Here is a 52,837-nt window from a genome sequence, read left to right on the forward strand (position 1 = left end):
CGCTGGCGACGCACGCAAGCCTCAAGCTCAATACGGTCTGATGAGGAAAGAAAGCCGGTGCGGATCATGGGCATAGCTGAATCGTTCCAAGCCCAGCCGTCAAGCCATCAAATTCGGCTTCCGCAGGACTCGGAGTATAGTCGTTATTTGAGGGGCGGGACACTAGGCAGGATCCTCCGGTTTCCAGGGCCCGGTCCGGTCGAGCGTAATGCGCTCGATCAGGACGGCTCGGCTCTTGTTCGGTACGACCGGACGAATGCCGAGATAGTCGACGCCCTGGTCGCCCTCGATGCGTGGCACATCATAATCGAAACTGAAGTCGGAGAATTCAGGCTTGAGATCAAAAACCCTCCAGCCGGACTCGCCGACCCGTCCCGCCGAATAATTCATCGCGATCTGCATGGCGCCGCGATCATCCGCCGGGCGCGCGCGAACCGTGATCCGAACCGTCATGCCGGAAAACTGCGCCTCGATGTCGGCGGCCAGGCGGAAATGCGGGCCAAGTTCCGATTCGTCCCGCAGCGCGCCCGTCTCGGCCTCGATATAGAGCAGGGTCTTGTTGTCCGTCCCGTCCACGAGTTCCGTCTTGGCATTGCCGCCCGCAAAGATCTTGTGCAGGTAATCGCCCTCTATGGCGATCTTGTTATAATTCGCGCCATCCCCGGCAACGGCACCGGATGGCAAGGCACCGATCCCCGGACGGATTGCCAGGAAAACCATCATGGCCACAAGTGCCAGCGCGGCGGGGAAGAAAAACCAGTCCCGCATCTGCCTCATCCTTCTGTCGCATTGCCCCGCGCAAGGACGCTGGCCAATCATTGCTTCTGCTGATAGCAGGAGCACGAACGGTTTGGCGAGCCGTATGCTCGGCTTCAAATGCTTTTTTGGGGATCAATCGCGATGTCGAAGTCGGCCTTGAAGCGCAGGGCGAATGAGGCGCGAAGCTGGCTTAGCGACGCCTGTTTTCCGCTCTGGGCCGACCGCGGCATGAATTCTGCCGGACTTTTCCGCGAAGTGCTCGATCTCGACCATGGACCAGCCGAGCGCGATTACGCCCGCGTCAGGGTCCAGGCCCGCCAGACATACTTTTTTTCGGAAGCCTTGCGCCTTGGCTGGCGTCCGGACATCTCCACGGATCGAATCGAGCATGGCCTCGGCATCCTGACAGAGCTCGCCCGCAGACCCGACGGGTTGGTCGGTCGCTTGCTGAACGCTGATGGCAACGGTTTTCTCGACGACACGCCGGACCTGTACGATATCGCTTTCACCCTGTTCGCGCTTGGGGAAGCCGACGATTCGCTTGGCGGCACGGGTGAAACCCGCGCCAGCGCCGCCGCGCTGTTGGATTCGGTTGATCGCCAGATGCGCGACCGGGTGAACGGTGGCTATGCCGAAGCGCTGCCGTTTCCACAGATTCGGCAGCAGAACCCGCACATGCACCTGCTCGAAGCCTGTCTTTCACTGCACAAGGTTGATCCGGAAGGCGGGCATCTCGCCCGGGCTGGCGAGATTGTCACCCTGTTCGAAGCCCGCTTTACGGCCGGGCCGGGCGGACTGCTCGGCGAGCGGTTTGCCGTCGATTGGGGCATTCCGCAGGGACGCGACGCAGAGATTGTCGAGCCGGGACACCAGTTCGAATGGGTCTGGTTGCTTCACGCCTACGCCGACGCATCCGGCATGCCGGTGCCCGACGCTGCCGGCACGCTGTACGCCTTCGCCTGCGCGGCGCTCGATGCCGACGGACGGGCGTGCCAGGAAGTGACGCGCGACGGCGAACCGGCCGATACGTCGCGGCGTACCTGGCCTCAGACCGAAGCGCTCAAAGCCCATATCACCATGTTTGAACGAACGGGCGAGGAGCGATTTGCGGCCGCCGCCTGCCGCAGCTTCGACGTGCTCATGGATGAATTCCTGACTGTGGATGGCGGCTGGATCGACCATTATGGCGCTGAAGGAGAAGTTCTCGCCACGGACATGCCAGCTTCGACCGGCTACCATGTTGTCCTCGCCTTCGCTGAACTGATACGGGTCATGAAGGCTTGAACCCGCGATGTTTTAACGTGAAAAGGGCGCCAGGTGCCCGTTTTGATGCCCGTTTGAAGAAAGCCTGACCATGACCAAACTCGCCCTCGTCCGCCACGGACAGTCTGCCTGGAACCTGGAAAACCGTTTCACGGGTTGGTGGGACGCTGAGCTCACCGAAAAGGGCGAAGCCGAAGCGCACCATTCCGGCGTCCTGCTCAAGGATGTCGATGCGGACTTCCGTGCGGCCTTCACCAGCGTTCAGACCCGTGCGATCCGTACCCTTTGGATGGCACTCACGGAAATGGGCCGCGTCTGGATGCCTGTCGAGAAGCATTGGCGCCTGAATGAGCGCCACTATGGCGGGCTGACCGGCCTCGACAAGGCCGAGACCGCGGCCAAGCATGGCGACGAGCAGGTTCATGTATGGCGGCGCTCGTATGACGTCCCGCCGCCGCCGATTGACCCGGACAGCCCGCTCAATCCGGCGAAGGATCCGCGCTATCGCGGCATCGACGTGCCAGCCGCCGAAAGCCTCAAGATGACGCTTGAGCGCGTATTGCCCTACTGGACCGATGAAATCGCGCCCGTACTGAGTGCCGGCACCGACACGCTCATCGCAGCGCACGGCAACTCACTGCGCGCCCTCGTCAAACACCTGTTCAATGTGCCGGATGAGTCCATAACCGGGATCGAGATTCCGACAGGCAACCCGCTTCTCGTCGAACTGGACGACAATTTGAAGCCGATTTCAGTCCGATATCTGGATTCCGGCCGCAGCACATTGCTTCCCGACCTACCATGAGCCGACGCCTCGACCGCCGCATGATGGGCCGCGCCCTCGCGCTGGCGAAACTGAACCAAGGCCTGACCGCCGAAAATCCGTCCGTGGGGTGTGTGATCCTCGATGCGGACGGACACATTGTCGGCGACGGCGTCACCGGCCTTGGCGGACGCCCGCACGCTGAGGAAATCGCATTGGACGAGGCCGGCCCCGCCGCGCGTGGTGGAACCGCCTATGTCACGCTCGAGCCTTGCCGCGAACGCTCGGCAGGCGGGGCCTCATGCTCGCTGAAACTGAAAGAGGCAGGTGTCCGGCGCGTCGTCTGCGCCATTCTCGACCCTCATCCGCTGGCCAATGGCGGCATCCTCTCCCTCCGCAAGGCAGGCATCCTCGTCGACATCGGCATCGGCCACCATACGGCCGCGCGCCTCTATGAGGGCTTCTTCAGTTCGGTTCACACAAGCCAGGCCTGACCCGGCTCAGCCTTCAAACGGGCCCGCATGCGCGACGATCTTTTCATAGAGCGCCAGTGAATCCCGCTGGAACGCCGCCTTGGTGAATTGCGCCTCATAGGACGCTCGGCCACCCGCTACGAGTTGTGCCGCAAGCGCCTTGTCGGTGACGACCTTGCGCAGGGCATCGGCCAGTGCGTCGACATCATTCTTTGGAATGAGCAAACCGTTGACGCCGTCTTTGACATAGGCCGCCGGACCGGCGGCGTCCGCCGCCACCAGGGGCCGGGACGCCGCCCAGGCATCAACAGTCACCGTACCGAACGGTTCATAGCGTGACGGGAAGGCGACCACATCGCACGCAGCCAGAAGCGCGCCGCGATCATTGCGCCATCCTAGGAAGCGCACGCGGTCATCGAGTCCGAGGCGTTTGCAGTGCGCCTTCAATTCAGCTTCCAGCGGGCCATCGCCCGCAATCCAGACATACAGGCCATCGATCTTGGTGGCCGCATCGAGCAGCGTATCAAGGCCCTTCTTTTCATGCAGCCGCGCCAGCGCCAGGGCGACAGGTGCGTCGTCCGGTGTGTCGAGCGCTTTCCGGCTTGCCGCGTCTGCCCCGGCAAAATCAGCATAGGTGTGCACGATGGCCGACCGGTCGTCGCCGACACCCTGTTCGCGGATATGGCGCAACAGATCGATGGTGAGGCCCACATGCCATTCGCAATGGGCAAAGCGCGCCAGCTTGTAATAGCCGCCATACCAGCCAATTGACCGGGCACGGTATTGTTTCGTGGCAAACTGCCCAGCCCGGCCCATCCAGTATTCGATCACGTCCGGCCTGAACCGGGTGATCGCGTCAGCGATCACGCGCCGTGTCGGGAAGGGCCAGCTATTGTTGAATGCGGCCACATCGACGCCTAGCCCGGCTTCACGAAACTTCTGGATGCGGAATTCATTGTCCGGCCGGGTGACGACATGTTGCTCAAGATCTGTCTCGGCAAGCGCGAGCACCGACTCAAGCATAATGTTTTCCGCGCCGCCTTCGGCCGCGCCCGCCATGACATGCATTACCCGCATTTCATCTGTCCTTCGTGTCCTGCCGCCAAGGCGGGCCCGCCGTCACAGCAGCGCATAGCGATTATCGGCCGCAGCGGCAAACGCTGCTTGGCAGTTGGGGGTGAAGTCCCTAGAGAAAGGCCTGACCAGCAAGGATAGCGCAATGAACGATTATCGTCTGTTCGGTGCAGACACGTCTCCCTATTCGATCAAGGTGCGGGCGTTCCTGCGCTACAAGGGGCTGGCGTTCGACTGGATATCGCGGTCGCGTGCCAACGAAGCTGCCTTTCAGGCAAATGCCCAGCGGGTCGCCACGGTGCCCCTGCTGGTTTCACCGACCCGGCCGGCCAGCCAGGATTCGACGGCGATGCTCGCGGCGCTGGAAGCCGACCATCCAGAGCCGTCCGCCGTACCCGACGATCCGGCCTGCGCCGTGATCGCGCTCGTGCTCGAAGACTATGGTGACGAGTGGCTGAACAAGTGCATGTTCCAGCAACGCTGGAGCCAGTCGCCGGACCGCGAGGCTGCCGCGCTCCGCGTCCTGACCCAACTCTATGATGGCAAACGCCCGCGCGCCTACAAGGCCCAGCAAACCCAGATCGCCGAACGCATGGCGGCGCGCCTGCCGCTGGTCGGTGCGAACGCCGAAAACCGAGAGACACTGGATAGCTCGTGGCGCCGGTTTGCGCTTCGGCTCAACGATCATCTTCAGGACCATCTCTTCATCTTCGGGGGCAGGCCGTCTGTCGCTGACTTCGCCATTGCCGCCCAGTTCCAGCAAATGCTGCTCGATCCGACACCGGCGGACTGGCTCCAGAATAACGCCCCCTTCGTGGTGCCTGGTGCGAACATATGGAATACCCGCATGCCGGCGGACCGTTCGAAGACCTGAATGCGCTGGAAGGCACACTCGCTCCGCTCTTCGCCGAAGAGCTCAGCGTCAACTACCTGCCTTGGGCGAGTGCCAACGCTGCCAGTGCCTCAAGGGACAAGAAGCGGTCTTCGGCAACGCTTGGCGACGGCGTGTTTGAACAGTCGACACAGCGCTACGCGGCCCGCGCCTTTCGCGCCGTGAGGTCCGCCGTCGCCAAGTCGTCGGAGAACACAGCCCTGCAGGACTTCCTCGCGACAGTGGGCGCACGCAAGCATCTCTCCTGATCAAATGAAAAGCGGCGCGCCCGTCAGGACGCGCCGCTCAAAATCAGTTAGCCGACTTTGCCTCAGACAGCGTTGCCGGCGGCTTTCTTGCCGATCAGCCGCGGCTCGGATGCCTCGGTATGCGAGCCGATTTCGATCTTGCGAGGCTTTTTCTCTTCCGGCAGTTCGCGCACGAGATCGACGCGCAGCACGCCATGGTCGAGGCGCGCGCCAGTCACAATAACGTGATCAGCGAGCTGGAACCGACGAATGAAACTGCGCTGGGCAATGCCGCGATGCAGGTATTCGCGCCCGTCGCCATCTTCGTTCTCACCTTTCTTGCCGGCAACCGTGAGCTGGCCTTCCTTGGTTTCGATGTCGAGGTCGGCATCGGTAAAACCGGCCACCGCGATTTCGATAGCGAAGGCATTCTCGCCGGAACGCTCGATATTATAGGGCGGATAGCCCTGCGTACCGTCGAGCCGGGACGCGGTGTCAATCATGGTGGCCATTCGGTCGAAGCCAACCATTGTGCGGTAAAGGGGGGTCAGATCGATATTGCTCATGGAAACAGTCCTCTCATTTGAAGCAACTGTGAGAGACCTGAAGCAAACAGGCCCTCTGGTATTTTCGGGAAACATGAATTCCCAGCCCGTCATCGGCGCTGGCATATCACCCGGTCCCGGCCCGCAATGCAGCACCGTGACAAGTAGTATTTGGGTAGCGTAAGGAGGTGTTCAAGATGTGGACCGAGGAGAACGCCATGAAGAATTTCCTGCTCGCCGGGGCTGCGCTCAGCCTGATTACCGCCTGTAGCCAGGCCGCTGCGCCCGCCAAGCCCGAAGCACCCGCTGTTGAAATGGTCGAAACGGTTCCCGAACTCAGCCCGCTGCAAGTCGCCATGAATGACTCCGCGCGGTCCGACGAGGAGAAGGCCCGGGATGCCTGGCGCCATCCGGTTGAGACCCTGGAATTCTTTGGCGTTGAGCCCTCCGATACCGTGATCGAGATCTGGCCCGGCGGCGGCTGGTACACGAATATCCTCGCGCCCTATCTGGCTGCCGGTGGCGGCACGCTGGTTGCGGCGGGCTTCGATCCTGCTGCCGCACCGGATGAAGAACGCCGGAAACGCACGGAATCGCGCCTCGCCGAGTTCAAGGCCAATTATGCCGACCCGCATTTCGGCACGATCGAATACAGCGTGTTTTCCGGCATCAGCGGCCCGCTTGCCGCGCCCGGTTCAGCGGACGCGGTGCTGACATTCCGCAACGTGCACAACTGGATGTCAGGCGGCTACACAGAGAAATTCTTCACCGACGCCTTCGCCGCACTGAAACCCGGCGGCGTGCTTGGCGTGGTTGAGCACCGCCTGCCATCCACCGCCACGCAGGATCCGACCGGCGCGACCGGGTATGTCCACGAGGACTTTGTGAAGGCCCGCGCCATCGCCGCCGGATTCGAATTCGCCGGCCCCAGCGAAATCAACGCCAACCCGGCCGACACCGCAGACCACCCATTCGGGGTCTGGACGCTGCCACCGAACAGCAAGTCGACCGGTTCGGACGGCAACACGCCGGACGGGTTCGACCCGATGCGCTATGCCGACATCGGCGAGAGCGACCGGATGACGCTGAAATTCGTCAAACCGGAATAGAAAGCGGCTCGGCCCCAGGGCTAAAAACCTTCGGCAGACCCGGGGGCGGTGCGGACGTGTCGCCTCCTTGCCACCCCCAAGGCACCCCCTCCCGATGACCCTGCAGACCCTCTTCGCCACCCTTCTCCGCCACGCCGAAATCGGTGATGAGCCCCTGCGCACATCATTGGAAAAAGTGTGCTGGGTGCTCGAGGACGAAGACGAGGCGGGAAATGACTGGTGCGACCATGAGGGCTATGATGGCTACACGTCCTATGCCTCGCTCGACGACCTGCCCGAGCGGTTTCCAGAGGTCGCAGAGCTGCTGGCTTTCCTCGATGCCGAAGCGGCGAAGTTCGCCCGCGACCTGCACTGGGACATGCAGGACCAGGCCCTCGAACTCAACGGGCTCTGGGTCAATATCCTCGGGGAAAGCGGCAGTCATTCCGGCCATATCCACCCCGGCAGCGTGATCTCCGGAACCTATTACGTGAGCATCCCTGAAGGCGCTGGCCAATTGAAGTTCGAGGACCCGCGCCTCGGCTTGATGATGGCTGCGCCCCAGCCGTTGGACGATGCGCCTGAAACGGCCCGCCGCTTTGTCTACGCCAACCCAAATCAGGGACACGCCATGTTCTGGGAAAGCTGGTTGCGCCACGAAGTGATGCCAAACCGGTCGGAGACGCCGCGCCTGTCCATCAGTTTCAATTATGCGCTCAGGCGATCCTGATTGCTGATTGGCCAGCGCCGCCAGGAGGTTTCCAGATGATCATCGTTATCGGGAGTGTCGTAACGACGTCGGAGACGCACAACGCCGTCCTTGACCTCAGCCTGAGGCACGTCGCCCGGTCCCGCGCCGAACCCGGCTGTATCGCCCACAATGTCCATGCCGATTGCGAAGACCCGGCGCGCCTCGTCTTCGTGGAATACTGGACCGACATGCCCGCCCTGCTTGCACATTTCGACGTGCCCGCCAGCCGGGACTTTATGAAGCGCCTTCGCAAATTGTCACCCACGCTGCCCGACATGAAAATTTTCGACGCCGAGCGCCGACAGATCGCCTGAATCCCAACCATCACGCGCCATTAACCCACTCTGGCGCGCGACGGACTTGACCTGAACGTCGCGACAGGCCATCCGCCTCGCCAGCAAGATCAACTCTCCCAGACCCATCAAGCGAGTCTCGTCCCATGGACCTTTCCAAGATTGCTACCGGCAACAACCCGCCCGACGATATCAACGTCCTGATCGAAGTCCCGCTGGGCGGTGACCCGATCAAGTACGAGATCGACAAGGCATCCGGCGCGATGTTCGTCGACCGCTATCTCTACACCGAGATGCGCTACCCCTGTAATTACGGGTTCGTGCCGCACACGCTGAGCCTCGATGGTGACCCGATCGACGTTATGGTCGTCGGCAATCGTCCGCTGGTACCGGGAAGCGTCGTCCGCTCGCGCCCCGTCGGTGTCCTGATGATGACTGATGACAAGGGACCTGACGAAAAGATCCTCGCCGTGCCGCACGGCGCCTTGACCAGCTATTACGACAAGATCGCCACATATCACGATCTGCCGCAGACGCTGATCGACAAGACGGCGCACTTCTTCGAGCACTACAAGGATCTCGAGAAGGGCAAATGGACCCGTATCGAAGGATGGTATGGCATCGAAAAAGCGCGCGAACTGATTTCGCTCGCCGTTGAACGCGGCAAGAAGGCCTGAAACGCGACCACGACTAGCTCATGGAAATCAGCGTCTGGATTGCCCTGCTTGCATTGTTCTTTGCCGGGGGCCTGACGCCCGGTCCTGCGGTCATGATGGTGATGAGCACGTCGCTGCGCTACGGTGCCCCCACCGCCCTTGTTCCTGCAGTCGGCGTATCGGCCGCCAATCTGGTCTGGATTTCGCTGGCCGCGACAGGCATCGCAACATTTGCCGCTGGCGCCGCCGGCTTGTTGCTGGTGCTCAAAATTGCCGGGCTTTTGTTCATCAGTTGGCTCGCTTGGACGATGGCGACGGGCGACCCGTCCCAACGCCGCGCCAGCGCGTCACAGGCGCCACCCAAAGCCAGCCTTTTCGGTCACGGCGTCGGACTTCAGCTATTGAACCCCAATGCGCTGATTTTCTTCGGCCTGCTGCTTCCAGGGTATTTTGACGCCTCTCGCCCGGTTGCGCTTCAGGCAGGCATCATCATGGCGACCGTGACGGTTACCGAGATGCTGGGCCTGACCGTCTACGCTTGGGCGGCCGATGCGATGAACCACCGCTTCCAGAATCCGGGCTTTGCCCTCTGGTTCAACCGGGCAGCGGCGGCGGGCATGTTGGCTTCGGCAATATTTGCCGCAGTTCTGACCACGGCTAAGTAGTCGAAACCACTTCAAATCGGCCCGTTTTGGCATTGCGCCAGTGCAGCTCGCCATGAGCGATCGCAAACCACGCGCCGTGGAGCGACAGTTTTCCGGCCTCAACCGCCTGCGAAACGAAGGGGAAAGTGAGGAGGTTCTGCAACGACACCTCGATGCCTTCCAGTTCCAGAACGAACTGGGGATTGATCGATCCGCTCGCGACAACGCGCTCCCGGGCTGTTTCCAGCAAGCTGACCCACGGCGTGACAAATTCGCCGATTGCGGGATTGCCTTGGCCACCTAATGACGCGGAAATCCCGCCGCACCCGCCATGGCCCATAACGACGATATTCTCGACCTGCAGAACATTGACCGCATATTCGAGTGCGGCGCTCACACCGTGAAGCCCGCCATCCGGCTGGTATGGGGGCACCAGGTTGGCGACATTTCTGACCACAAACAGCTGTCCTGGCGCCGCATTGAATATGTCGGAGGGCTCCGCGCGACTATCGGCGCAGGCAATCAACATGATGTTCGGGTCCTGGCCTTCGCCCAGTTCGCGATACAGGTTGGCTTGCTCTGCATAGGCGCCGGCGCGAAACCGCCGGTAGCCCGAAATCAAGTCATCAATCGATTCCATGCCACGCTTTCCTGACTGCTCGTCGCCTGAGTACCGCATAATCCGCAATCAGCAAGCCGGATCGGGACAATCTGTTAGCGATATGCCTATAATAGCCAGCAAGGCGTCTAGGCGCCTGCGACCGCCCATCGCCTTTTCAGGAGACATCCATGACGACTGCAACCGAAAGCTCCAAGGCCTCCCGAAAGGGCCCGACGCGAAGCGAGGCATCGAAGGCGGCGATCCTCGAAGCAACGCGTGTCGAAATGGCCGAAAACGGTTGGCGGGCGTTCAGCGTCGACAGCGTCGCCAAACGGGCCAGCGCCTCGAAACAGACGATTTACCGCTGGTGGCCGTCCATTGGTGCGATGTGCGTCGATGCAGCCCTCGCCCTGATTCCCGACAGCCCAGATGGTGGGCGCGATCCGCAGGAGCGCATTACCGCCCTGATCGTGCCGCTCGAAGCGACCGCCCGCACCGGACAAGGGCACGCCGTTCTGCGCGTCGCGCTGCTCGCTGCTGCAGATGACAAGGAAGCCGGAGAAGTCTGGCGCGCATGGATTAGCCGCGACATCCGCCAGCCTTTGCGCATGCTTTTGGCCGAATTGGCCGGAAAACGCGTTATTCGACGCGATTTCGACCTGGATGAGGTCGTGGAACTCCTGTTGGGACCGCTCTGGCATCGCCTGATGGTCATGCGGGCCCCGGTTCGCGAAGGATTCTGCGCGGAACAGGCCGGCAATTTCCTGCGCGTTCACGCCACTTTCTGAGATCTCGCCCAAGACAGCATGAATCTTGCACCGCCCCGGGCAACCGAAACCGGGGAATTGAGACATGCAACAGGGCCGCATCAACTGGATCGATCAGGCAAAGGGCGTTTGCATCGTTCTGATCGTCGCGATGTACACGACGTCAAGCTATGGTGACTTGGTCCAGCACGATAGCTGGGTGACTCCCATTGTTGCTTGGTCGTCTCCTTTTCTGTTTCCAACCTTTTTCGTCCTGGCGGCCTTGTTCCTGAACCTGTCTCTGTTTGGTTCGACAAAGCACTTTTTCGACCGGAAAATACTGCATTTCGCGTATTTCTATCTGGTTTGGCTGTTGATCCAGAAGGCGGCGCTGGATGCCAGCTTGCTTGTAAATGATCCGGCGACGTTCATAGCTGAAGTCCTGAGGGCCCTGGTGAAGCCGACCGATAGCCTTTTACTCGTCTACATGCTGATTGTGTTTCACGCCGTGACGCGGTGCATCCGATTCCTGCCCGCGCGAAAAGTCTTCATTGCCGCCGCTCTCACCCAGATCGCTTTTGCAACGGGCTGGATCGATACAGGCTGGAACGTCGCGAACATGTTAGGCGCCTGGTATGTATTCTTCTTTGCTGGCTTCGTTGCCGCGCCGCATGTGTTTGAATTTGCAGAGCGCGTCTCAGGGCACACAAAGGACTTGTGGAGCGTGCTGCTGGGCTGGACGGTCGCCAACGCCGCTTTCGTGGTCCTGGGCGTTTCCGGTCTGCCCGTGATCAGCCTTGCACTCGGCTTCGCGGGTACAGCAGCCGTCATGGCACTCGGCATACAGCTTGGCCGGACCCGGTGGCTGTCCATGATCGGCTATGCGGGCCGACACTGCCTGATCATCTACCTGACATTCGTGATCCCGATGACGGTGTTGCAGCACGGGTTTGCGGCGAACGGACAGATCGGGAATGCGGGCCTTGCCTGCCTCGTGATTTCATTGGGCGCGGTCGTATTGACGTTGGTCTTCTATCGGCTCGCCCGCGAGACGCCGCTGAACGTGCTTTATCGGCGGCCCCGCCGACTGCGCTTGATGAACGCTCGAAATAACGGCTCGGCCAGCCTGTTGCCGCCACCGCCAACTGGGGCTCGCAACGTCTGATTTGATCTATTTCGCGCGGTGCCAGACCATCAGGGGGTCAAAGGCACCGGTCTCTGCCGCCTTTTGAAGCTGCGCGATCTGGTCGGATACGGCATTCTTGGCCTGGCCTGGAACCGGCGCGCTGTAGAGCGCCTGGTCGAGACGACATATCTGTTCGAACAGGGCTTCTGATCGGGCGACAAGCTCAAGGAAACGCAGCGGCAGGCCTCTGTCACGCTGGGCTTCGGCATCGAGCGGAGGATCATCCCGGCGAATGCGGTATTTACGGGCGGAGGCCTCTTCGCGGCGCATCTCGCCATCGCGCACGGCTTTCTGCATGACCAGCCAGCTCGCGGCTTGCATCAGGCGCGTCGTCAGTTCCATGCTCCAGGCGGAATAGGTCAGGCCCGCTTCACGCGGCAGCGCACGCGCATGCTCGCGACCCGGACCATCAAGGTAAGACGCCGTTTCCTCGACCAGCGCCATGCCCCTGCCGAAGACGGTGTCGAAGAGCTTGCCCCCGGTAAAGCTGTTGAGGCTTTCGGAACCGTTTTCGGGTGACCCGTTTACTGCCATCTTCAAAACCTTAGAACACGAACGCCAAAAGGAATACTTAGCTTACAACCCGTTTCCGGGGCCTTAATTCTTTCCGCCAAACAGGGCATCCGCCGCTGATTTCTGGGCCTCTTTCTTGGCGATTTCCACTTCGCAATCCTCGATTCTGCAACGCAGGACGCGAATGCGCTCATGCAGCTCCTCTATCGACATCTGGTCAAGCGATTGGGCGCGATTTGTCAGGATCGGTTCATCTTCGAACACGGCCAAGCCTCCTCTACATTCGATGGCAGTCTTTCATAAAAACAGAAAGGCAGGCTAGAAGCGACTCCCCGGACGCGATTTTCCTGAAGGAACAAGTTGAATGACTGATATGATGAAAGCCGTGATTGTAGACGAGGGCGCTCCCCTGCGCTGGGGCGATGTCAAAGCGCCTGTTGCTGGGCCGGGCGAAGTGCTTGTCGAGGTGGCGGCGGCAGGTCTCAACCGAGCGGACCTGATACAGCGCACCGGGGCCTATCCACCTCCTCCCGGCGCCTCGCCGATCCTCGGGCTTGAGATATCAGGATACGTTAAAGCGCTCGGAGACGGGGTCACCCGCTGGAAAGTCGGTGATGCCGTGTGTGGCCTGCTGGCTGGCGGCGGTTATGCCGAGTATGCAAGCGTCGATCAGGGGTCGCTCCTGCCTGTGCCGACAGGCATGGACATGGTGAACGCGGCCTGTTTCCCGGAAGCCCTGTTTACCGTCTGGGCCAACGTTTTTGATCGCGTCGGACTGAAGGCGGGCGAAGATTTCCTTTGTCATGGCGGCACCAGCGGTATCGGCGTGATGGCGATCCAGATGGCGCGGGTCGCAGGCGCCGGGAAAATCTTCACGACGGCCGGCAGCGCCGAGAAATGCGCCCTGGCCACCGACCTTGGCGCTGACCGGGCGATCAATTATCGCGAGGAGGATTTCGAAGCCATTGTCCGCGCAGAAAGTGGCGCCGATGTCATTCTCGACATGGTCGGCGGCGAATACGTGCAGAAAAACATCGGCGCCGCAAAGATTGACGGGCGGATCGTCAATATCGCTTACCAGAACGGCTTTCAGACCAGCGTGAATTTCGCGCCCGTTCTGATGAAACGCCTGACCCTCGCGGCAACGACGCTGAGGGCGCGCCCGGTGCCCGAGAAACAACGGATCCGGGATGCGGTGGAAAAAGACTTCTGGCCTCATGTCGTATCCGGTCGGATTAGACCGGTTCTCGACAGCAAATATGCCTTTGAAGATGCCGAGGCGGCGCATGCCCGGATGGGCGACGGCAAGCATTCTGGCAAGATCATCCTCTCGCGGTGAAGTGAGTATCTTTCCATTCCGGACTGATTGGCCTATAAGCGAAGCAGGTTCCAAGCTTGCCTGAAACCTTGACCGCCCGGCACGAAGTGTCGGGCGGCTGCATTTCAGGCCCCCAACGCGCTCCAAGGAGACACCCATGTCCGAGATACTGATGCCCAAGGCGACCGCCGTCTGGCTGCTGGACAATACGACACTGACCTTCACCCAGATCTCCGCGTTTTGCGGCCTGCACCATCTCGAGGTCAAAGGCATTGCTGACGGAGACGTTGCCGAGAACATGCGCGGAGTTGACCCGATAGCCGGCGGCGTCCTGTCGCGCGAGGAAATTGCTCGCGGCGAAGATAACCCTGATTATGTTCTGAAAATTGCGGCGTCCAAGATCGCGCATATCCCTCAGCCGCCGCGCAAGGGCAGCCGGTACACGCCTGTCGTCCGCCGCGCCGACAAGCCGGATGCCGTCGCCTGGTTCATTCGCAACCACCCGGAAGTGTCGGATGCGCAGATCTCCAAGACGATCGGAACGACGAAATCGACGATCAACAATGTGCGCGACAAGTCGCACTGGAATTCGCAGGCCATCCGCCCGGTTGACCCGGTGACGCTGGGCCTTTGCACGCAGATCGAGCTGGATGAAGTGATCGCCAAGTCGGCAGACAAACGCCGTCGCATCGAGGCTGAGAAAGGCCTCAATGCAGAAGGCCCGGGCCTGGTGCCGACGCAGGACGATGCTGCTGGATACGAGCCGGAAAAGGAAGAGCGCAAGAAAGACGTGTCTGCCGCAGACGTCTTCCGCGACTTCAGCTAACGTCGTCTGCAGCTACAACTGCAGTTTCCGAAGAAACACGTAGAACGCACCTGCGCCGCCATGGCGCTGGTGCGATTCGGCGTAACCCGAGACCATTTTCCTGGCGTCAGGCGTTTCGAGCCACGTGAGGAAGTTGCGCTTCAGGACGCCTTCGCCCAGCCGGCCCTTTCCTGTAATCACCAAGACACAACGCGCGCCGTCTACCTGCGCGTCTGACAGGAAACCGGGCAGGATCCGCGCAGCGGTTGCCTGGGTGTGGCCATGAAGGTCGAAGGTGGCAGAGACGACCAACTTTCCCCGTTTTATGCGCTTCTCTTTCCCCCGATTTGCGGGTGTGGCCGGGGGGGCCTGAGGGGGTGGCGAGGGGGTGGCAGGGCCCGAAACCGGGCGCCGCGAGGGCGTGGTGGCGGGGATGGTACGGGGGAGGTTCGCCGGTTCACCCGCCTCGACGGCCGGAACAAGTGCTTCGAAGTCTGACGTCTCCGGCCCGATCCGTTTGATCGACTTGGCGACGCGCGACCAGGCTTTTGCTTCTTCAGGGGTCAGGCGACGCTTCGACATTGGCTCCGTCTAAGGCGCGAATGGCGGATCGCCAAGGTCGGACGCGTCGGAGACCTGCATCGCGCGGATCAGGCGCTCAGCCACGCTGCGCGGCAAGAGCACCCAGAGCCGCCCCGGCGCGTTCATCGTTCCGGCGCGCGCGCCGGCATCCGGGCCGGTGCCGAAATAGAGATCGCCGCGCACGGCGCCCTTAATCGCGCCGCCCGTGTCCTGCGAAATCAGCAGGCCCGACCAATTGCCGCCGAGTCCAGGTGCGGTGGTTTGCACGAACATCGGGACACCCAGCGGCTGGATGCTAGTGTCGACAGCCATCGAGCCGAGCGGCGTCAGCGGCACGCCCTGCGCGCCTGCCGGGCCGAGCGTCGGGTCGCCTTCCGGTTCGGCGCGGAAGAAGACATAGCGCGGGTTCTGGTTCATCGCGAGGCGGGCCTCGGCCGGACCGGCCCTGTCCATCCATGCCCGGATGCCTTGCATGTCCGCCTGACCCCGGGAGATGCGGCCCGTCTCCATCAGCCAGTTGGCCGTCGACCGGAAGGGCTGGCCATTATGGGCCGCATAGACGGCGCGCGTGGTGGAGCCATCCGGGAACCGGAGCCGGCCAGACCCCTGGATCTGCAAGAAGAAAACATCCGACGGGTGCGCATAAGCAATGGCGGTCACACCATCCCGGGTAATCTCTTCGCGCGCCGGATAGGGCCGCGTTTTGCCGTTTCGCTGGCGCTGGAGCGGCGACGCACCGTTTGGAACAAGGTCAGCGGGCAGGGCCGGGACAGGTTCGGTATAAGGTGGAACGGGGCTGCGGCGCGCCTCATAGGTCGGTTCGAAATAGCCTGTGAACCGGCTCGCGCCATCAGGTGACAGGGCTTCGATCGGAATGAAAAGCGTCTCGAAGGCGGCGCGCGCACCGGGCTCATCATGCGTGCGCTGGAGCGCCGCACACGCCTGTAGCCAATCCGATACCGTGCCGGCCCAAGTGGCGCTGGACGAGACATAGTCGTCCTTGCTTCGCTTCGACAGGCGCCCGCAGCTGCGCTTGAATGCCTGCAGGCTCGCCGCCAGCTGCGCCGAGGACCAGCCTGGAAGATCAGAATAGGCCTGCGGTGCGGTCGAAGAGGGAGAGGGGCCCTTCAGCACCGCGACGACCTGATCGGGATAGACGATGGGCGCGCGGAGCGCGCTTTGGCACGAGACCAGCGCGAGCGACAGGAAAATGGCGGCGACAGAGCGAAGCATACCGCAATTTATGGCCCGCTTCGCGCGACCCTGTCATCCTAAAGATGCTGCTTGTGTCAGGCTTGTGGCTAGCTGGCCGCTTCGACGTCGTCGAGAATCCAGTTGGGATCAGACGCCGTCACATCGCGCACGAACGTCCAGACTTCCCTTGCCGTGCGGGTAATTTCCCCGTCGCCAAGCTCTGCCTCATAGCGGATCATGATCCGCGCCATGCTGCCATCAAGCTCTGCGCTATCAATTTCTGCGCGCTTGATACGCAGCAATACAAACGCCTTTTCACCGCTGGCGTCACGCGCGGTGATGGCGTCATCCCAGGCCTCGTAGACATCATCGTCGAGCAATGGACGCAGCGTGTCGCGGTCGCCCCGTGCAAAGGCCGCCACAATCATCTGGTAGGCGGTTTTCGCGCCCTGCATGAAACCCGCAGCCGAAAAACTGTTGTCAGCGTTATAAATGTCTTCAAGGCCGCCCGCAGCAGGGCCCGTGAAGATGGGGCGTTCGACATGATCCCGGCGCTCACGGCGCTCGGCAAGGTCTGCCGGCGCAACATCTCGGGGCGTCTGGGATGATGTCGGGCGCTGCACGGGCCGGTCGTTTCCGCCGCGGCCAAGCGCCAAATAAAGGCGCGACAGCACGATCAGCGCAACGGCTGCAAGTACAAGAACCTCGATCACTGGGTCGAACATTTAGAACAAGTTTCCTTCAGGCATTCGGCGGTGTCCTATCTAGATAGTCACGATGGGCTTGTGAAGCCAGTGATGCGTTGCGCCATGGGAGGCCGCATGCTAGTCGCGCGGTGCGATCCAAGTAGAGGAAACATCATGACAGACACGAGCGCACCGGGAAACCCCACTCCCACACAGGACCCCAATGGCGAGAAAGCACCCGCGCCAGCTATGCGCGTTCTTGGCCAGTATGTAAAAGACCTGTCGTTCGAGAATCCGGGCCATTCCCCTGTCCAGGCGCAACCAAATATCGACCTTGGCATCGACGTCGGCGCCAAGCCGCACGCTGACGGCAACGGCCTGTTCGAAGTGTCGCTGAAGCTTTCGGCCAAGGCACTGTCCGATGGCAAGGTAATGTTCATTACCGAACTCGACTATGCTGGCCTGTTCCAGATGCAGAACGTCGCCCCGGACCAGCTCGAGCCCATGTTGCTGATCGAATGCCCGCGCCTGCTCTTCCCGTTTGCTCGCCGGATCATTGCCGAGATCACGCGCGAAGGGGGGTTCCCGCCCCTGCTGATCGACCCGGTCGACTTTGTCGCACTCTACCAGGCCCAGGTCCGCCGCGCGGCCGGTGCGCCTGCCCCGACCCAGCAATAGGGTCTCAGGCCTGTTTCCAGAGACAATCGGGGCCAAGTGTCTCGATGAAAGTCGCGTGAGCTGCCTGCTCTGACGACGTGAGCGATGGTGCGAGCGGCGTTGGCCGCTGTCGTGCGGCGCGCCGTTCACCGCTCTCTGATTCCTCGGTTGGCGCGTCAAAGGAGAAGGCGCGCGCGCGGCCTCCCAGCAATTCCAGATAGACGCTGGCCAGGAGCTGGCTATCGAGCAGGGCGCCGTGAAGCGTGCGGCTTTCAAGCGAGATTTCGAATCGCTTGCAGAGCGCATCGAGGCTCGCTGGAGCTCCAGGATATTTCTTGCGCGCCATGGCGGCGGTGTCGATGAAGCGGTGGTCTTCAATCAAGGGGCGTCCGCAGAGCGCAAGCTCCATGTTGAGGAAGCCGCGGTCGAAACCGGCATTGTGCGCGACGAGGATGTCGTCGCCGATGAATTCGAGGAAGGCCCCGATGACGTGCTCTTCCTCGAAGAAGGGTGCGTCCTTCAAGTGTTCATCCGTGATGCCGGTGATGCGCACAGTGTCAACAGAAACAGACCGGCGCGGGTGGATAAGTGTACGGAACGTCTTGCCGGTCGGGATGTGGTTGATCATCTCGACAGCGCCGATTTCGATAATCCGGTCGCCCTCATTTGGCTTAAGGCCTGTGGTCTCGGTGTCGAAGGCAATTTCGCGGAGGAGTTTGGTCATGCGTGGTCTTCTTCGTCCTTGCGATACATCAACGCGATTATGGCGCGAACCAGATCGCGCGCAAACTCGAAACCATGTTCTGTCGGGATGATGAAGTCGGCACGTGCACGTTTTTCGTGGTCGGGCACCTGGCGGGCGAGAATGGATTCAAAAGCCTGCTCAGTCATTCCGGGCCGCGACAGGACGCGTTCGCGCTGGACCGCCGCCGAGGCCGTGACGACGACGACATAGTCGCAGAACTGCCAGCCGCCGGTTTCATAGAGGAGCGGAATGTCGATCACCACGAAAGGCGCGCCGGTTTCGCCGGCAGCGTGGCGGAAATCATGCTGGGCCACACCGGCGAGCGGATGCACGATGGCTTCGAGCTGTTTCATGGCCTCAGCATCGTCGAGCACGCGTTCCCGCAGGCGAATGCGGTCGATGGCGCCGTCGACGGTGACGCCCGGAAAAGCGGCTTCAACGGGCGCAACGGCAGCGCCGTCCTTGGCATAGAGTGCGTGGACGGCAGCATCGGCATCATAAACGGGCACACCCTCTTTGCGGAACAGTTCCGCGCTGGCGGATTTTCCCATGCCGATGGACCCTGTCAGCCCAAGGACGATCATGTCGTCGCCGCCACGATGGCGCGGCACCGAGTCTCGGCGGCCTCCATGTCCGGCACAATACCGAACCAGAGTTCGAACGCGAACGCCGCCTGCGCCACCAGCATGCGAAGGCCATCCATTGTGCGCCAGTCCTGTGTGATCGCATGGGCAATCGTTGGCGCGGCGGCCTTGCCATAGCTGATGTCATAGAAGGTCTTGCCTGTGCCCTTCGGCAATTCGAGCGCTTGGCCGGAATACCCCAGACTCACCGTGTTGACGACCAGTTCGGCGGTCGCGAGGCGTTCGAGCCCGACATCAAGCGAGCAGACCTCCGGCTTCGTCTGCAGGTTGTCGGCGATCTCCTGAGCGCGGGATATCGTCCGGTTGCATATGGTGAGGTCTGCGCCGAGATCGGTCAGCACGACGGCAAGTGCCCGGGCTGATCCGCCCGCACCGAGCAGGAAGACATTTTTTCCGGCCACATCCACACCGGCCTTGTCGAGCGTGTGGATGAAGCCGGAGGCATCCGTATTTTCGGCGTGCCAGCCGCCGGACTCCGCGCGGACCAGCGTGTTGGCGGCGCCGATGCGCCGAGCAAGATCCCCTTTTTCCTCTGCCAGCGCGAGCGCGGCCTGCTTGTGGGGCAGGGTGATGTTGAGCCCGCGCGCGCCCTGCCGTGTCAGGGTTGCGAGCGCCTCTTCCAGTTCGCCCGCAGGCACCTGCATGGCCTTGTAAGTGGCGTCGATGTCGTGTTCGCGCAGCCACTCATTGTGTATGAGCGGAGATAGCGAATGGGCGATCGGATCGCCAATGACGCCGTAGAGCCCCGTCATGATGCAATCGCCCCGCGCGTGCGGAAATAGTCCAACAGGGGCAGCAGGGGCAGGCCAAGGATCGAGAAATAATCGCCCTCGATCTTCGTGAACAGCTGCGCGCCGAGACCCTCCAGCTGGTAGGCGCCGACCGTGGAGAGCAGCGCGTCGCCAGCGCGTCCAATATAAGATTCGATAAAATCTTCGCTAAGTGGCCGCATGGTTAGTTTCGGCCTGGCGAGGTGGCGCCAGACAGGGGCGCCGTTTTCGCAGACGACAATGGCGGTTTCCAGCGTGTGCGTCTTGCCGGACAGCTTGCGCAAATGATCGCGCGCAGCGGCCAGGTCTGCCGGCTTGTCGAACGCCTCGTTCTCCAATGACAGCATCTGGTCGCCGCCGACAACGAGGCCGGGGGTACGGTTGGAGACTTTGACGGCCTTGAGCTCAGCCAGTTTCATGGCCTGATCACGCACCGACATGCCCTGGGCACGCAGCGCAGCTTTGGCGGCATCTTCGTCGACATTGGGGCGGATACTGGCCGCGTCGACGCCCGCGCCGGCGAGCAGGCCCTGGCGGCTGGCGCTGCCCGACGCGAGGGTAATGGCAAGGCTCATAGCTGGGCGCGCCGTTCGTTGAGGAAGTTCAGAATGGCCGCCGCTGTCTCTTCGACAGAGCGGCGCGAGACATCGATGGTTTTCCACTTGTTGCGCTGGAACAGGCGATTGGCCTGGGTGATCTCATCGCGGACCGCATCTTCATCAGCATAAATGGTGTGCTCGTCCTGGTTCAGGGAGATCAGGCGCTGGCGACGGATCTGCACCAGGCGTTCAGCGCTGATCTTCAGGCCAACGACCATGGGGCCTTTTTCGCCGAACTCCTCGATAAAGGAGGGCAACTGGACACCGGGCACCAACGGGATATTGCCGGCGCGGACTTTGCGGTTGGCGAGATAGACGCAGGTTGGCGTCTTCGACGTGCGGCTGACGCCGAGCAGGATTACGTCGGCGCCGATCAAGCCGTCAACATTCTGGCCGTCATCATGGGCGAGCGTGAAATTGATCGCCTCCATCCGGTCGAAATAATCCTGGTCCAGCGCGTGCTGGCCGGCGACCTTGTGGTTTGCCGCAATGCCGAGATGCCGGCCGAGCATGGCGATGGAGGCATCCAGAACGGGCAGGGTGGCTACGCCGCGTTCGCGGCAGAAGGATTCGAGCCGGGCGCGCAAGGCTTCGTCGGATATCGTGTACCAGACCACGCCGGGCGCCGCCTCGATCTCGCGCATCACGCGTTCAAGCTGGCGCTCCGATCGGACGAGGTAGTAGTTGTGCTCAAGGGCCTGTACATTCTCGAACTGGGCGCAGGCCGCGCGCTGGACGGCGTTCAGGGTTTCACCCGTGCTGTCTGACACGAGGTGAACGTTGAAATAGATGCTCGGGCGTTGAGGACTGGGCATGACACACTCTCTTGCCGATGGCCGACCGTTTTCACAAGGCCTGTGTACAACCTGTGGACAGGTGAATCGTCACACCGGGAGTCACAATCCATTCACAGGCGACCGAATCTGACTCCCGAGGATTCCCGCTATGTTTCATCCTGTGACTCCATAAGGGGCGTTAACCTGCTATTAACCCTCGCCGCGATTGCTGGTTAAGCGAGTGTTAACGGGGTGCGACACCCTGTGACTCGCATGTGGATTTCGCTGGACAAATCCTGTGAGTGGCCTTTCTCCCCTGATATCACCGAATAGTAATAATAAGCGCCCTGACGGGCTTTTGAGATATGAGGGATTTGAGGGTCATGGAGCGAACAAGCACACCAAAACTAATCAGTGTGCTTGGTGGAGCGCCTGCCAAGAGGCCTCCGATATGGATGATGCGGCAGGCCGGGCGTCACTTGCCGGAATATCTCGAGCTGAGATCACGGGCCAAGAACTTTCTCGAGTTCTGCTATACGCCCTCAATGGCAACAGAAGCGACGCTTCAGCCCATTCGTCGCTATGGCATGGATGGGGCCATCCTGTTTGCCGATATCCTGCTGATTCTCGATGCGATGGGCCTGGGCGTCGAATTCGAGAAGGGCGTCGGCCCAATTGTCCAGCAGATCGAGGCAGCCTCAGATCTCGGCAAGGTGCCGGCGATCAAGGCAGCTGACAGGCTAGCACCGGTTTACGAAACGGTTTCCCGGGTCAAGGCCGAACTGCCAAAGGAGGCGGCCCTGATTGGTTTTGCCGGATCGCCCTGGACGGTAAGCCTGTATGCCATCGAAGGGCGCGGCAAGACCGACAAGTCGCTGGCCTGGCGCTGGGCCCATGGCCGGTCGGACGAATTGGCCGCCGTTATGGATTATGTGATTGAAGCGACAGCGCATTACCTCGTGAGACAGGTCGAAGCCGGGGCTGACGCCCTGATGCTGTTCGACAGCTGGGCCGAGGGCCTGCCGGACAATATTTTCCGTGAAGTCATCATCCGTCCGACCACGAAACTTGTGGCGATGTTGCGGGACATGGGCGTGACTGTACCGATTACCGGATTTCCGCGCGGCGCAGGCGCGATGCTGTCAGAATATGCACGGGTGACCGGGGTGACAGCTGTCGGGCTCGATACTGCAGCGGTGCCGTTATTCGTGAATACGGCGCTGCCGGAGGGCATGCCGGTTCAGGGACATCTGGACCCGCTCTTGCTGATCGAAGGCGGTGAGCGTTTGGATGCACGGGTCCGGGAACTAGTGGAAGCCTATGCCGGGCGACCCCATATATTCAATCTGGGGCATGGCGTTCGGCCGGAAACACCGATCGCGAATGTCGAGCGTGTCCTAAAAATCGTTCGGGAAGGCTGATCGCCGATGGGTCGCAGAATTGCTGTTGTACTGTTCAATCTCGGCGGGCCCGACGGGCCCGGCGCCGTACAGCCGTTCCTGCGCAACCTGTTTGACGACCCGGCCATCATCCAGGCGCCGCTGCCGATCCGCTGGGCTTTGGCGCGGTTTATCTCGAAGACAAGGGCGCCGTCCGCGCGAAAGAACTATGCCCTGATGGGCCCGGGCGGCGGTTCGCCCCTGCTGCCAGAGACCGAGAAACAGGCTGAAGCGCTGCAAATCCAGCTGGCGGCGGCCCTTCCCAGCGATGAGGTGCGCACCTTCATTGCGATGCGCTACTGGCACCCGTTCACGAAAGACACCGCCAAGGACGTCAAATCCTGGGGCGCCGACGAAGTCGTCTTGTTGCCGCTATATCCGCAATTCTCGACGACCACGACAGGCTCGTCCCTGAAAGAATGGAAGAAGCATTATGCCGGGCCGACCCGGACGGTCTGCTGCTATCCTTTCGAGGAAAGTTTCATCGCGGCGCATGTCGATCAGATCATGGCGGCCTTCGACAAGGCCGGGCGGCCGGATGACGTGCGATTGCTGCTCTCGGCGCATGGCCTGCCGGAAAAGATTGTTGCGGCCGGCGACCCGTACCAGTGGCAGTGCGAGACTCTGACGGCAATGATTGCGGCGCGCGTACCGCAGGATTGGGACGTTGTCGGTTGCTACCAGTCACGTGTCGGCCCGCTGAAGTGGATCGGCCCGTCGACAGATCTGGAAGTGGAGCGTGCCGCCAAGGACAAACGGAATATCCTGATCGCACCGATTGCCTTTGTGTCGGAGCATATCGAAACCCTTGTGGAACTGGGTGAAGAATACAAATTGCTCGCCGAGCAGCATGATGCACCGAGCTATATGCGCGTTGAGGCCCTCGGGGTGCATCCGGGGTTTATCCGGACGCTGGTCGGCGAGACACTGGCAGCACTGGATATGACTGAGAGCATCCGGTCGTGTGCCGGCAGCCGTCTGTGCCCGACGGGCGCGTCTGGATGTCCGCACGCCGATGTGGCACGGAAAGCCGGGCAGGCCGTGAAAGCGGCGGCAGATTAGGGGCTCGATCTGATGCTGTATCTCTGGGTGAAAGCTCTGCACATTATCTTTGTTGTCGCATTGATAGCGAGCCTGCTGGTCTATCCGCGCTACAAGATCCACCAGCTTTCAAGTTCGCCCGGCGAGCCGCTGTATGAGGCGATGAAAAAATCCTCGGCGCAATTGCGCCTGATCATCATGAATCCCAGCCTGATCCTGGTCTGGGTGTTTGGCCTGACCATGTTGTGGATGAATCCCGCACTGCTGTCGCAAGGCTGGCTGCATGCAAAACTGGCGCTGGTCCTGATTTTGTCGGGGATGCACGGCTATTTCATCCGTCTCGGCAAGAAAGTGGACAGTGGCGGCGATGGCGTGTCGGCCAGGCAGCTACGCATGCTGAACGAAGTGCCATTCCTGTTGATGGTCGTCATCGTCATATTGGTGGTCGCGAAGCCGTTCTGAGGCCCTAAAGCCATTGGTGCTTGACGAAACAGCCCTGCTTGGCCCATATGCCCTCAACCGGCGCACAGTCCTTGTGCAGCGCGTTTTCCATTTTCGCCCGGTTTCCCCAATCCAGTCTTTAACCCGACTTACATCCGGATTTCCCCTGAATGGCTTTCTCCATGCTCGACAACGTTACAAGCGTCACCCTGCGCGAACTCAAAGCAAAGTCGCCAGAAGAGCTGTTGCTCTATGCTGAAGAGCTTGAGGTCGAGAACGCCTCGGCGCTGCGGACACAGGACATGCTGTTCGCGATCCTGAAAGAGCTGGCCGACAGCGAAGTCGAGATTACAGGCCTGGGCGTGCTGGAAGTGCTGACCGACGGTTTTGGCTTCCTGCGATCGCCGGAATCCAACTACCTGCCTGGCCCGGACGACATCTATGTCAGCCCGGAAGTGCTGAAAAAGGCCAATATCCGGACCGGCGACACGGTAGAGGGCCCGATCACGGCGCCGCAGGACAATGAGCGCTATTTTGCCCTGACTGACGTGTCGAAGATCAATTTTGAGGAGCCCGAGAAGGCTCGCCAGAAAGTCCACTTTGACAACCTGACACCCCTTTATCCCGAAGAGCGGATGAAGATGGAAAGCCGCGACCCAACCAAAAAGGATCGCTCCGGCCGCGTCATCGATATCGTAGCGCCAATCGGCAAGGGCCAGCGCGCACTGATCGTGGCGCCGCCGCGGACCGGTAAGACAGTGTTGTTGCAGAACATTGCCGCGGCTATCGAAGAGAACCACCCTGAATGCTACCTGATCGTGCTTCTGATCGATGAGCGTCCGGAAGAAGTGACCGACATGCGCCGGACAGTGAAAGGCGAAGTTGTCGCCTCCACGTTCGATGAGCCAGCCACCCGCCACGTTCAGGTCGCCGAAATGGTGATCGAGAAGGCCAAACGCCTCGTCGAGCACAAGCGCGACGTTGTCATCCTGCTGGACTCGATAACGCGTCTTGGCCGCGCCTATAACACAACCGTGCCGAGCTCGGGCAAAGTCCTGACCGGCGGTGTTGATGCCAACGCATTGCAGCGCCCGAAACGGTTCTTCGGCGCAGCCCGGAACGTGGAAAATGGGGGCTCACTCACGATTGTGGCAACGGCGCTGATCGATACTGGCAGCCGGATGGACGAAGTGATCTTCGAAGAATTCAAGGGCACGGGTAACTCGGAAGTCGTGCTCGACCGGAAAATTGCCGACAAGCGGACCTTCCCGGCCATCGACATCATGAAGTCCGGAACGCGGAAAGAAGAACTGATCACACCGCCAGACCAGCTCTCCAAGATTTACATCCTTCGCCGTATCCTGGGTCCGATGGGCACCAATGACGCGGTTGACTTCCTGATCGACAAACTCCGCCAGACGAAGACGAATGATGAGTTCTTCGAGGCGATGAAGAACTAGGAATGCAGGCGCCCATATGAGCGAGCGCGATACAATCTGCGCCCTCGCTTCGGGTGCGCCGCCAGCTGCGATAGCGATACTTCGCCTGTCGGGGCCGAAGGTCAGGTGGCTAGCGGAGCAACATCTGGACAGTGGTATTCCCGCATCGCGACATGCGACTTTGACCGATGTGCGCGATGAGCGCGGTCGTCTTGTCGACCGGGGGCTTGCCATTTTCATGCCCGGGCCTGGCAGCTATACCGGCGAAGATACGCTTGAACTCTACCTCCATGGCGGCGCGGCGGTGATCGAACATGCGCTGGGCGCACTCACGTCTCATGAAGACGTACGCATTGCCGAACCGGGTGAATATACGAGGCGCGCCTTCGAGGCAGGAAAACTCGACCTCACCGAAGCCGAGGGCGTGGCCGACATTATTGAGGCCGAAACTCTGGCTCAGAAGGGACAGGCGCTGCGCCAGCTTGGCGGCGGATTGTCGGAAACGTATGCGACCTGGCGGGCGGAGCTGACCGGTGTTCTGGCGCTCGTCGAAGTGGCGGTGGACTTTCCGGACGAGGGCGATGCGCCTCAGGAGACGACCGCGCCCATACTCGCAAAACTCGACCGCGTGATCGGCGAGATCCGCGCGGCGCTGGGGGATGGCGGGATTGGCGAGCGGATTCGGGATGGATTCCGGGTTGCTATCATTGGCGCGCCGAACGCCGGCAAATCAACCTTGCTCAATCGGCTGGCGCGGCGTGAGGCCGCTATCGTTGCCGCCAAAGCCGGAACGACGCGCGATGTCATTGAGGTACGGCGCGTGCTCGGCGGCCATGTTGTCTGGATTGCGGATACGGCCGGCCTGCGCGTTACCGAGGATGAGATTGAAGCCGAGGGCGTACGCCGGGCTGAAATGGCGGCACGGGACGCAGACTTGCGCGTGTTCCTGATTGATGCCGAAACGCCGGACCTTAGTGCTCTGTCCACGGACTACCGCAAACCAAGTGATCTTGTTGTCCTGAACAAGGCCGATCTTGTCTCGACCCCCGCCACGATTGAAGCGCACTACGTCATTTCCGCGAAAGCGGGAGATGGGGTCGATGCGCTCGAACAGGCGATTGCCGGTTTCGTTGCAGAACATGCCCGCTCGGTCGAGGCACCGGTCATTACACGGCAGCGCCACAGGGCCCGGTTGCAGGACGGACTGCGCAGCCTGGAAACGGCCCGAGACGGCCTCGCCAATGATGTCGGCGCGGAACTGGCAGCTGAAGACGTGCGCATGGCGCTGCGCCAGCTGGGCTCGATTATCGGTGTCGTGGGCGTTGAAGACGTGCTGGGCGCTGTGTTTTCCACCTTCTGCATCGGCAAATGACCCCTAGGGTTTAGGCGGGCGCGCGGTTATATGTCCGCTTGAATAACCTGTTTTCCGAGGCACGGACGTAATGGCGAAGCCAGACGAATTTGATGTGATTGTAATCGGCGGCGGACATGCCGGCTGTGAAGCGGCTGCTGCAGCGGCGCGCTATGGCGCGCGTACGGCGCTGATCACGCACAAGCGTTCAACCATCGGAGAGATGAGTTGCAATCCGGCTATCGGTGGACTCGGTAAGGGCCACCTCGTGCGCGAGATTGATGCGCTGGATGGTCTGATGGGCCGCATGGCAGACCAGGCGGGCATCCAGTTCCGTATGCTCAATCGCTCGAAAGGTCCGGCTGTTTGGGGGCCACGTGCGCAGATTGACCGGGCGCTCTATCGCCAAGTCATGCAGGCTGAACTCGCGGACTATCCGAACCTGACGATTATCGAGGATGGCGCCGAGGATTTGATTCTGGAAGATGGTGAATTGGCGGGTGTGACCGGTCTGACCGGGCAGTCATACCGGGCCAGCAAGGTCGTCATTACTACGGGCACGTTCCTGAAGGGCATGATCCATATCGGTGAAAAGCGTATTCCGGCTGGCCGTGCTGGAGAGGCCCCGGCAATTGGGTTGTCAGACCGCCTCTATGCCCTCGGCCTGCCGATGGGGCGCTTGAAAACTGGTACGCCGGCGCGCATTGACGGCAGGACGATTGCCTGGGACCGGCTGGAGATGCAGGCCGCTGATGAGCGACCGGTGCCGTTTTCTTACCTCACGGACGAGATCCGCGTGCCACAGGTCGCCTGTGGCATCACGTGGACGACGCCCGAAACGCACGCGATCATCGCCGACAATATCGGGCAGTCAGCCGTCTACTCCGGCGCGATTGCGGGCCGCGGCCCCCGTTACTGCCCGTCGATTGAAGACAAGGTCGATCGGTTTGCCGATCGCGACCGCCACCAGATATTCCTCGAGCCGGAGGGGCTTGAGGACGATACGGTTTATCCGAATGGTATTTCCACGTCGCTGCCCGAAACGGTGCAGGACGCGTTCATCCGGACGATTCCGGGGCTCGAGGATGCCGTGATCCGCCAGTACGCCTATGCCATCGAATATGACTATGTCGATCCGCGCGCCCTGACGCCGACACTCGAGGTTCGGGCTTTGCCAGGGCTTTATCTCGCCGGGCAGATCAATGGCACGACGGGCTATGAAGAAGCGGGCGCGCAGGGCCTGGTTGCCGGGATGAATGCGGCGCGGCGTGCGGACGGGCGAGATTCCGTCACGTTCGACCGGGCGGAGGCGTATATCGGCGTCCTGATCGACGACCTCGTCACGCGCGGCGTTACTGAGCCGTATCGGATGTTCACATCCCGCGCAGAATACCGTCTGGTCCTTCGCGCTGACAACGCGGACCAGAGATTGACCCAAAAAGGCCTCGATTTGGGGATTGTGGGCCCGATTCGGGCCAAAGTGTTTCACGTGAAACAAGATGCATTAACCGCGGCCCGCGAAAGACTGCAATTCCTGACCCTGTCGCCAGCCAAGGCGGCGCAAGCAGGATGGGCGATTAATCAGGACGGACGCATGCGTTCGGCCTGGGAATATCTCGCCTACAAGGGCATCGGCTTTGCCGAACTCGCGGTTGTCTGGCCGGACCTCGCCGAGGTCCCGACGGATATCGGCGCTCAATTGGAGATCGAGGCGCTGTACGCCGGATATATCGAACGACAGGCCGCGGACGTCTTGGCCCTGCGCCGGGACGAAAGCCTCGGGCTTCCGGACAGTCTCGATTATGCGTCCGTCGGGGGCCTGTCGAACGAAGTGCGGCAGAAACTTGAAGCGATCCGGCCGGCGACGCTTGGCCAGGCCGGGCGTATCGAAGGCGTCACGCCGGGCGCGTTGACGGCCTTACTTAGCCACGTCAAACGCCGCGCAAAGGCGGTCTGACCGATGGGTGACGAGAATGACCGCGCGGTATTCCTCGCCGCTCACGATGTTTCACGTGAAACGCTCGGCCGCCTCGATTCCGTGATCACCACGCTGGATGACTGGCGGCTGAAGAGCAATCTGATCGGCCCACGCGAATGGCCTCATATCTGGCAAAGACATGTCTGGGACTGCCTTCAATTGCTGGATCATATTCCTGAGACGGCGCGTGTTGTGGATCTTGGCTCGGGCGCCGGCTTTCCGGGACTGATCATCGCCGCCGCGCGGCCACAGGGCCATGTCACCATGATCGAGAGCGTCGGGAAAAAGGCCGCATTCCTGCGCGCGGCAGTTCTCGCTGCGCATCTCCCCGCCGACGTCATTCAGAGCCGCGTCGAATCGGCGGAGGCCGGACCTGCAGATATTATTACGGCGCGGGCCTTTGCGCCTCTGCCACGACTCTTGGATTTTTCTGCCCCCTGGATGAAAAACGGTGCAACGGGGCTTTTCCTCAAGGGCGAACGCTGGGAAGAAGAATTGACGGACGCCCGACAAAGGTGGAACTTCGCGTATGAGGCGATTCCGAGCCGAAGTGGCGGTTCGGGTGTCGTATTGATTGTAAGGGAGTTGCGCGGTGGCGACGAAGCCTAGGATATTTGCGGTAGTGAATCAGAAGGGCGGCGTCGGCAAGACGACGACCTCCATCAATCTAGGCACAGCGCTGGCGGCCGTGGGGCGCCGCGTTTTGATCGTTGATTTCGATGCGCAGGGTAATGCCTCGACCGGACTCGGTATTTCCCGGGCAGACCGGCTGCTCACGAGCTATGATCTCGTGGTTGACCGGGTGCCGATGGAAGAGACGGTCCTGTCGACGATCGTGCCGCGCCTGGACATCATTCCGGGCGACGAAAACCTCTCAGGCGTCGAGACGGAACTCGCCAATGATGCGCGGCGGTCCTACCGGCTGCGCGACGCGCTAATGACCTATGTCGACCGGGCCGAACAGGGTGGGCTGGTCAAGTATGATTATATCCTGATCGACTGCCCGCCATCCTTGTCGGCGCTGACGCTGAATGCCATGACAGCGGCCAACGCCTTGCTTGTGCCGCTACAGTGCGAGTTCCTGGCGCTTGAAGGCCTGTCGCAATTGATGCGAACCGTGGAAGCCGTACGGTCCGGACTGAATCCGACCCTCGAAATCCAGGGTGTGGTGCTGACCATGTATGACCGTCGCAACAACCTGTCGGATGAAGTGGCTGACCAGGTTCGGGCGCATTTCGGCAACAAGGTCTATAATACTGTCATTCCGCGAAATGTGCGGCTGTCGGAGGCTCCGTCATTTGGCAAGCCGGCGCTTCTGTATGATTATCGGTGTCCTGGCAGCGAGGCCTATATCCGCCTCGCATCGGAAGTCCTGCAGCGCGAGAAGGCGAGAGCGGCCTGAACATCATGACCGACGACGCAAAGAGCAAACCTTCACGTCTTGGCCGCGGCCTCTCTGCCCTGATGGGCGAGATCGACGCGGTCGGTCCTGTGCCGACGACCGAAGGCAAGACCGCTCCTGCGACCGTGTCGAACGAAATAGACCTGGACCTGATCCGGCGCAATCCCGCTCAGCCGCGCCGCACATTCGATGAGACGGCCCTCAATGAGTTGGCCGAGTCCCTGAAGACCAAGGGTGTCCTGCAGGCTATCCTCGTTCGCCCGGATCCCAAGGATCGCGGCAAGTTCCAGATCGTCGCGGGGGAGCGACGCTGGCGGGCCGCCAAGATCGCGGGTTTGAAGTCGATTCCGGCGCTGGTGCGTGAGATTGACGAACTCGAACTGCTCGAGATCGGCATCGTCGAAAACGTCCAGCGCGCGGACCTGAACCCGATCGAGGAAGCCGAGGCCTATGAGGCGCTGATGAAGCGCTTCGGGCGCACGCAGGACAGCTTGGCGCAGAGTGTCGGCAAGAGTCGTGTTCACATCGCGAATACGCTGCGGCTGCTGCAACTGCCCGAGAGCGCCCGCGCTTATGTGCGCGATGGCAAACTGAGTGCGGGACATGCGCGAGCCGCGCTTGGCGCGCCGGACCCCGAAGCGCTGATCCGCATGGCGGCCGAAAAGGGCCTGAGCGTGCGTGATGTAGAGTCGCGCGCGAAGGATGCGCGCGAAGGCGGGACGATTGAGACGAAATCGACCAAGTCGCCCGGGGCCGAAAAAGACGTCGATACTGAGGCGCTGGAGGCGGACCTGACGCGGACGTTGGGTCTTGCCGTCGATATCCGGCACGGCAAGGATGGTGGCGAATTGCGTATCCGTTATCGCGATCTCGAACAGCTCGATGATGTCTGTCGCCGCCTGACGGCAAAACGCTAGGACCCGATCAGGCCGCGTGGGCCGCGGCCTTGCCAAGATCATTCATCAGTACACGAACAACAGGGTCGGCGCTCCCGGACCCGGACTTCGCCTGGCGCTCTGCATCATAGATGCGTTCCAGAATGCGCAGGAGCCGTTTCTGCGGCCACTTGCCGAGGCGCGCGCGAAACGCCGGCCAGTCACTTTGCCAGACGGGAGGCCGCAGCTTCATGTTAGGTGTTCCTTCACCTGCCGCCATGCGTTTGTGTGCATCCAGCATGCGCAGTGTTTCGCTCTGCAGCGCGCGCAGGATGGAGATGGCAGAGGTCCCGGCAATCTCGAGGCGTTGCAAGGCGGTATTCGCGGCGATGAGGTCGCCCGCAAGTGTCGCCCGGATCGCGGCGGACAGATCATGATCAATGTCGGTTGCCGACAGGGCGCGAATGTCGGTGAGGCTGACATCGCGGCCCAGCCCGCGCGCATAAAGTGCGAGCTTCTCGATCTCGGAATTGGCGATGCCGCGGTGGCCGGGCAGGTCGCCGGTGAAAGCGTGCAGCGCGGCGGGCTCAATGGTGGCGCCCACGTCCAGCAGCGCGGCCTTTACCCGGTCTTCGATGTCACCGGCTTCATCGGCAAACATCTGGAGGCAGGCGGTCCGCTTGGCCGCTGTGGCGGCGGCACGCAGTTTGGATTTGGACGTGAGGCTTCCGGCTTCGATGATCAGCTTTGCGGCGTATCGTTGCTCGGTCTTGTCGCCTTCCGCGATAGCTTCCGACAGGAGCGCTGCGATCTTGTCACCATTTGTCCGGACGCGAATGACGCGAGGATCGCCGAGGAGCGACACCGCCTCGAGATTGTCGAACAGGAGCGACGGGTCTTTCTTGATCGCATCATCGTCTAGGACGGACACTTCAAGTTCGCCCGTCTTGGGGGCCCAGACCTTTATGAGACTGGCAGAAGCGTCGTTCGCAAGTCCGTCATCCTCACCGAAAGCCAGCACCGCCCAGATCGCCGGATCCGGCCGGCGGGAGAAGGTGACAGCCTGCTTGCCCTTTAGCAGCATCAGCCGGCAGAGAGCTGTAGTCGCAAATCATCGACGATGCGTTTTGCGAGTTCACGCATTGTGCGATCATATGCGCTGGTTTGAGCCGCAATATCGCCATAAGGCGCGCTCGGCACCGTGAAATCGGTTTGAGCGTCCACCATGCCCGAGACAGCCCCGCTGTCGCGCGCCAGCACATAGCGCCCGGTGGCAGAAATACTCGAGCGCGACGCCGCGCCATCGGGCTTGAAAGCCAGCCGTGTCAGATTGTCTTTCAGGATGACATTCAGCGTTGCAGGCTCGGTCACGCCCGGTAGCCCGATCGCGAGTTCTTCCTGCAGGGCGCGCCTGAGCTTGTATCCGGACCGGCCACGAATGGGCTCGACGGTGATCGGGCCACCGGCCGCCAACGCGCTTGAGCCGGGCGCATAGACGGGCTGGAAGCCACAGGCAGCCAGGGACAGAAGGAGAAGGGCGGCGAAGAACTGTCTCATGCGACCACGATATTCACGATGCGGCCGGGAACGACAATGGTTTTCTTGACGACCTTGCCATCCAGGAAGGCCGCAACATCGGGTTCGGCAAAGGCCGCAGCCTCGACTGCATCCTTCGCCAGCGCTTTGGAGACGGTTATTTCGCCCCGCCGCTTGCCATTCACCTGAACCGCCATGGTGACACTGTCATCTTCGAGAAGGGCAGGGTCTGGCGTGGGCCAGGCTGCTGCAGATACGAATCCGTCGCCGCCAAGACGTTCCCAGCAAGATTCGGCGAGATGCGGCATGAAAGGCGTCAGGCACCGGGCCAGCATGGAGGCACCCTCGAGCCGGGCGCCGGTGACGGACCCGGTATCGGCTTCGGCCTTCTTCAGTGCTGTGGCCCATTCATGGATGCTGGCGACGGCCGAATTGAAGCGGAACTCGTTGATCCCCTTGTCGATGGCCGCGACCGCCTTGTGCGATGCCTTGCGCAGGGCAATCGAGGCATCGTCGGTGCCGGGCTCCGGTACTTTTGATTCCGGCAGTGCATCGAAGATGCTCCAGATGCGCTGCGCGAAACGTGCGGCGCCTTCAGCGCCAGATTGTGTCCATTCGACATCGCGCTCGGGCGGCGAGTCAGACAGAACGAACCAGCGTGCCGTGTCTGCGCCGAAGGCTTGGATGATGGCGTCCGGGTCGACCGTGTTCTTTTTCGACTTGGACATTTTCTCGATCGGGCCGACGCTCGCAGGTGCGCCCGTCGCAATCTCGAACCAGGTGCCGTCCTTTGTCGCGACTTCGGAGGGCTCAAGCCAGTCGCCCGTTGCCGACTTGTAGGTCTCGTGGGTCACCATGCCTTGCGTGAACAGGCCGGCGAAAGGTTCGCCGCTCGGTAGGTCGAGTTCCCCGACATCGCGCATCGCACGGGCAAAGAAGCGCGCATAGAGCAGGTGCAGGACGGCATGTTCAACGCCGCCGACATATTGGTCGACGGGCAGCCAATAGGCACGTTCAGCCATGTCGTCCGGACTGGCGAACCGGGCCCAGTACCAGGAACTATCGACGAACGTGTCGAGCGTATCGGTCTCGCGCCGGGCCTTCCCGCCACACGTCGGACAGGTCGTGTCTTTCCATGTCGCGTGGCGCTCTAGAGGATTGCCGGGCTTGTCGAATGTCACATCGTCCGGCAGCCGCAAGGGCAGCTCGGAGGTAGGGACCGGGACAATGCCGCACGCGTTGCAATGCACGATCGGAATGGGGCAACCCCAATAGCGCTGGCGCGAGACGCCCCAGTCACGCAGGCGATAGTTCACTTTGCCTTCGCCGAGACCCCGGGATTCGATCTTCGAAATTGCCAGCCGCTTGGCGTCGTCGATCGAAAGACCATCAAGGAAATCGGAACGGAAAATTGTCCCGGGCCCGGTATAGGCGTCGTCCTGCACGTCGAATGTTGCCGCGTCCGCATTGGGTGGCAAGACGACAGGCAGGACGTCCAGACCATATTTGCGTGCGAATTCGATGTCGCGCTGGTCGTGCGCCGGGCAGCCGAAAATGGCGCCCGTACCGTATCCCATCAGCACGAAATTCGCGACCCAGACGGGCAGGGTGCGCTCAGGGTCGAACGGGTGCTGGACTGTGAGGCCAGTATCGAAGCCGAGCTTGGGCGCCTTTTCAATGGCCTCTTCGCTGGTGCCGACAGCCGCGCAGTCGGCGCGGAAGTCCGTGAGGGCGTTGTTGCCCTGCGCCAGTTGTAGCGTCAGCGGATGATCAGGTGACAGGGCAATGAAACTTGCGCCGAACAGAGTGTCGGGACGGGTCGTGAAAATCTGGACACCGTTCTCGAAGCCCTCTGGCGTCTCGCCGGAAAATTCGAAACGCATCTGCAGGCCTTCTGACCGACCGATCCAGTTCGCCTGCATCGTGCGGACTTTTTCCGGCCAGCGTTCGAGCTTTTGCACTTCTTCCAGCAAGTCGTCGGCATAGTGCGTGATACGGAAGAACCACTGGGTCAGTTCGCGCTGTTCGACGATAGCGCCTGAGCGCCAGCCGCGGCCGTCGACGACCTGCTCATTGGCCAGAACGGTATTGTCGACCGGATCCCAGTTGACCTTGCTGGCCTTGCGATAGACGAGACCCTTGTCAAGCATCTTCAGGAAAAGGGCCTGCTGTGCGCCGTAATAGTCCGGATCGCATGTCGCAAATTCCCGGCTCCAGTCGAGCGACAGGCCCAGCTTTTTCAGCTGCGCCCGCATCGCAGCAATGTTCTCATAGGTCCATTTGCCCGGATGGACGCCGCGCTGGAGCGCCGCATTCTCGGCCGGCATCCCGAACGCATCCCAACCCATGGGGTGGAGGACATTGTATCCATTGGCGCGGCGATGGCGGGCAACGACGTCACCCATGGCATAGTTGCGCACATGGCCCATGTGCACCCGGCCCGACGGATAGGGGAACATTTCGAGGATGTATGCTTTGGGCGCGTCACCCGCCTCGGCGGGTGATTTCGCCCTGAACAGGTCTGCTGCGTCCCACGCGGCACGCCATCTGGTTTCCGCGGCCTGCGGATCGTAACGGGTGGCCATGTCCCGCTCCTTTTAAGAGGTCTGGTGTTTGGCTTCCTAGCCGATCTGCGAAGCCTTGAGCGTGCGGGCGCGCTGAAGGATTTTGTTTTCAAGCTGGATTCCGGTCTCGGGATCAGCGCTCGCATCGGTCCATGTGCCGTCCTGGTTGGTCTGGCGGAACACCGATACCTTTACGCCGTCGGCCCGGAGGCGTGTGTCGAGGATATAGACTGTTGCCTTGATGCGCTCATCCGGCGAGTCCGGGAAGGACTTCCAGTCATAGACGATGAGACCGCCGACAGAATCGGCGCTCTGGACCGGCATGTTCTCGAACGTGTCCAGCGATGCGCGCCACAGGTACGGATTGACGGTGCCGACATTCTTCTGGGTGATCTGGCTTTCGCTGTTCTTGCTTTTGCCGGACTGGCAACCGGAAACGATCAGCATGCCAGCCAGGGCAGCGGTGATTATGTGTTTGACCATGAAGATTGTTCCTGAGTGCAAGACCTTGTTGACGAGGGTCTGTATAACAAGGGGAGTCCGGGCTCGCCAGTGCTGATATGCCGAAGAGCGCTGATGGTGTTTGCAGGAGAGAGATGATGTGGAAGCCGCTGACACTGCTGACACTGCTGGCGATACTGAGCGCGGCCACCGGCCATGCGCAGGCACAGGACGAATGGGACGTGTGGGAGACCAAAGTCGACGCGGAAATGGCCTTCGCGGGCTCCACGGCCGACGGAGCTCCGGTGACCTATCTGGGAGCCTTTGGCCTGTCTACGAACCGGGTGCTGGATAGCGGCCTGGAGATCGGGGCTGTTGGCCGGGTAGAGGTTCAGCGGGATCACCCGGGACGTGCGGGGTTCAGTGGGGTGCCGGACGGGGGTGCCGGGGGCGTGCCATGGGAGTGGCAGGGTGCCTTCAGCGGGCTGGCAACGAGCACCGAGCGCGAACATGTCGGGGCCCGCGGCCAGCTTGAACAGGCCTATTTCTATGTCGAAGGCGGCTATGGCGAAGTGCGGTTGGGACGGGACAAGGGCGTCGCAGCGCGCTTCCACGAAGGCGCACCAAGCGTGTTTGTGGAGGCATCGACGGCCAATCCCGTCCTGGACCCGACAGGGCAGGCCTATGTGCGAACGGACCACGACCTGACGGGCCCGGCGCTGAAGCTGAGCTATGCCAGCCCCCGCATCCTCGGCGTGAGAGCCGGCGCGTCCTTCACGCCGACAGCTGATGTGCGCGGCCTCGACCGCGATCCGGCGCGCAACGTGGGCGGTAATCCGCAGGTTGGTGTCGAGTCGGCATCCGAGGTGGCGGTCAATGTTTCGCGCAAGTTGCGCGAGAGCGGGGTGAGACTGCAGGCGGCTCTGGCCTATAGCCACGCCGATGTGAGCTCAGACATCAAGCCGGACATCTACGGAACGGTCGAAACCTGGTCTGCCGGTGCATCAGCAGAATTCGACACGCTGACGATCGGCGTGAGCCTCCTGAACAGCAATAATGGTGTGGAAACCGGCCCCGGTGACTATTCGGCGTGGATGCTTGGCGTGACGAAACGGGTCTTTTCCCTCGATCTTGGTGTGGACTATGGCGAGGCCAGCGATGACTTGACCGGCCTCGAGACCGAATCATGGAGCCTCGGTGTGGCCAAAGACTTGCGCGAAGGATTGCGGGTTGCGGGTGGGTATCGCGGGCAGACAGTCCGTCAAAGGCGAGTTGGACTGGGTCTACTGCCTCCAAATCGGGTTTCTGCCGACGGTATTGTGTTAGAAATCACACTATCGCTTTAATTTGGCCCCCTCACCGATTGTTAATCTTCTCTTAACCGGCCGGGATGACTATTCTTTTGCGAGAAGGTGCAGGAAATGAAACCGGGTTTGATCCTCTCAATCACACTGATTTCAGCCATGCTGGCTTTGCCGGCAATGGCTGATCCGGCTGTGGCTGATCATGTTATGAACGTCCAGGCGCCCTCCCTTTCCGAAAGCAAGGCGGCCGAAGCCGACTGGTACCGCCAGTTTGCCCAGCCCAAGCCGGCAGATGCCAAGCCCGTCTGGCAGCCCGAACCGACCGATGATTTCTCCGTTCAATTCGGTGGCAATGCGCGCTGGCAGCTGAATCTCGATATGCTGACCCGGCCGAACTCGTCGCCGCTTCCGCGCGAACAGATGCAGGCAGGTGCCACGTTCCGTGTCACGCCGCGTTTCTCCGTCGGTGGTGAAGTCAGCGTTGGTGCCGAGCGCCTCAACGACACGTCCCAGTGGGAAGACAGCCAGCTCGAGACCGGTATCCGGCTCAAGTCGGCATTCAAGTTCTGATTCTTCCTTGTTTCAAGCCCGCCGACTGATCGCCACGCTTGGATTCGGCCTTGCGCCGGGCTTTTCATGCAGGCTAGGCGTTGCCTTGTGAGAGGCGCGCCACCGGGTTCGCGCCTGCATCCCGGGAGTTGAAGCGCTGTTGCCATGTTCCTGAATGGCCTGATCCTGATCGTTACGCTTGCCGCGGGTGTTGTCCTGCTGATGCCGCGCGTGGCGGGGATAAAGACCTGGCGAGCGACGATGACGCCGCTCGCGTCCATCATCGGCAGCGGTTTCCTCGTCCTCGGGCCGATCCTCGTTTCCTCTTATGGCAAGTATGCGCCGCTCGCGATGCTGGCTTTGTGCATCGGTGCCTACCTGTTCGGGACGGCGATCCGGCACAATATTCATATGCGCGGGGAGCAGGACACAGATCCTGACCCGCTGGTCGCCCGCCTCGAAATGGCCGGTTCCTGGGTGCTGGCCTTCGCTTATGTCATCTCGGTTGCCTATTACCTCAACCTGTTTGGCGCCTTTGGAGTGAGCCTCACGCCGTGGGACGACTCGCTGCATGCGCGCTTGCTCACCAGCGCCGTGTTCGTACTGATCCTCGTGGTCGGATGGCTGAAAGGCTTCAGCGCCCTGGAGCGCATGGAACAGGTTTCCGTGAGTGTGAAACTTGCCATCATCCTTGGCCTGCTGGTCGGGCTCGCGATCTTTTTCGGCAAGGAAGCGACTGCGGACAAGCTGGTCCTGTTGGCGCCAAAAGCGACGGGCTGGGCCGGCATCGCGCTTGGATTCGGATTGATTGTCACTGTGCAGGGGTTCGAGACGTCGCGTTACCTTGGTAGCACCTATGATGCCCAGACGCGGATCCGGTCGATGCGCATCGCGCAGCTGCTCTCTTCGGCCATCTACATGATCTATATTGCGCTGGTGGCCTATGTCTTCCAGGGCAACGAGCTTCATCTCGAGGAAACAGCCATCATCGACATGATGCGGGTCGTGGCGCCGATCCTGCCATTCCTGCTAGTGGCGGCGGCCCTCACGGCGCAGTTCAGTGCAGCGATTGCCGATACGAGCGGATCGGGCGGGCTGGTGGCGGAACTCACCGGTGGGCGCGTCACCGAGCGCCAGGCCTATGCCCTGCTTGTCGGGGTCGGGTTGGCGTTCACCTGGACGATCCACCTGTTCGAGATCATTTCCTACGCGTCGCGCGCCTTCGCGACCTATTACGCAATCCAGTCTGCCATCGCGGCTGTCTTGGCGCATCGAGCGGGCGGGCAATGGCGAAAAGTATCGCTGTTTACCGTCCTGACCGTGCTGGGCCTGATGATCGCCGTGTTCGGTACGCCCGCTGAAGGTGGCGACCAGAGCTTGTAACCTAGCTTGCCGGATCGAACGCGCGCGCGAGCGATTCGACTGCCGCGATGCCGGCAAACGGGGCAACGCGATTGGCATTGCGCGCCATCACCCCGCCAAGGGCGAAGACCGGGCAGGGGGCTGATCGAGTGATTTGCCGGAGTTTCAACGGGCCCAGGGGCTTGCCAGCTGACGGACTGTTCGACGGAAATACGGCTGAGACAAGGGCGGCATCAATCGGATAGTGCGCGATCGCGCGAAGCTCGGCGGGTGAATGGGCGCTGGCTGTTATCAGCGGGAACGCGCCGCGCCATTTCCGGGATGCGGCGAGGCGGGCATGCGGCCAGTGAACGCCCGCAGCGCCCACCGCCATGGCCAGAACCGGATCGGCGGAGATCAGCAGGCGCAGCTTTCGTGTCCGGCAGACGTGAGCCAGGTCTGCCGCGATCATCCCGGCATCCGGCGCGCCAAAATGGCGATAGATGACGCCCCAGCCGGGCGGCAGCGATTTAGCTATCCTGACCGGATCGGGCGTTCGGGCGGGATCTGTCAGGAACAGGACAGGCGGAATCTCGTGCGGCAGGTGCGCTGAAGCCGCGCGGGCGGCGGCCAGAAGCTTGCGCTTTGGTGAGGATTGGCGTTTCAACGTCATCAGCATGACTGATACGGCTTCCATATCCCTTGCCAAGCGTCGCGACGACATTCTGGCCGAGCTGGCGCAGGCCGCGAGCCCGCCGCCATGCCTTGTCGCCGTGTCGAAAACACAGCCTGACGAGAAGATTGATGCGATGCTGGCCGCTGGCCAGCGCGTGTTTGGCGAGAACCGGGTCCAGGAGGCGCAGGCGCATTGGGCCGAGCGGCGGGCCGAGTATCCGGACCTTGAGCTGCGGCTTATCGGGCCGCTGCAGACCAACAAGACGGACGATGCGGTTGCCCTGTTCGATGTGATCGAGACGTTGGACCGGGACAAGCTTGCGCGGGCCCTTGCCAAGGCGATGACCGCTGCCAGGCGGCATCCGTCTGTCTACATCCAAGTGAATACCGGCGAGGAGCCGCAAAAGGCGGGGGTCACGCCGGATGGCCTGGCGGCTTTGCTCAAGGTCGCGGTCGAGGAATGCGGCCTCGATGTGCAGGGCCTGATGTGCATTCCGCCGGTCGATGAGCCGGCCGGGCCGCATTTTGCGCTGCTGGCAAAGCTTGCCCGGCGCCATGGCCTGAAGGGCCTGTCCATGGGCATGAGCGGCGATTATGCGCTGGCCGCACGTTTCGGCGCGACGGATGTGCGGATTGGGACGGCTTTGTTCGGCGCGCGCTAGATGTGGAGTCTCAATAGGTTGTCCTCGGCGATCCCGAGGCGACTGCTGGGCGTTTGATCTTTAATGCCTCCGTGCGGTCGATGCCAGTTGTACATGTGCGCTCATCCTATGAGATGATCTGCTCGGTGGTCTGAGGTTTGATATGTGCGTGCATAGGCCCATTCGCGGATGGCGGTCTGGATGAAGCGTTCAGCCTTGCCATTGGTCTTGGGTGTGTAGGGTTTTGTCCGGATGTGGCGCAGGCCTAGTTGCCTGCAGGCAGAGGCAAAGTCTCGCGAGATGTAGCAGCTGCCATTTTCGGTCATCACGCGGGTCACGCTCACGCGGAGGGTCTTGTACCAGGCGACTGAGGCTTTCAGATGAGCGACCGCCGAGATGGCTTGCTCGTTGGCAACGATCTCGGCGTAGGCAAGCCGGGAATGGTCATCCACACATACGTGAACGTATTCCCAGCCATGGCCTTTCTTGCCGGGCCCGCGCGGAGTTGACTGTCCTGTCCGGTCGCCTGTCACCCGATGTCCAGGGCGTTCAAATCGCCCGAGTTTCTTGATGTCGAGATGAATCATGTCTCCCGGAGCATTGTGCTCGTAGCGCCTGACGGGCTCTGGTGGGTCAAGGTCGCGCAGGCGTGAAAGCCCGGCGCGTTTCTGCACCCGGCTGACCGTGGCGGGCGAGTCGCCTGTCAGGCGTGCGACATGCTTTCCTGTCAGGCCTTCACGGCGCAGAGCGAGGATGCTGGCGACCGTTGCTGGATCGGTAGGTTGGTGCAGGCGATCTGGCCGCGAAGACTTGTCGGTCATACCGCCGGGACCAAGGCGCCTGAACCGGGCGACCCACCGCAAGACCGTCTTGCGACAGACACCGTAGGCCTTGGCGGCCGCGCTGGGAGTCAGCCGCCCCGAAACAACATCTATTGCCAATTCTTCTCGACGGATAGGCGTCAGACGGGCATTCTTGTCTAGGTTATTCGGGCGTTCTTTCGAAAACTGAGGTGTGGTAGCTCCAGTCTTGTCGATCAGCCCCGAATGGACGACCTATCGAAAGATCACAGCTAGAGCGCGATTTCGATATGCGACACCGGCGTCAGGAAGCGGAGCACGGTGCGCAGGTCGGGCTCGGCGAGGGCGACGCAGCCTTCGGTCGGCTTGTAGTCTTCGCGGGCGAGATGCAGGAAAATCGCGCTGCCTCGGCCAGGGACGACCGGATCGTCATTGTAACTTAGTTCCACAATCAAGTTGTAGACATGGTCGGCGCGCCAGAGTTTCTCGGCCGATGCGGGGTAGGGCAGGGCGACCGGGCGATTGTAGAGCGGGTCGCCGGGCGCGTCGCACCAGCCGTCATCGTGGCGAAGCGGGACTTTCGGCAGGCGCGTTTCCGGTGGCTGGGTGCGGTCCGGCCGGTAGAACAGGCGCCGTGTCTGCCAGATTCCGATCGGCGAGGCGCCGTCGCCCTCGCGTTTGAGGTCGGCCCCGATGATGCCGCCCTTGCCGAGGGCGCAGCGGCAGGAAAAATCCATGCCGGCGAACGTGCCGTCCGCGCGGGCTATGAAGTGGCTGTTCACGCGCATCTCCCTTTGTTGTGATCGCTTGTCAGCCACATTCTTATGACATCTGTCGCTGTCTTGGATATGTGCAAGGCGAAATTGGACCGATTGGAGCGGAAAATGTCTGCAAAGAAGACAATCCTGCTGGTGGATGACGATGATGACCTGCGCGAGGCGCTGGCCGAGCAATTCGAGCTGCATGATGGCTTTGAAATATTGCAGGCGGCCAATGCCCGCGACGGCGTCGCGACGGCTGTGGCAGAGCGGATCGACCTGATCCTGCTGGACGTGGAAATGCCGGACCTTGATGGGCGCGAGGCCTGCAAGCTGATGCGGCAGAAAGGCGTGCGCGCGCCGATCATTATGCTGACCGGGCAGGACGGCGATGCCGACACGATCCTGGGGCTCGATTCCGGGGCGAATGATTATGTCACCAAGCCGTTCAAGTTTTCGGTCCTGCTGGCCCGTGTGCGGGCGCATTTGCGCAGCTTTGAGCAATCCGAAGACGCGACGTTCCAGATCGGCCCGTATGATTTCCGCCCGTCGATGAAACTGCTGGTGACGGCCGAGGGCCGCAAGGTGCGCCTGACGGAGAAGGAAACCAACATCCTGAAATACCTCTATCGCGCCGGCGGCAAGGCGGTGGCGCGGGAGGAGTTGTTGTCGGAAGTCTGGGGCTATAATGCCGCTGTGACGACGCACACGCTGGAAACCCATATCTACCGCCTGCGGCAGAAAGTGGAGCCGGACCCATCGCATGCGCGCCTCTTGCTGACCGATGCTGGCGGGTACCGGCTGCAGCCCTGACTCTCTCCGCACCCCCGGCGCAGGCCGGGGTCTCATGCGTGTCGTTTTCTTCAATGGCCTGAGGTCCCGGCGTTCGCCGGGAACACGGAGTGTGGGGCGGACCCCCACCCAGCCTCCCCCTCTCAGGGGGAGGAGTTGTCTTTTGCGGGCATTGATCTTTCCACATCGCATGTCGGGTATCGCTGCACTCGGCCCACCCTAGACTTGCTGTGAGGCGGGCGAGCAGCGGCGCGGCGCCGCGCCGCGGCGAAGCCATGGGTGATGAAGGCGGACGGTTCTGTCATGGTGGCCAGTATGGGCCGGGCGGAGATCAGGTTGGGGAGGGTGTGGGATAGACACCTTTTCCGCGGCGGCCAGGCAGGCGGCGATCGTCTGCGTCTTCGCCTGCGTTCGGGCCGAGGCCGACACCTGTTCCCGCCTTGCCATCACCCGATGCGCCGCCGATATCGAAGCCGGGGCGGTCGATGGCGACGGGCGATGTATCTGCTGGTTTGTCGGTGTTCTTTGTGGTTGGCGTCTCAGGTTTTTTGCTGGTCATGATCTTGTTCCTCGCGGGTGCGTTGGGTGGCGTATCTGGCGGCTCCCGTCCGCTTACAACTCGCCAGTCCGTATCGTGTCAGCGCCCTTGACGTGGTTGAGCTTGCCGAGGGTCGTCTCGAGGACATGCTGCAATTTCTTGGCTGCACCCGACCATGCCCCTTCGAGCGTGTCGGCCTCGTCGCTGGCTACTTCCGGCTGACGGCCTTCAATGCGGGCTTCGATGAGGCAGCGCTTGTCGTGCGCGCCAGACTTGTCTGCGTTCTTATCGCTGAGGTGCACTTCAATACGGGTGATGTGCTCACTGTAGCGGTCGAGACGGGTGTGGATCTCTGTCGAAATATGGGCGGAGAGCTCTTCGCTACCCTCTATGTTTTCGTCGGTGTTGATCTGGATTTGCATGACTGACTTCCTTTTTCCAACCGTCGCCCAGCGCGGAGAAACCGAAAAGGGGGAGGTCGACTGCTGTTTCTGATCTGGGCCGATGGCAAAAGAGATCTACCGGCTCGCAGACAATTGAATTGTAGCACGGCTCGGTGCTGTCAGGTTGATCCATGTCAGTCTGGGTTATTCGCGGGCGATCATCTCGAGCCGTGCGGGATATGGCTTGGCGAAGGCGTCGGAGAGATGCCGCATCTCCGGCGAAGGCCGGGGTCTTCTGCGGCTGGTCCGGCCTTCAATTGCATCAGGTCCCGGCGTTCGCCGGGAGGGCAGCGGTGGAAGGAAAGGTTCAGGAAGGCAGGTATCCATGGATAGGGCTTTCCCATCACACCTTGGAGCGCCGCCAGTCCATGGAACCCTGCCTTCGCAGGGGTCGTCGGGGCGAGGGTTGGGCGTGCGGTTGGGGAACATTGGCGATCGATGCTTGGGAGGGAGGGCTTCGCCATGCTCGACTCAACCTATGCCTGCTCGTCGCCCTCAAGGACCAAGTTTCCTATTGTGAATATACGACCACCGATCGCTTTGAAGCCGCTAACCGTGAATTCGTTTTGTTCGACTGCTTCTCCCCTTGAACAGCAGGGGCAGTAGTAGACAAGAAGGGGCGGGCGATGCTGTTTTCGGAACTCCGCAAAACCAATGCCCGCGGGCAACTCGACAACCTTCTCGATCGTTCTAATCTTTGGAATATGAAGATCATTGCGCCCGAGCGTGTTCGCAATCCGGTTTTCAAGAGCGTTGATATGTCCGAGCGCGATATCGCTCCACTCGCTATGGGAGCATTCAATGATCGCAAGATCTAACTGATCGCAGCTACTGGCAGAGCATAGCCCCATTGTGTCGGTATCGCCCTCGAAACCGAAAATCAGAATCGTGGCGACACACGAGCAACACAGAAGAGTTATAACTGATCCGTGCATGATGCGTGGCGGCAATATCAATTTTCACCTCCAGCAGGCGCATGGTGGTCGAGCGTAATTGTCTACACGCTCACCTTCACGCTGATTGGGGCGTGGTCGGAGGGTTTCCAGCCGCCGCGCCAGGGGAGGTGGACGCGGTAGGAATCGAGTTTGGTGTTCGCGAGGGCGTCGGGATTGGCCCAGATATGGTCGAGGCGGCGGCCCTTGTTCGAGGCGGCCCAGTCTTTCGCGCGATAGCTCCACCAGGAATACAGCTTCTGCTCGTCCGGCACCGCCATGCGGGCAATATCAGCAAAGCCGGCTGTCTGGCGCGAGTCTTCGAGGAGTTCGGTTTCGATTGGCGTGTGCGAGACGATCCTCAGGAGCTGCTTGTGTGACCAGACATCGTTCTCGTGCGGGGCGACGTTGAGGTCTCCGACGAGGATGCGCGCAGCCTTGGGCAGCGTCTTGTAGCCCTTGCCCAGCTTTGCGAGGAAATCGAGCTTGTGGGCGAACTTGTCATTGGCGACGGGGTCCGGCACGTCGCCGCCGGCGGGCAGGTAAATATTATGGATTTCAAGGCCCTTCACGCGCGCAGCAATCGCGCGGGCATGGCCGTGACGGCAAAGGTCCGGCACGTCGACGCGTTCCAGCGGGAACCGCGAGGCGATGGCGACGCCATGGTGGCCGCCTTTCTGGCCGTTCAGGACAAGGTGGGGCAGGCCCATTTCGCGAAACTGCTTTTCCGGAAATTCGCCGTCCTGGCACTTGGTTTCCTGCAGGCAGATGACCTCCGGTGCCTCGGCGGTGACGAATTGCGCGATATTCGGCGCGCGCAGGCGGACCGAGTTGATGTTCCAGCTGACGATCTTGAGAGGTTTGGCCATGGCTTCTGCCTAGCATTGATCCCTAAAACGTCAACGCGCCCGAACGCGGGGGAGTTCGGGCGCGCCTGACGCGAGATTTTACGTCTCGCCGGCAAGGGAGTTCCGGCGGCGATGGAGCGGTTGTTCACAGCGGGGGGGCAGGTGCTGCGCGGGGTATTCCGCTCCATCGATAGTTGCAAAGATGTCACGCGGTGGAAAATTATCAAGTAACTTTTATGTTAAATACTTGCCTTTTTCGATTTCCGGAGCTCCGGCGGTGCGCGTTGTGGTGTAGTTAGTCCGCAGCGCGCCGCAGGGGCCTTATTCGTCGTCGAAGTCCTTCAGGATGAAGAGGCGCGGGTTGAGCTTCTTGCCGTACTCGACGCCGATCAGCTGGACCGAGGTGATGTTGCCGCCACTGTCTTCGGTGCGCCAGCCGAGGAGTTCCCGTGTCGTGTCCGACAGGATCAGCGTGAGCGTGCCGTCCATCTCGCCGGAGCGGTCCTGGACTGTCACGCCGATAAGGCCATTGGCACGGACAACGTCGAGCACCTGGGCCTCGTTTTCAAAGTCGAGACTGTCGTCGAGCAGGAGCGAGAGGGGTGTCGAGCTGAGCGGCACGCGGTCGGTTGTTTCGAGTTCGCTGTCCTGCATCGCGACGGTTGCGCCATTGCTGACGATCAGGAGCGGTGTCGGGTCGTCATAATCGAAGCGGACCTTGCCGGGACGTGACAGGGCGAAGCTGCCGGCCGCCTCGGAATAGTCCGGCGCACGCTGCTTGAACTTGCCGGTTGCGGTTTTCACGTCGGACATCGCCCTGGAGACATCCTTGAGGATGGCGCTGCGCTCCGTTTCGGTGAGCGCTGTCGTGGTGGCTGGCGCGGTGACGGCGGGCACGGACGGGGCGGCGTCCTGAAGGGACACGGCCAGCGGCGCGGCGGCGAGGGCGGTGATAGCCCCAAGGGTCGTCAGCAAGTTCATCATAGCGTGGGTCTCCTTTGACCATGAGCTTCAATCTAGTGGCCTGAACCTCACCTAAACAGGGCCAGATCAAGGTATTTCGGCCTCTATTCGTTGGCCTGGGTTCAGTTTGGCGCGCCCTGCGGCGCTAACCGGCGGCAGGATGAACAGGCCAGCGGGCGGGGTGTTCCGATCTGAGCACCGCGCCCGCTTGCGTATTGAGGCCTGCGCGCCCATCTTTGCCTCCGTATATACCCGTATATAAAGGAACCCCATCGATGCCGGATACCGCTTCGCTCAACATCAAGGACAGCACTGACCAGGATTTCGTGGCAGATGTCGTAGAGGCCTCCAACACGCAGCCCGTGATTGTCGATTTCTGGGCGCCCTGGTGCGGGCCGTGCAAACAGCTCGGCCCGGTGATCGAGCGCGTTGTCGACAGCAAGAAGGGCGCGGTCAAACTGGTCAAGATCAATATTGACGAGAACCCGGCCTATGCGGGCCAGCTGGGCGTGAGATCAATTCCGGCCGTGTTCGCCTTCGACAAGGGCCGTCCGGTGGATGCGTTCCAAGGCGCACTGCCCGAAGGTCAGGTCAAAGGCTTCATCGATAAGCTGCTGAGCGGCACCGACACCGCGCAGGTGATTGCCGAAGCGCTGGTCCAGGCCGAAACCGCGAGCCAGTCGGGTGATCTCGGCACTGCCGCGCCGATCTATGCCAGCGTGATCCAGGAAGACCCGGAGAATGTCGTCGCGATTGCCGGCCTCGCCCGTTGCTATCTTGCCAATGGCGACAAGGCGCGCGCGATCGCAACGCTCGACATGGTGCCGGAATCCGGAAAGCACGACACCGCCATCAAGGGCGTGCGCACGGCGATCGAGCTGATGGCCGACGATGACGCACCCGGCGAGTTCGATGAATTGCTGACCGCCGTGACCGCCGCACCGGACGACCATGCCAAGCGTTTCGAGCTTTCCGAAAAATATATCGGTGCCCAGCGCTACAAGGATGCCATCGATCACCTGCTGATCATTCTCGGTGCGAAACTCGACTGGGAGGGCGGCAAGGCCAAGGAAAAGCTGCTACAAGTTTTCGAAGCTGCCGGGCCGACGGATCCGGCAACGGTTGAGGGCCGCCGCCGGCTGGGATCGCTGATGTTTGCCTAGACCGGCATTCGGCCCACCTTCGTATCCCTGATGGAGACAGGACCTAGACCGATGAGCGTGGGACATTACAGGAAGACGAGCGACCTGGCGGACACGCTGGCAGTCTTCCCGCTGCCGGGCGCCTTGTTGTTCCCGCGCTGGGAATTGCCGCTGAACATTTTTGAGCCGCGTTACCTGAACATGATCGATGATGCGATGGCAGGCTCGCGCCTGATCGGCATGGTGCAGGCGATGGGCGGCTCGAAGGCGCGCCCGCTGTTGGCCGAGGTCGGCTGTGCGGGACGGATAACCAGCTATTCTGAAACCGAAGACGGCCGATACCTGATCACGCTGACCGGGATTGCGCGCTTTGCCATTGGCGAAGAGATGGACGTGACGACACCCTATCGCCAGGTCCGGCCAGAGTGGAACCCGTATGCGCCAGACCTTGTGGCAGCGAACGAAACGGTCCTGCCGAGCCGGGACAAGCTGATCGGCGCGCTGAAAACCTATGTCGAGATCAACAAGATGCAGGCCGACTGGTCGGCCGTGGAAGACGCGCCGCTCGAGACGCTGGTTAATGCGCTCTGTTCGGGCTGTCCGTTCTCCACGATCGAGAAACAGGCTCTGATCGAAGCGCCGACCTTGAAAGCGCGCGCTGAAACGCTCATCACCCTGTTGAGAATGGATGTGCCCGGCAATGATGCCGGGACGATGCAGTAGGATTGACCGGAATGCATGACGACACACCTGCTAAGGCGGAACGTGGATCGGGCGTCGACCCGCGCCTGCTGGAAATCCTGATCTGCCCGGTCTCCCGCCAGCCGCTGACCTATGACCGTGCGGCGGGAGAGCTGATTTCGAAGAAGGCGCAGCTGGCCTATCCGATCCGGGGCGGCATTCCGATCATGCTGGCGGACGAGGCGCGCGATCTCGACAATGCCGCGGCTGACGGGGATGACGCATGAGCGCGCCCGCCTGGCCCGTGCGGCTGATATTCCGGCGCACGGCCCGTGAGCTGAAGGCCGAATTCGATGACGGATCGTCCGGCGCGGTGGATTTCGTCCGCCTGCGCGAAAACAGTCCGTCCGCCATAGTGCAGGGGCATGGCTCGGGGCCGAAGCCGGTCCAGCCGCCCGTGCCGACGGATATCATGGTGGAGCGGGCCGAGCCTGTGGGCCGCTATGCCGTGCGGATCATTTTCTCCGACGGGCATTCGAGCGGACTTTATACTTGGGGCCTGCTGAAACGGCTGACGGCAGACGCCTAGCGCATCAGGCTGGGCAGGTCGGCCTGGTCGGCGCTGGCCTGGCGGGCCATGGCGCGGCGCACGGGCCCGATCCTGCCGGCGGCGATCAGCGCAAGGCCGCGCAGCGGTTTGAGCAGGGCATTGTCATTTGAAAACACCCGGTCGACGCCGTCCATGAACATGGCGGTGGTGGCCGCATCGAAGCGGCGCCATTCCTGGTAGCGTTGCAGGCTTGTATCGGCGCCGGGATCGAGGCCGATATCGCGGGCGTCATTCATCACGTCGACCAGTGCACCGACATCCTTGAAGCCGAGATTGAGGCCTTGCCCCGCCAGCGGATTGATCCGCCGTGCCGCGTCGCCGAGCAGGGCCACGCGCGGCCCGACCATGCACGTGGCGATCTGGAGTTGGAGCGGATAGGCCAGCGGCGTGCCGTCGAGCGTCATCGGCCCGGCGAAGTCGGCAAAGCGCGCATTCAGTTCGGCTTCGATGGCCTCGGGCGGCATGGCAGCCATGGTTTCGGCGGCGCCGGTCTTGAGATACCAGGCCAGGTTTGCCCGATTTCCGGGCAGTGGCAGGGTCGCGAACGGCCCTTCAGGCGTGAACAATTGCCGGGCGAGGCCTTCGTGCGGCCGTGAAAGCTTAACATCGGCGGCAAACACCGATTTGCCATAGGCGCGCCCCTCAGTGGTAATGCCGAGCGCCGTGCGGACGCCGGACTTGACGCCGTCGCAGGCAGCCACGAGGCCGGCCTCGACAGTGCGTCCGTCCTCCATGGTGAGGCAGGCATGGGCGGGGTGGGTTTCCAGGCCGGTGAATTTCGTGTTCCGCCACCAGGTAAGACCGGGCGTTGCGGCGGCAACATCGTCAAGTGCGGCCTGGAGCGCGGCAGCCGGGACCATCTGCCCGAGCGGTTCGCCCTGTGCATCTGCCGGAAGGTCGTCTGTACCAAACAGGACAGAGGGGGCGCCGAACCAGTGGCGCCCGCCATCGGTGGCCTCAAGGCCCATGAGCGGTTGCGTCTGGCCGGCGAGCGCCGGATGTGCGCCCGCCGCACCGAGCAGACGCCAGCTGCCCCGTACGATCGCGAAATTCCGTGTGTCGGGCCGCGGGTCGCTTGCCGGGTCGCGGGCATCGACTAGCAGGGTCGCGAATCCGGCCCGCGCCGCAAGTATGGCTAGCGATGTGCCGACCGGTCCGGCACCGATAACGGCCAACTCAACCTTGAGAGCGGTGGCAATGGGCGTGTCAGTCATAACATCTAGGTAGGGGGCGGTAATCAAACCGTCCAGCGATGACGCAGATTTGGGCGATTGGCCGCAACCCTGCCCAGTGTTTGACCACGTGGGCTTTGAATCCACCCCGACCTCGGTGCGGTGAGCGACATTCCATGGGTGCCTCAATCATATCAGCGATGGGAGAGCGCGGGGGGTCCCGAGCTCCAGATCATTCACGAAGGAGGGGTCAGAGATGGGCCAGACGATTGGAAGATGGTTGCGCGGGGCGGCATTGTTGCCCGTCGCGCTTACAGCGGGGGTCCTAGCCTACGCCCAGGAAGACGACATCGCGACACGGCTCGCGGCCCTCGAAGAGAGCGTGAATGGCAGCGCCAGTGCGTATGTCGACAATAGCTACCTGTTCCTGATCGGCGGCATCATCGTGATGCTCATGGCGGCCGGGTTCTGCATGCTGGAAGCGGGCCTTGTCCGTTCCAAGAATGCCGCGATGCAGTCGACGAAAAACGTCGCGCTCTATTCCATTGCCGGCCTGATGTTCTGGGTCGTCGGTTACAATATGGCCTATCCGGCCGAAACGGTCCTGAACGGCCTTCTCGGCGTTACGCCGGGGCCCTGGTCGGGCGGTGATCTCAGCGTCCAGAGCGATGCGGGCTATGCGCCGGCATCCGACTGGTTCTTCCAGATGGTGTTTGTTGCGACGGCGGCCTCGATTGTTTCAGGCACCGTGGCAGAGCGAGTCAAACTGTGGCCCTTCCTGATCTTCACAGCGATCCTGACGGCCGTGATCTATCCGATCGTCGTGTCGTGGGAATGGGGAGGCGGCTACCTGGACTCGGTCTGGGCGTTCTCCGACTTCGCCGGTTCGACACTGGTTCACTCGGTCGGCGGCTGGGCAGCTCTTGTCGGTGCCATCGTGATCGGTCCACGGACGGGCAAGTATTTCGGCAAGCAGATCAATCCGATGCCGGGTTCGAACATCCCGCTCGCCGCGCTCGGTACATTCATCCTCTGGTTCGGCTGGTTCGGCTTCAACGGTGCGTCGCAGCTTGCTGCGGGTACAGCTGCTGACATCAATTCGGTTGCCCAGATTTTCGCCAATACGAACATGGCGGCGGTCGGCGGTGTGATTGCAGCTATGATCACAACGGCGTTCCTCTACAAGGGCAAGGTCGATGCAACCATGGTCTTCAACGGCGCTATCGGTGGTCTCGTGTCGATCACGGCTGAACCCCTGATGCCAACAATGGGACAGGCCGTGCTGATTGGCGGCGTTGGCGGTATCCTCGTGGTGCTGGCTGTTCCGCTGCTCGACAAGTTCAAGATCGATGACGTTGTCGGTGCCATCCCGGCTCACCTCGTGTGCGGTATCTGGGGCACGATGATCGTTGCGGCCACTAATGACGGTGCCAGCTATCTTGGCCAGTTTGTCGGCGTGGCGCTCACCGGTGTCTTTGTTGTCGCTGCCTCAACGGTTGTCTGGTTGCTGCTCAAGTTCACGATCGGCGTCCGCTGCAGCCTTGAGGCCGAAGAGATGGGCCTCGACAAGGCAGAGATCGGGCTCGAAGCCTATCCGGAATTCACCAGGGGCTGAGGGGTTCTTCCAGGAGAATGCGAACCCCGGCGGATCCAGGTCCGCCGGGGTTGTTTCTTGCCCGGACATGAAACGCCCCATGGTTCGACCATGGGGCGTTTTAATTGGAAGGATCCGCGTCGGCGTGATTACTGTTCCGGCGAATGCGCTTCCGGGTCCATCTCTTGCTGCATGACAGGATCGTCCTGTTCGGCTGTCATATCCTGCATGTCGGGCGCGATCATGATCTCGTCGTCGGACATGTCGTCCTGAGCGTTCATTTCAGTGTCCGCCTCGACCGACACACCGGTATCGCTCTCCGTTGTATCGGATGACATCGTCTCCATGTCCGTTTCGCTGCTCATGGCGTCCGACTCGTCGGTCTCATTGAGCTCCATGTCGGTGGACGTTTCGACCTGAAACATCGTGACGCCGGACCCGACTCTGCCTGTCGAAGCAACTTGAAGGCGCCGTAGCTGGAGCGCATTCAGTTCGTCGATGCTCATCTCGTCAAGCTCGGGTGAGACATCCGTGTAGAGCATGGGCCGGAGTCTTAACCGCGTCGCCGCTATCGTTAAAATCCTGGGCTGTTGCCTACAGACCCGTTAACAGGGCGGCATTGGCGGGAATGATCATAATGCGTTTCATGCTCGTCTCCATGGTCACGTATTGTAGGCAAGCAACGGTCATTACAGCGGCGATGTTCCCCTATTTTGTGCACTAAATCGGCGTAAGAGGGCGATCAGGGGAATTTCTTGCCCTTCGGCCAGATGTGTGAGGCGCTTTGAATCGGGCTCGGACCGCTGGCGAAATCCGTTAACACTAAAACAGAAATCCCCTGCAGTGCGTTTGCGCGGTGTTAAGGCTGATCCGGCAATGTGCCGGCTTCCCATTCCGAGAAGCGGAGTTGCCCCAGCACATGACTGACTACGCCTATACTGACGATGATGCCCCAAGCGCCAGTGACCCGGTATGGCGGATCCTGACGGGCGCTGCAGCCTTCGGCGCGGGCGTGTTCGTATGTGGCAGCGTGGGCTCGTATGTGCCGAGCGATCCAAGCTGGAATGCCGCGACGGATGCAATCGTTCAAAACCTGTTTGGCAGCCCCGGCGCGATATTCTCGGATTTCGCCCGGCAAGGCTTTGGCTGGTCGAGCTGGACCGCCGGCCTGGCGCTGATGATTGGCGGCGCGATGCGATCTGTGCTTATTGGCTCACCCCGTGTACGTCGCTGGCTGCTGGGTGCATGCTTTGTGCCGCTGTCCGCCGCCTGCTTCGCCGGTTGGCCTGTGCCGGAA

The 52,837-nt window shown here is 61.6% G+C and carries 62 protein-coding genes and 1 pseudogene (1 of these 63 cut by a window edge); 36 read left to right on the forward strand and 27 right to left on the reverse strand.

Translation table 11 applies throughout. The features are described 5' to 3' along the window. Positions 1-162: 162 nt before the first annotated feature. Entirely contained in the window at positions 163-768 is a 606-nt protein-coding gene (locus tag ACESNB_RS11950; RefSeq protein ID WP_373007578.1) for a hypothetical protein, read from the reverse strand. 132 nt (positions 769-900) lie between these two features. On the opposite strand from ACESNB_RS11950, the gene ACESNB_RS11955 reads away from it, so the two are divergent. The 3 genes from ACESNB_RS11955 to ACESNB_RS11965 all read left to right on the forward strand — a co-directional run bounded on the left by ACESNB_RS11955 (position 901) and on the right by ACESNB_RS11965 (position 3,279). After that, positions 901-2,043 carry an AGE family epimerase/isomerase gene (locus ACESNB_RS11955; protein ID WP_373007580.1) on the forward strand — a complete coding sequence of 381 codons (1,143 nt, stop codon included), beginning with the start codon at positions 901-903 and terminating at the stop codon, positions 2,041-2,043. Between the two features lie 70 nt (positions 2,044-2,113). After that, a complete protein-coding gene (gpmA, locus tag ACESNB_RS11960; protein ID WP_373007582.1) occupies positions 2,114-2,827 on the forward strand; it encodes a 2,3-diphosphoglycerate-dependent phosphoglycerate mutase in 714 nt (237 codons plus the stop codon). Next, positions 2,824-3,279 (forward strand): bifunctional diaminohydroxyphosphoribosylaminopyrimidine deaminase/5-amino-6-(5-phosphoribosylamino)uracil reductase RibD, encoded by a 456-nt coding sequence (locus ACESNB_RS11965; protein ID WP_373007584.1) that lies wholly within the window; start codon positions 2,824-2,826, stop codon positions 3,277-3,279. The genes gpmA and ACESNB_RS11965 overlap by 4 nt, the downstream gene beginning before the upstream one ends. 6 nt (positions 3,280-3,285) lie before the next feature. On the opposite strand, the gene ACESNB_RS11970 is transcribed toward ACESNB_RS11965, so the two are convergent. After that, positions 3,286-4,335, reverse strand: a complete 1,050-nt coding sequence (locus ACESNB_RS11970; protein WP_373007586.1) for a glycosyltransferase — start codon at positions 4,333-4,335, stop codon at positions 3,286-3,288. Positions 4,336-4,477: 142 nt separating this feature from the next. Between ACESNB_RS11970 and ACESNB_RS11975 the strand changes: the two genes are divergently transcribed. Together ACESNB_RS11975 and ACESNB_RS11980 are read left to right on the forward strand one after the other, a co-directional pair. Continuing rightward, a complete protein-coding gene (locus ACESNB_RS11975) occupies positions 4,478-5,206 on the forward strand; it encodes a glutathione S-transferase family protein (protein ID WP_373007588.1) in 729 nt (242 codons plus the stop codon). After that, positions 5,167-5,472, forward strand: coding sequence for a hypothetical protein (locus ACESNB_RS11980; protein WP_373007590.1), 306 nt, complete (start codon positions 5,167-5,169; stop codon positions 5,470-5,472). The genes ACESNB_RS11975 and ACESNB_RS11980 overlap by 40 nt, the downstream gene beginning before the upstream one ends. A 62-nt stretch (positions 5,473-5,534) precedes the next feature. Here ACESNB_RS11980 and ACESNB_RS11985 read toward each other — a convergent pair whose 3' ends face one another. Beyond that, positions 5,535-6,017, reverse strand: coding sequence for an Hsp20 family protein (locus tag ACESNB_RS11985; protein ID WP_373007592.1), 483 nt, complete (start codon positions 6,015-6,017; stop codon positions 5,535-5,537). Positions 6,018-6,214: 197 nt separating this feature from the next. Between ACESNB_RS11985 and ACESNB_RS11990 the strand changes: the two genes are divergently transcribed. The 5 genes from ACESNB_RS11990 to ACESNB_RS12010 all read left to right on the forward strand — a co-directional run bounded on the left by ACESNB_RS11990 (position 6,215) and on the right by ACESNB_RS12010 (position 9,449). Continuing rightward, the gene (locus tag ACESNB_RS11990) at positions 6,215-7,105 is read left to right on the forward strand and encodes a class I SAM-dependent methyltransferase (RefSeq protein WP_373007594.1); all 891 of its coding nucleotides are present in this window, start codon (positions 6,215-6,217) and stop codon (positions 7,103-7,105) included. 94 nt (positions 7,106-7,199) lie between these two features. Then, positions 7,200-7,814: a TIGR02466 family protein gene (locus ACESNB_RS11995; RefSeq protein ID WP_373007596.1), complete on the forward strand. Its 615-nt coding sequence runs from the start codon at positions 7,200-7,202 to the stop codon at positions 7,812-7,814. Positions 7,815-7,849: 35 nt separating this feature from the next. Further along, on the forward strand, positions 7,850-8,149 hold the full coding sequence (locus tag ACESNB_RS12000; RefSeq protein WP_373007598.1) for a putative quinol monooxygenase: 300 nt from the start codon (positions 7,850-7,852) through the stop codon (positions 8,147-8,149). 125 nt (positions 8,150-8,274) lie between these two features. Then, entirely contained in the window at positions 8,275-8,805 is a 531-nt protein-coding gene (gene ppa / locus ACESNB_RS12005; RefSeq protein WP_340692154.1) for an inorganic diphosphatase, read from the forward strand. 20 nt (positions 8,806-8,825) lie between these two features. After that, the gene (locus ACESNB_RS12010) at positions 8,826-9,449 is read left to right on the forward strand and encodes a LysE family translocator (RefSeq protein WP_373007600.1); all 624 of its coding nucleotides are present in this window, start codon (positions 8,826-8,828) and stop codon (positions 9,447-9,449) included. Here the strand turns inward: ACESNB_RS12010 and ACESNB_RS12015 are convergent. After that, entirely contained in the window at positions 9,442-10,068 is a 627-nt protein-coding gene (locus ACESNB_RS12015) for a carbonic anhydrase (RefSeq protein ID WP_373007602.1), read from the reverse strand. The genes ACESNB_RS12010 and ACESNB_RS12015 overlap by 8 nt on opposite strands. A gap of 149 nt (positions 10,069-10,217) precedes the next feature. On the opposite strand from ACESNB_RS12015, the gene ACESNB_RS12020 reads away from it, so the two are divergent. Beyond that, the gene (locus ACESNB_RS12020; protein ID WP_373007604.1) at positions 10,218-10,817 is read left to right on the forward strand and encodes a TetR/AcrR family transcriptional regulator; all 600 of its coding nucleotides are present in this window, start codon (positions 10,218-10,220) and stop codon (positions 10,815-10,817) included. Between the two features lie 64 nt (positions 10,818-10,881). Further along, positions 10,882-11,940, forward strand: coding sequence for an acyltransferase family protein (locus ACESNB_RS12025; RefSeq protein ID WP_373007606.1), 1,059 nt, complete (start codon positions 10,882-10,884; stop codon positions 11,938-11,940). A gap of 6 nt (positions 11,941-11,946) precedes the next feature. On the opposite strand, the gene ACESNB_RS12030 is transcribed toward ACESNB_RS12025, so the two are convergent. Together ACESNB_RS12030 and ACESNB_RS12035 are read right to left on the reverse strand one after the other, a co-directional pair. Beyond that, positions 11,947-12,495 carry a DUF1465 family protein gene (locus tag ACESNB_RS12030; RefSeq protein WP_340692159.1) on the reverse strand — a complete coding sequence of 183 codons (549 nt, stop codon included), beginning with the start codon at positions 12,493-12,495 and terminating at the stop codon, positions 11,947-11,949. Between the two features lie 63 nt (positions 12,496-12,558). After that, positions 12,559-12,738 carry a DUF1192 family protein gene (locus ACESNB_RS12035; RefSeq protein WP_373007608.1) on the reverse strand — a complete coding sequence of 60 codons (180 nt, stop codon included), beginning with the start codon at positions 12,736-12,738 and terminating at the stop codon, positions 12,559-12,561. Between the two features lie 100 nt (positions 12,739-12,838). Between ACESNB_RS12035 and ACESNB_RS12040 the strand changes: the two genes are divergently transcribed. Next, positions 12,839-13,813, forward strand: a complete 975-nt coding sequence (locus tag ACESNB_RS12040) for an NAD(P)H-quinone oxidoreductase (protein WP_373007610.1) — start codon at positions 12,839-12,841, stop codon at positions 13,811-13,813. A 136-nt stretch (positions 13,814-13,949) separates the two neighbouring features. Continuing rightward, a complete protein-coding gene (locus tag ACESNB_RS12045; RefSeq protein WP_373007612.1) occupies positions 13,950-14,618 on the forward strand; it encodes a DUF1013 domain-containing protein in 669 nt (222 codons plus the stop codon). A gap of 12 nt (positions 14,619-14,630) precedes the next feature. On the opposite strand, the gene ACESNB_RS12050 is transcribed toward ACESNB_RS12045, so the two are convergent. From ACESNB_RS12050 to ACESNB_RS12060, 3 genes are all read right to left on the reverse strand, one after another. Further along, a complete protein-coding gene (locus ACESNB_RS12050) occupies positions 14,631-15,179 on the reverse strand; it encodes a Smr/MutS family protein (RefSeq protein WP_373007614.1) in 549 nt (182 codons plus the stop codon). Positions 15,180-15,188: 9 nt separating this feature from the next. Next, a complete protein-coding gene (locus ACESNB_RS12055; protein ID WP_373007616.1) occupies positions 15,189-16,412 on the reverse strand; it encodes a murein transglycosylase A in 1,224 nt (407 codons plus the stop codon). 68 nt (positions 16,413-16,480) lie between these two features. Next, a complete protein-coding gene (locus tag ACESNB_RS12060) occupies positions 16,481-17,098 on the reverse strand; it encodes a Tim44/TimA family putative adaptor protein (protein ID WP_373007618.1) in 618 nt (205 codons plus the stop codon). A 135-nt stretch (positions 17,099-17,233) separates the two neighbouring features. On the opposite strand from ACESNB_RS12060, the gene secB reads away from it, so the two are divergent. Further along, entirely contained in the window at positions 17,234-17,737 is a 504-nt protein-coding gene (gene secB, locus ACESNB_RS12065) for a protein-export chaperone SecB (protein WP_373007620.1), read from the forward strand. A gap of 4 nt (positions 17,738-17,741) precedes the next feature. On the opposite strand, the gene dnaQ is transcribed toward secB, so the two are convergent. The 5 genes from dnaQ to ACESNB_RS12090 are packed head-to-tail and all read right to left on the reverse strand — an operon-like array spanning position 17,742 to position 21,289. Further along, a complete protein-coding gene (gene dnaQ / locus ACESNB_RS12070) occupies positions 17,742-18,440 on the reverse strand; it encodes a DNA polymerase III subunit epsilon (RefSeq protein WP_373007622.1) in 699 nt (232 codons plus the stop codon). Beyond that, the gene (gene coaE, locus ACESNB_RS12075) at positions 18,437-19,045 is read right to left on the reverse strand and encodes a dephospho-CoA kinase (RefSeq protein WP_373007624.1); all 609 of its coding nucleotides are present in this window, start codon (positions 19,043-19,045) and stop codon (positions 18,437-18,439) included. The genes dnaQ and coaE overlap by 4 nt, the downstream gene beginning before the upstream one ends. Continuing rightward, on the reverse strand, positions 19,042-19,857 hold the full coding sequence (gene aroE, locus ACESNB_RS12080) for a shikimate dehydrogenase (protein ID WP_373007626.1): 816 nt from the start codon (positions 19,855-19,857) through the stop codon (positions 19,042-19,044). Before aroE ends, coaE begins: the two co-directional genes overlap by 4 nt. Continuing rightward, a complete protein-coding gene (locus tag ACESNB_RS12085) occupies positions 19,854-20,450 on the reverse strand; it encodes a Maf family protein (protein WP_373007628.1) in 597 nt (198 codons plus the stop codon). Before ACESNB_RS12085 ends, aroE begins: the two co-directional genes overlap by 4 nt. Beyond that, positions 20,447-21,289, reverse strand: coding sequence for a pyruvate, water dikinase regulatory protein (locus ACESNB_RS12090; RefSeq protein ID WP_373007630.1), 843 nt, complete (start codon positions 21,287-21,289; stop codon positions 20,447-20,449). Before ACESNB_RS12090 ends, ACESNB_RS12085 begins: the two co-directional genes overlap by 4 nt. 344 nt (positions 21,290-21,633) lie before the next feature. Between ACESNB_RS12090 and hemE the strand changes: the two genes are divergently transcribed. The 9 genes from hemE (at position 21,634) to ACESNB_RS12135 (ending at position 31,258) form a co-directional block, all read left to right on the forward strand. Then, complete coding sequence (gene hemE / locus ACESNB_RS12095; RefSeq protein WP_373007632.1) at positions 21,634-22,671, forward strand: uroporphyrinogen decarboxylase; 1,038 nt, start codon at positions 21,634-21,636, stop codon at positions 22,669-22,671. Between the two features lie 6 nt (positions 22,672-22,677). After that, on the forward strand, positions 22,678-23,751 hold the full coding sequence (hemH, locus tag ACESNB_RS12100; RefSeq protein WP_373007634.1) for a ferrochelatase: 1,074 nt from the start codon (positions 22,678-22,680) through the stop codon (positions 23,749-23,751). Positions 23,752-23,763: 12 nt separating this feature from the next. Continuing rightward, positions 23,764-24,192, forward strand: a complete 429-nt coding sequence (locus ACESNB_RS12105) for a CopD family protein (protein WP_373007636.1) — start codon at positions 23,764-23,766, stop codon at positions 24,190-24,192. Positions 24,193-24,353: 161 nt separating this feature from the next. Further along, positions 24,354-25,631, forward strand: a complete 1,278-nt coding sequence (rho, locus tag ACESNB_RS12110) for a transcription termination factor Rho (protein WP_373007638.1) — start codon at positions 24,354-24,356, stop codon at positions 25,629-25,631. Positions 25,632-25,647: 16 nt separating this feature from the next. After that, a complete protein-coding gene (gene mnmE, locus ACESNB_RS12115) occupies positions 25,648-26,982 on the forward strand; it encodes a tRNA uridine-5-carboxymethylaminomethyl(34) synthesis GTPase MnmE (RefSeq protein ID WP_373007640.1) in 1,335 nt (444 codons plus the stop codon). Between the two features lie 70 nt (positions 26,983-27,052). After that, positions 27,053-28,918, forward strand: coding sequence for a tRNA uridine-5-carboxymethylaminomethyl(34) synthesis enzyme MnmG (gene mnmG, locus ACESNB_RS12120; RefSeq protein WP_373007642.1), 1,866 nt, complete (start codon positions 27,053-27,055; stop codon positions 28,916-28,918). Between the two features lie 3 nt (positions 28,919-28,921). Continuing rightward, on the forward strand, positions 28,922-29,548 hold the full coding sequence (gene rsmG / locus ACESNB_RS12125) for a 16S rRNA (guanine(527)-N(7))-methyltransferase RsmG (protein ID WP_373007644.1): 627 nt from the start codon (positions 28,922-28,924) through the stop codon (positions 29,546-29,548). After that, entirely contained in the window at positions 29,532-30,341 is an 810-nt protein-coding gene (locus ACESNB_RS12130) for a ParA family protein (protein WP_373007646.1), read from the forward strand. Before rsmG ends, ACESNB_RS12130 begins: the two co-directional genes overlap by 17 nt. A 5-nt stretch (positions 30,342-30,346) precedes the next feature. Next, positions 30,347-31,258 carry a ParB/RepB/Spo0J family partition protein gene (locus tag ACESNB_RS12135; protein ID WP_373007648.1) on the forward strand — a complete coding sequence of 304 codons (912 nt, stop codon included), beginning with the start codon at positions 30,347-30,349 and terminating at the stop codon, positions 31,256-31,258. A 7-nt stretch (positions 31,259-31,265) separates the two neighbouring features. On the opposite strand, the gene holA is transcribed toward ACESNB_RS12135, so the two are convergent. The 4 genes from holA to ACESNB_RS12155 are packed head-to-tail and all read right to left on the reverse strand — an operon-like array spanning position 31,266 to position 35,799. Then, positions 31,266-32,300: a DNA polymerase III subunit delta gene (holA, locus tag ACESNB_RS12140; protein WP_373007650.1), complete on the reverse strand. Its 1,035-nt coding sequence runs from the start codon at positions 32,298-32,300 to the stop codon at positions 31,266-31,268. Then, complete coding sequence (gene lptE / locus ACESNB_RS12145; protein WP_373007652.1) at positions 32,300-32,773, reverse strand: LPS assembly lipoprotein LptE; 474 nt, start codon at positions 32,771-32,773, stop codon at positions 32,300-32,302. The genes holA and lptE overlap by 1 nt, the downstream gene beginning before the upstream one ends. Further along, positions 32,770-35,337, reverse strand: coding sequence for a leucine--tRNA ligase (gene leuS / locus ACESNB_RS12150; protein ID WP_373007654.1), 2,568 nt, complete (start codon positions 35,335-35,337; stop codon positions 32,770-32,772). The genes lptE and leuS overlap by 4 nt, the downstream gene beginning before the upstream one ends. Positions 35,338-35,373: 36 nt before the next feature. Beyond that, positions 35,374-35,799 carry a DUF3576 domain-containing protein gene (locus tag ACESNB_RS12155; protein WP_373007656.1) on the reverse strand — a complete coding sequence of 142 codons (426 nt, stop codon included), beginning with the start codon at positions 35,797-35,799 and terminating at the stop codon, positions 35,374-35,376. A 113-nt stretch (positions 35,800-35,912) separates the two neighbouring features. On the opposite strand from ACESNB_RS12155, the gene ACESNB_RS12160 reads away from it, so the two are divergent. From ACESNB_RS12160 to ACESNB_RS12170, 3 genes are all read left to right on the forward strand, one after another. After that, positions 35,913-37,103 carry a porin gene (locus ACESNB_RS12160; protein ID WP_373007658.1) on the forward strand — a complete coding sequence of 397 codons (1,191 nt, stop codon included), beginning with the start codon at positions 35,913-35,915 and terminating at the stop codon, positions 37,101-37,103. A 75-nt stretch (positions 37,104-37,178) separates the two neighbouring features. Beyond that, positions 37,179-37,631, forward strand: a complete 453-nt coding sequence (locus tag ACESNB_RS12165; protein WP_373007660.1) for an NtrZ family periplasmic regulatory protein — start codon at positions 37,179-37,181, stop codon at positions 37,629-37,631. A gap of 144 nt (positions 37,632-37,775) precedes the next feature. Further along, the gene (locus ACESNB_RS12170; RefSeq protein WP_373007662.1) at positions 37,776-38,993 is read left to right on the forward strand and encodes a hypothetical protein; all 1,218 of its coding nucleotides are present in this window, start codon (positions 37,776-37,778) and stop codon (positions 38,991-38,993) included. Between the two features lies 1 nt (position 38,994). Here the strand turns inward: ACESNB_RS12170 and ACESNB_RS12175 are convergent, their stop codons facing one another. Continuing rightward, positions 38,995-39,648: a thiamine phosphate synthase gene (locus ACESNB_RS12175; protein ID WP_373007664.1), complete on the reverse strand. Its 654-nt coding sequence runs from the start codon at positions 39,646-39,648 to the stop codon at positions 38,995-38,997. Between ACESNB_RS12175 and ACESNB_RS12180 the strand changes: the two genes are divergently transcribed. Next, positions 39,629-40,288, forward strand: coding sequence for a YggS family pyridoxal phosphate-dependent enzyme (locus tag ACESNB_RS12180; RefSeq protein WP_373007666.1), 660 nt, complete (start codon positions 39,629-39,631; stop codon positions 40,286-40,288). The genes ACESNB_RS12175 and ACESNB_RS12180 overlap by 20 nt on opposite strands. Here the strand turns inward: ACESNB_RS12180 and ACESNB_RS12185 are convergent. Together ACESNB_RS12185 and ACESNB_RS12190 are read right to left on the reverse strand one after the other, a co-directional pair. Beyond that, positions 40,285-41,304: pseudogene (locus ACESNB_RS12185) on the reverse strand (IS481 family transposase). The gene ACESNB_RS12180 and the pseudogene ACESNB_RS12185 overlap by 4 nt on opposite strands. A 35-nt stretch (positions 41,305-41,339) precedes the next feature. Next, positions 41,340-41,804, reverse strand: coding sequence for a L,D-transpeptidase (locus ACESNB_RS12190; protein ID WP_373007701.1), 465 nt, complete (start codon positions 41,802-41,804; stop codon positions 41,340-41,342). A 147-nt stretch (positions 41,805-41,951) separates the two neighbouring features. On the opposite strand from ACESNB_RS12190, the gene ACESNB_RS12195 reads away from it, so the two are divergent. Continuing rightward, positions 41,952-42,638: a response regulator transcription factor gene (locus ACESNB_RS12195; protein ID WP_373007668.1), complete on the forward strand. Its 687-nt coding sequence runs from the start codon at positions 41,952-41,954 to the stop codon at positions 42,636-42,638. Positions 42,639-42,948: 310 nt separating this feature from the next. Here ACESNB_RS12195 and ACESNB_RS12200 read toward each other — a convergent pair whose 3' ends face one another. Further along, entirely contained in the window at positions 42,949-43,176 is a 228-nt protein-coding gene (locus ACESNB_RS12200; protein WP_373007670.1) for a hypothetical protein, read from the reverse strand. A gap of 53 nt (positions 43,177-43,229) precedes the next feature. After that, positions 43,230-43,577: an HPF/RaiA family ribosome-associated protein gene (locus ACESNB_RS12205; RefSeq protein WP_373007672.1), complete on the reverse strand. Its 348-nt coding sequence runs from the start codon at positions 43,575-43,577 to the stop codon at positions 43,230-43,232. 647 nt (positions 43,578-44,224) lie between these two features. On the opposite strand from ACESNB_RS12205, the gene ACESNB_RS12210 reads away from it, so the two are divergent. Next, positions 44,225-44,416, forward strand: a complete 192-nt coding sequence (locus ACESNB_RS12210) for a hypothetical protein (protein ID WP_373007674.1) — start codon at positions 44,225-44,227, stop codon at positions 44,414-44,416. 179 nt (positions 44,417-44,595) lie between these two features. Here the strand turns inward: ACESNB_RS12210 and ACESNB_RS12215 are convergent, their stop codons facing one another. Both ACESNB_RS12215 and ACESNB_RS12220 read right to left on the reverse strand, forming a co-directional pair. Further along, positions 44,596-45,399 (reverse strand): exodeoxyribonuclease III, encoded by an 804-nt coding sequence (locus ACESNB_RS12215; RefSeq protein WP_373007676.1) that lies wholly within the window; start codon positions 45,397-45,399, stop codon positions 44,596-44,598. Between the two features lie 300 nt (positions 45,400-45,699). After that, entirely contained in the window at positions 45,700-46,362 is a 663-nt protein-coding gene (locus ACESNB_RS12220; protein WP_373007678.1) for an outer membrane lipoprotein carrier protein LolA, read from the reverse strand. Between the two features lie 254 nt (positions 46,363-46,616). On the opposite strand from ACESNB_RS12220, the gene trxA reads away from it, so the two are divergent. Genes trxA through ACESNB_RS12240 form a run of 4 tightly spaced genes read left to right on the forward strand, consistent with a single transcriptional unit; the run spans position 46,617 to position 48,753 of the window. After that, positions 46,617-47,504, forward strand: coding sequence for a thioredoxin (gene trxA / locus ACESNB_RS12225; protein ID WP_373007680.1), 888 nt, complete (start codon positions 46,617-46,619; stop codon positions 47,502-47,504). Positions 47,505-47,555: 51 nt separating this feature from the next. Beyond that, positions 47,556-48,206: an LON peptidase substrate-binding domain-containing protein gene (locus ACESNB_RS12230; protein WP_373007682.1), complete on the forward strand. Its 651-nt coding sequence runs from the start codon at positions 47,556-47,558 to the stop codon at positions 48,204-48,206. An 11-nt stretch (positions 48,207-48,217) separates the two neighbouring features. Further along, the gene (locus ACESNB_RS12235; protein ID WP_373007684.1) at positions 48,218-48,451 is read left to right on the forward strand and encodes a Trm112 family protein; all 234 of its coding nucleotides are present in this window, start codon (positions 48,218-48,220) and stop codon (positions 48,449-48,451) included. Further along, entirely contained in the window at positions 48,448-48,753 is a 306-nt protein-coding gene (locus tag ACESNB_RS12240) for a gamma-butyrobetaine hydroxylase-like domain-containing protein (RefSeq protein ID WP_373007686.1), read from the forward strand. Before ACESNB_RS12235 ends, ACESNB_RS12240 begins: the two co-directional genes overlap by 4 nt. Here ACESNB_RS12240 and ACESNB_RS12245 read toward each other — a convergent pair. After that, a complete protein-coding gene (locus tag ACESNB_RS12245) occupies positions 48,750-49,988 on the reverse strand; it encodes an FAD-dependent monooxygenase (protein ID WP_373007688.1) in 1,239 nt (412 codons plus the stop codon). The genes ACESNB_RS12240 and ACESNB_RS12245 overlap by 4 nt on opposite strands. Positions 49,989-50,202: 214 nt before the next feature. Between ACESNB_RS12245 and ACESNB_RS12250 the strand changes: the two genes are divergently transcribed. Next, a complete protein-coding gene (locus tag ACESNB_RS12250; RefSeq protein WP_373007690.1) occupies positions 50,203-51,561 on the forward strand; it encodes an ammonium transporter in 1,359 nt (452 codons plus the stop codon). Positions 51,562-51,689: 128 nt separating this feature from the next. Here ACESNB_RS12250 and ACESNB_RS12255 read toward each other — a convergent pair whose 3' ends face one another. Continuing rightward, positions 51,690-52,082 (reverse strand): hypothetical protein, encoded by a 393-nt coding sequence (locus ACESNB_RS12255; RefSeq protein ID WP_373007692.1) that lies wholly within the window; start codon positions 52,080-52,082, stop codon positions 51,690-51,692. Positions 52,083-52,459: 377 nt separating this feature from the next. Here ACESNB_RS12255 and ACESNB_RS12260 point away from each other — a divergent pair, with 377 nt between their 5' ends. Then, positions 52,460-52,837, forward strand: the beginning of a protein-coding gene (locus ACESNB_RS12260; RefSeq protein ID WP_373007694.1) for a DNA translocase FtsK. Its footprint extends 2,082 nt past the window's final position; only the first 378 of its 2,460 coding nucleotides appear in the window; its start codon is at positions 52,460-52,462; the stop codon falls past the right edge of the window.

Source organism: Hyphomonas sp., from assembly GCF_041689225.1.
Lineage (GTDB): Bacteria > Pseudomonadota > Alphaproteobacteria > Caulobacterales > Hyphomonadaceae > Hyphomonas.

What these genes read in the sequence shown, in the direction of transcription:
- ACESNB_RS11950 (WP_373007578.1), bottom strand. Translation starts at nt 768, where the DNA reads ATGCGGGACTGGTTTTTCTTCCCCGCCGCGCTGGCACTTGTGGCCATG.
- ACESNB_RS11955 (WP_373007580.1), top strand. Translation starts at nt 901, where the DNA reads ATGTCGAAGTCGGCCTTGAAGCGCAGGGCGAATGAGGCGCGAAGCTGG.
- gpmA (WP_373007582.1), top strand. Translation starts at nt 2,114, where the DNA reads ATGACCAAACTCGCCCTCGTCCGCCACGGACAGTCTGCCTGGAACCTG.
- ACESNB_RS11965 (WP_373007584.1), top strand. Translation starts at nt 2,824, where the DNA reads ATGAGCCGACGCCTCGACCGCCGCATGATGGGCCGCGCCCTCGCGCTG.
- ACESNB_RS11970 (WP_373007586.1), bottom strand. Translation starts at nt 4,335, where the DNA reads ATGCGGGTAATGCATGTCATGGCGGGCGCGGCCGAAGGCGGCGCGGAA.
- ACESNB_RS11975 (WP_373007588.1), top strand. Translation starts at nt 4,478, where the DNA reads ATGAACGATTATCGTCTGTTCGGTGCAGACACGTCTCCCTATTCGATC.
- ACESNB_RS11980 (WP_373007590.1), top strand. Translation starts at nt 5,167, where the DNA reads ATGGAATACCCGCATGCCGGCGGACCGTTCGAAGACCTGAATGCGCTG.
- ACESNB_RS11985 (WP_373007592.1), bottom strand. Translation starts at nt 6,017, where the DNA reads ATGAGCAATATCGATCTGACCCCCCTTTACCGCACAATGGTTGGCTTC.
- ACESNB_RS11990 (WP_373007594.1), top strand. Translation starts at nt 6,215, where the DNA reads ATGAAGAATTTCCTGCTCGCCGGGGCTGCGCTCAGCCTGATTACCGCC.
- ACESNB_RS11995 (WP_373007596.1), top strand. Translation starts at nt 7,200, where the DNA reads ATGACCCTGCAGACCCTCTTCGCCACCCTTCTCCGCCACGCCGAAATC.
- ACESNB_RS12000 (WP_373007598.1), top strand. Translation starts at nt 7,850, where the DNA reads ATGATCATCGTTATCGGGAGTGTCGTAACGACGTCGGAGACGCACAAC.
- ppa (WP_340692154.1), top strand. Translation starts at nt 8,275, where the DNA reads ATGGACCTTTCCAAGATTGCTACCGGCAACAACCCGCCCGACGATATC.
- ACESNB_RS12010 (WP_373007600.1), top strand. Translation starts at nt 8,826, where the DNA reads ATGGAAATCAGCGTCTGGATTGCCCTGCTTGCATTGTTCTTTGCCGGG.
- ACESNB_RS12015 (WP_373007602.1), bottom strand. Translation starts at nt 10,068, where the DNA reads ATGGAATCGATTGATGACTTGATTTCGGGCTACCGGCGGTTTCGCGCC.
- ACESNB_RS12020 (WP_373007604.1), top strand. Translation starts at nt 10,218, where the DNA reads ATGACGACTGCAACCGAAAGCTCCAAGGCCTCCCGAAAGGGCCCGACG.
- ACESNB_RS12025 (WP_373007606.1), top strand. Translation starts at nt 10,882, where the DNA reads ATGCAACAGGGCCGCATCAACTGGATCGATCAGGCAAAGGGCGTTTGC.
- ACESNB_RS12030 (WP_340692159.1), bottom strand. Translation starts at nt 12,495, where the DNA reads ATGGCAGTAAACGGGTCACCCGAAAACGGTTCCGAAAGCCTCAACAGC.
- ACESNB_RS12040 (WP_373007610.1), top strand. Translation starts at nt 12,839, where the DNA reads ATGACTGATATGATGAAAGCCGTGATTGTAGACGAGGGCGCTCCCCTG.
- ACESNB_RS12045 (WP_373007612.1), top strand. Translation starts at nt 13,950, where the DNA reads ATGTCCGAGATACTGATGCCCAAGGCGACCGCCGTCTGGCTGCTGGAC.
- ACESNB_RS12050 (WP_373007614.1), bottom strand. Translation starts at nt 15,179, where the DNA reads ATGTCGAAGCGTCGCCTGACCCCTGAAGAAGCAAAAGCCTGGTCGCGC.
- ACESNB_RS12055 (WP_373007616.1), bottom strand. Translation starts at nt 16,412, where the DNA reads ATGCTTCGCTCTGTCGCCGCCATTTTCCTGTCGCTCGCGCTGGTCTCG.
- ACESNB_RS12060 (WP_373007618.1), bottom strand. Translation starts at nt 17,098, where the DNA reads ATGTTCGACCCAGTGATCGAGGTTCTTGTACTTGCAGCCGTTGCGCTG.
- secB (WP_373007620.1), top strand. Translation starts at nt 17,234, where the DNA reads ATGACAGACACGAGCGCACCGGGAAACCCCACTCCCACACAGGACCCC.
- dnaQ (WP_373007622.1), bottom strand. Translation starts at nt 18,440, where the DNA reads ATGACCAAACTCCTCCGCGAAATTGCCTTCGACACCGAGACCACAGGC.
- coaE (WP_373007624.1), bottom strand. Translation starts at nt 19,045, where the DNA reads ATGATCGTCCTTGGGCTGACAGGGTCCATCGGCATGGGAAAATCCGCC.
- aroE (WP_373007626.1), bottom strand. Translation starts at nt 19,857, where the DNA reads ATGACGGGGCTCTACGGCGTCATTGGCGATCCGATCGCCCATTCGCTA.
- ACESNB_RS12085 (WP_373007628.1), bottom strand. Translation starts at nt 20,450, where the DNA reads ATGAGCCTTGCCATTACCCTCGCGTCGGGCAGCGCCAGCCGCCAGGGC.
- ACESNB_RS12090 (WP_373007630.1), bottom strand. Translation starts at nt 21,289, where the DNA reads ATGCCCAGTCCTCAACGCCCGAGCATCTATTTCAACGTTCACCTCGTG.
- hemE (WP_373007632.1), top strand. Translation starts at nt 21,634, where the DNA reads ATGGAGCGAACAAGCACACCAAAACTAATCAGTGTGCTTGGTGGAGCG.
- hemH (WP_373007634.1), top strand. Translation starts at nt 22,678, where the DNA reads ATGGGTCGCAGAATTGCTGTTGTACTGTTCAATCTCGGCGGGCCCGAC.
- ACESNB_RS12105 (WP_373007636.1), top strand. Translation starts at nt 23,764, where the DNA reads ATGCTGTATCTCTGGGTGAAAGCTCTGCACATTATCTTTGTTGTCGCA.
- rho (WP_373007638.1), top strand. Translation starts at nt 24,354, where the DNA reads ATGCTCGACAACGTTACAAGCGTCACCCTGCGCGAACTCAAAGCAAAG.
- mnmE (WP_373007640.1), top strand. Translation starts at nt 25,648, where the DNA reads ATGAGCGAGCGCGATACAATCTGCGCCCTCGCTTCGGGTGCGCCGCCA.
- mnmG (WP_373007642.1), top strand. Translation starts at nt 27,053, where the DNA reads ATGGCGAAGCCAGACGAATTTGATGTGATTGTAATCGGCGGCGGACAT.
- rsmG (WP_373007644.1), top strand. Translation starts at nt 28,922, where the DNA reads ATGGGTGACGAGAATGACCGCGCGGTATTCCTCGCCGCTCACGATGTT.
- ACESNB_RS12135 (WP_373007648.1), top strand. Translation starts at nt 30,347, where the DNA reads ATGACCGACGACGCAAAGAGCAAACCTTCACGTCTTGGCCGCGGCCTC.
- holA (WP_373007650.1), bottom strand. Translation starts at nt 32,300, where the DNA reads ATGCTGCTAAAGGGCAAGCAGGCTGTCACCTTCTCCCGCCGGCCGGAT.
- lptE (WP_373007652.1), bottom strand. Translation starts at nt 32,773, where the DNA reads ATGAGACAGTTCTTCGCCGCCCTTCTCCTTCTGTCCCTGGCTGCCTGT.
- leuS (WP_373007654.1), bottom strand. Translation starts at nt 35,337, where the DNA reads ATGGCCACCCGTTACGATCCGCAGGCCGCGGAAACCAGATGGCGTGCC.
- ACESNB_RS12155 (WP_373007656.1), bottom strand. Translation starts at nt 35,799, where the DNA reads ATGGTCAAACACATAATCACCGCTGCCCTGGCTGGCATGCTGATCGTT.
- ACESNB_RS12160 (WP_373007658.1), top strand. Translation starts at nt 35,913, where the DNA reads ATGATGTGGAAGCCGCTGACACTGCTGACACTGCTGGCGATACTGAGC.
- ACESNB_RS12165 (WP_373007660.1), top strand. Translation starts at nt 37,179, where the DNA reads ATGAAACCGGGTTTGATCCTCTCAATCACACTGATTTCAGCCATGCTG.
- ACESNB_RS12170 (WP_373007662.1), top strand. Translation starts at nt 37,776, where the DNA reads ATGTTCCTGAATGGCCTGATCCTGATCGTTACGCTTGCCGCGGGTGTT.
- ACESNB_RS12180 (WP_373007666.1), top strand. Translation starts at nt 39,629, where the DNA reads ATGACTGATACGGCTTCCATATCCCTTGCCAAGCGTCGCGACGACATT.
- ACESNB_RS12175 (WP_373007664.1), bottom strand. Translation starts at nt 39,648, where the DNA reads ATGGAAGCCGTATCAGTCATGCTGATGACGTTGAAACGCCAATCCTCA.
- ACESNB_RS12190 (WP_373007701.1), bottom strand. Translation starts at nt 41,804, where the DNA reads ATGGATTTTTCCTGCCGCTGCGCCCTCGGCAAGGGCGGCATCATCGGG.
- ACESNB_RS12195 (WP_373007668.1), top strand. Translation starts at nt 41,952, where the DNA reads ATGTCTGCAAAGAAGACAATCCTGCTGGTGGATGACGATGATGACCTG.
- ACESNB_RS12200 (WP_373007670.1), bottom strand. Translation starts at nt 43,176, where the DNA reads ATGACCAGCAAAAAACCTGAGACGCCAACCACAAAGAACACCGACAAA.
- ACESNB_RS12205 (WP_373007672.1), bottom strand. Translation starts at nt 43,577, where the DNA reads ATGCAAATCCAGATCAACACCGACGAAAACATAGAGGGTAGCGAAGAG.
- ACESNB_RS12210 (WP_373007674.1), top strand. Translation starts at nt 44,225, where the DNA reads ATGCTGTTTTCGGAACTCCGCAAAACCAATGCCCGCGGGCAACTCGAC.
- ACESNB_RS12215 (WP_373007676.1), bottom strand. Translation starts at nt 45,399, where the DNA reads ATGGCCAAACCTCTCAAGATCGTCAGCTGGAACATCAACTCGGTCCGC.
- ACESNB_RS12220 (WP_373007678.1), bottom strand. Translation starts at nt 46,362, where the DNA reads ATGATGAACTTGCTGACGACCCTTGGGGCTATCACCGCCCTCGCCGCC.
- trxA (WP_373007680.1), top strand. Translation starts at nt 46,617, where the DNA reads ATGCCGGATACCGCTTCGCTCAACATCAAGGACAGCACTGACCAGGAT.
- ACESNB_RS12230 (WP_373007682.1), top strand. Translation starts at nt 47,556, where the DNA reads ATGAGCGTGGGACATTACAGGAAGACGAGCGACCTGGCGGACACGCTG.
- ACESNB_RS12235 (WP_373007684.1), top strand. Translation starts at nt 48,218, where the DNA reads ATGCATGACGACACACCTGCTAAGGCGGAACGTGGATCGGGCGTCGAC.
- ACESNB_RS12240 (WP_373007686.1), top strand. Translation starts at nt 48,448, where the DNA reads ATGAGCGCGCCCGCCTGGCCCGTGCGGCTGATATTCCGGCGCACGGCC.
- ACESNB_RS12245 (WP_373007688.1), bottom strand. Translation starts at nt 49,988, where the DNA reads ATGACTGACACGCCCATTGCCACCGCTCTCAAGGTTGAGTTGGCCGTT.
- ACESNB_RS12250 (WP_373007690.1), top strand. Translation starts at nt 50,203, where the DNA reads ATGGGCCAGACGATTGGAAGATGGTTGCGCGGGGCGGCATTGTTGCCC.
- ACESNB_RS12255 (WP_373007692.1), bottom strand. Translation starts at nt 52,082, where the DNA reads ATGCTCTACACGGATGTCTCACCCGAGCTTGACGAGATGAGCATCGAC.